Source organism: Aliiroseovarius sp. F20344 (genome assembly GCF_023016155.1).
GTDB lineage: Bacteria > Pseudomonadota > Alphaproteobacteria > Rhodobacterales > Rhodobacteraceae > Aliiroseovarius.
Genome location: NZ_JALKBG010000003.1, coordinates 684,337 through 730,000, shown reverse-complemented (window position 1 = coordinate 730,000; position 45,664 = coordinate 684,337). Strand labels below are relative to the sequence as shown.

The 45,664-nt window shown below is 56.8% G+C and carries 42 protein-coding genes and 1 tRNA gene (1 of these 43 cut by a window edge); 15 read left to right on the top strand and 28 right to left on the bottom strand.

Features of this window, described 5'->3' with window-relative positions; translation table 11 throughout:
- Nucleotides 1–12 precede the first annotated feature (12 nt).
- From msrQ to MWU55_RS04080, 3 genes are all read right to left on the bottom strand, one after another.
- On the bottom strand, nucleotides 13–654 hold the full coding sequence (gene msrQ, locus MWU55_RS04090; protein ID WP_246934460.1) for a protein-methionine-sulfoxide reductase heme-binding subunit MsrQ: 642 nt from the start codon (nucleotides 652–654) through the stop codon (nucleotides 13–15).
- A complete protein-coding gene (msrP, locus tag MWU55_RS04085; RefSeq protein WP_246934459.1) occupies nucleotides 654–1,562 on the bottom strand; it encodes a protein-methionine-sulfoxide reductase catalytic subunit MsrP in 909 nt (302 codons plus the stop codon). The genes msrQ and msrP overlap by 1 nt, the downstream gene beginning before the upstream one ends.
- Nucleotides 1,563–1,661: 99 nt before the next feature.
- Nucleotides 1,662–3,152, bottom strand: a complete 1,491-nt coding sequence (locus MWU55_RS04080; RefSeq protein WP_246934457.1) for an FMN-binding glutamate synthase family protein — start codon at nucleotides 3,150–3,152, stop codon at nucleotides 1,662–1,664.
- Between the two features lie 357 nt (nucleotides 3,153–3,509).
- Here MWU55_RS04080 and MWU55_RS04075 point away from each other — a divergent pair, with 357 nt between their 5' ends.
- The gene (locus MWU55_RS04075) at nucleotides 3,510–3,743 is read left to right on the top strand and encodes an EF-hand domain-containing protein (protein WP_246934456.1); all 234 of its coding nucleotides are present in this window, start codon (nucleotides 3,510–3,512) and stop codon (nucleotides 3,741–3,743) included.
- Between the two features lie 181 nt (nucleotides 3,744–3,924).
- On the opposite strand, the gene MWU55_RS04070 is transcribed toward MWU55_RS04075, so the two are convergent.
- Both MWU55_RS04070 and clpB read right to left on the bottom strand, forming a co-directional pair.
- Nucleotides 3,925–4,164 (bottom strand): hypothetical protein, encoded by a 240-nt coding sequence (locus MWU55_RS04070; RefSeq protein WP_246934454.1) that lies wholly within the window; start codon nucleotides 4,162–4,164, stop codon nucleotides 3,925–3,927.
- A gap of 136 nt (nucleotides 4,165–4,300) precedes the next feature.
- Nucleotides 4,301–6,916: an ATP-dependent chaperone ClpB gene (gene clpB, locus MWU55_RS04065; RefSeq protein ID WP_246934453.1), complete on the bottom strand. Its 2,616-nt coding sequence runs from the start codon at nucleotides 6,914–6,916 to the stop codon at nucleotides 4,301–4,303.
- Nucleotides 6,917–7,094: 178 nt separating this feature from the next.
- Here clpB and pyrF point away from each other — a divergent pair, with 178 nt between their 5' ends.
- Nucleotides 7,095–7,790 carry an orotidine-5'-phosphate decarboxylase gene (pyrF, locus tag MWU55_RS04060; RefSeq protein ID WP_246934451.1) on the top strand — a complete coding sequence of 232 codons (696 nt, stop codon included), beginning with the start codon at nucleotides 7,095–7,097 and terminating at the stop codon, nucleotides 7,788–7,790.
- 59 nt (nucleotides 7,791–7,849) lie between these two features.
- Here the strand turns inward: pyrF and MWU55_RS04055 are convergent, their stop codons facing one another.
- Genes MWU55_RS04055 through MWU55_RS04045 form a run of 3 tightly spaced genes read right to left on the bottom strand, consistent with a single transcriptional unit; the run spans nucleotide 7,850 to nucleotide 9,499 of the window.
- Complete coding sequence (locus tag MWU55_RS04055; RefSeq protein ID WP_246934449.1) at nucleotides 7,850–8,119, bottom strand: hypothetical protein; 270 nt, start codon at nucleotides 8,117–8,119, stop codon at nucleotides 7,850–7,852.
- Nucleotides 8,119–9,006 carry an SPFH domain-containing protein gene (locus tag MWU55_RS04050; RefSeq protein WP_246934448.1) on the bottom strand — a complete coding sequence of 296 codons (888 nt, stop codon included), beginning with the start codon at nucleotides 9,004–9,006 and terminating at the stop codon, nucleotides 8,119–8,121. The genes MWU55_RS04055 and MWU55_RS04050 overlap by 1 nt, the downstream gene beginning before the upstream one ends.
- 58 nt (nucleotides 9,007–9,064) lie before the next feature.
- A complete protein-coding gene (locus tag MWU55_RS04045; RefSeq protein ID WP_246934447.1) occupies nucleotides 9,065–9,499 on the bottom strand; it encodes an NUDIX hydrolase in 435 nt (144 codons plus the stop codon).
- A gap of 52 nt (nucleotides 9,500–9,551) precedes the next feature.
- Between MWU55_RS04045 and MWU55_RS04040 the strand changes: the two genes are divergently transcribed.
- The gene (locus tag MWU55_RS04040; protein ID WP_246934446.1) at nucleotides 9,552–10,805 is read left to right on the top strand and encodes a DNA polymerase IV; all 1,254 of its coding nucleotides are present in this window, start codon (nucleotides 9,552–9,554) and stop codon (nucleotides 10,803–10,805) included.
- A 5-nt stretch (nucleotides 10,806–10,810) separates the two neighbouring features.
- On the opposite strand, the gene MWU55_RS04035 is transcribed toward MWU55_RS04040, so the two are convergent.
- Entirely contained in the window at nucleotides 10,811–11,671 is an 861-nt protein-coding gene (locus MWU55_RS04035; RefSeq protein ID WP_246934445.1) for an N-formylglutamate amidohydrolase, read from the bottom strand.
- Between the two features lie 154 nt (nucleotides 11,672–11,825).
- Here MWU55_RS04035 and MWU55_RS04030 point away from each other — a divergent pair.
- A tRNA-Val gene (locus tag MWU55_RS04030) sits at nucleotides 11,826–11,900 on the top strand.
- An 81-nt stretch (nucleotides 11,901–11,981) separates the two neighbouring features.
- Complete coding sequence (ykgO, locus tag MWU55_RS04025) at nucleotides 11,982–12,107, top strand: type B 50S ribosomal protein L36 (RefSeq protein WP_039685556.1); 126 nt, start codon at nucleotides 11,982–11,984, stop codon at nucleotides 12,105–12,107.
- Between the two features lie 73 nt (nucleotides 12,108–12,180).
- On the opposite strand, the gene MWU55_RS04020 is transcribed toward ykgO, so the two are convergent.
- The 8 genes from MWU55_RS04020 to MWU55_RS03985 form a co-directional block, all read right to left on the bottom strand.
- Nucleotides 12,181–13,641 carry a peptidoglycan-binding protein gene (locus tag MWU55_RS04020; RefSeq protein WP_246934444.1) on the bottom strand — a complete coding sequence of 487 codons (1,461 nt, stop codon included), beginning with the start codon at nucleotides 13,639–13,641 and terminating at the stop codon, nucleotides 12,181–12,183.
- Between the two features lie 153 nt (nucleotides 13,642–13,794).
- On the bottom strand, nucleotides 13,795–15,015 hold the full coding sequence (locus tag MWU55_RS04015; protein WP_246934443.1) for a phenylacetate--CoA ligase family protein: 1,221 nt from the start codon (nucleotides 15,013–15,015) through the stop codon (nucleotides 13,795–13,797).
- A gap of 79 nt (nucleotides 15,016–15,094) precedes the next feature.
- Complete coding sequence (locus MWU55_RS04010; RefSeq protein ID WP_246934442.1) at nucleotides 15,095–15,919, bottom strand: ABC transporter ATP-binding protein; 825 nt, start codon at nucleotides 15,917–15,919, stop codon at nucleotides 15,095–15,097.
- 78 nt (nucleotides 15,920–15,997) lie between these two features.
- Nucleotides 15,998–17,284, bottom strand: coding sequence for an ABC transporter substrate-binding protein (locus MWU55_RS04005; RefSeq protein WP_246934440.1), 1,287 nt, complete (start codon nucleotides 17,282–17,284; stop codon nucleotides 15,998–16,000).
- A 108-nt stretch (nucleotides 17,285–17,392) separates the two neighbouring features.
- A complete protein-coding gene (locus MWU55_RS04000; protein WP_246934439.1) occupies nucleotides 17,393–18,469 on the bottom strand; it encodes a branched-chain amino acid ABC transporter permease in 1,077 nt (358 codons plus the stop codon).
- A 3-nt stretch (nucleotides 18,470–18,472) separates the two neighbouring features.
- Nucleotides 18,473–19,459, bottom strand: a complete 987-nt coding sequence (locus MWU55_RS03995; protein ID WP_246934438.1) for a branched-chain amino acid ABC transporter permease — start codon at nucleotides 19,457–19,459, stop codon at nucleotides 18,473–18,475.
- A gap of 11 nt (nucleotides 19,460–19,470) precedes the next feature.
- Nucleotides 19,471–20,295, bottom strand: a complete 825-nt coding sequence (locus tag MWU55_RS03990; protein WP_246934437.1) for an ABC transporter ATP-binding protein — start codon at nucleotides 20,293–20,295, stop codon at nucleotides 19,471–19,473.
- Nucleotides 20,292–22,457: an AMP-binding protein gene (locus MWU55_RS03985; RefSeq protein WP_246934435.1), complete on the bottom strand. Its 2,166-nt coding sequence runs from the start codon at nucleotides 22,455–22,457 to the stop codon at nucleotides 20,292–20,294. The genes MWU55_RS03990 and MWU55_RS03985 overlap by 4 nt, the downstream gene beginning before the upstream one ends.
- A gap of 214 nt (nucleotides 22,458–22,671) precedes the next feature.
- On the opposite strand from MWU55_RS03985, the gene MWU55_RS03980 reads away from it, so the two are divergent.
- Nucleotides 22,672–24,594 carry a PAS-domain containing protein gene (locus tag MWU55_RS03980; protein WP_246934434.1) on the top strand — a complete coding sequence of 641 codons (1,923 nt, stop codon included), beginning with the start codon at nucleotides 22,672–22,674 and terminating at the stop codon, nucleotides 24,592–24,594.
- Nucleotides 24,591–25,292, top strand: a complete 702-nt coding sequence (locus MWU55_RS03975) for a response regulator transcription factor (RefSeq protein WP_246934433.1) — start codon at nucleotides 24,591–24,593, stop codon at nucleotides 25,290–25,292. Before MWU55_RS03980 ends, MWU55_RS03975 begins: the two co-directional genes overlap by 4 nt.
- On the opposite strand, the gene MWU55_RS03970 is transcribed toward MWU55_RS03975, so the two are convergent.
- Nucleotides 25,289–26,053 carry a DeoR/GlpR family DNA-binding transcription regulator gene (locus MWU55_RS03970; RefSeq protein ID WP_246934431.1) on the bottom strand — a complete coding sequence of 255 codons (765 nt, stop codon included), beginning with the start codon at nucleotides 26,051–26,053 and terminating at the stop codon, nucleotides 25,289–25,291. The two genes, MWU55_RS03975 and MWU55_RS03970, sit on opposite strands and share 4 nt — an antisense overlap.
- A 215-nt stretch (nucleotides 26,054–26,268) precedes the next feature.
- Here MWU55_RS03970 and glpD point away from each other — a divergent pair, with 215 nt between their 5' ends.
- On the top strand, nucleotides 26,269–27,840 hold the full coding sequence (gene glpD, locus MWU55_RS03965; protein ID WP_246934430.1) for a glycerol-3-phosphate dehydrogenase: 1,572 nt from the start codon (nucleotides 26,269–26,271) through the stop codon (nucleotides 27,838–27,840).
- A gap of 28 nt (nucleotides 27,841–27,868) precedes the next feature.
- On the opposite strand, the gene fdhF is transcribed toward glpD, so the two are convergent.
- Nucleotides 27,869–30,619: a formate dehydrogenase subunit alpha gene (gene fdhF, locus MWU55_RS03960; protein ID WP_246934429.1), complete on the bottom strand. Its 2,751-nt coding sequence runs from the start codon at nucleotides 30,617–30,619 to the stop codon at nucleotides 27,869–27,871.
- Nucleotides 30,620–30,764: 145 nt separating this feature from the next.
- Between fdhF and MWU55_RS03955 the strand changes: the two genes are divergently transcribed.
- The 7 genes from MWU55_RS03955 (at nucleotide 30,765) to MWU55_RS03925 (ending at nucleotide 35,849) form a co-directional block, all read left to right on the top strand.
- Complete coding sequence (locus tag MWU55_RS03955; protein ID WP_246934428.1) at nucleotides 30,765–31,415, top strand: histidine phosphatase family protein; 651 nt, start codon at nucleotides 30,765–30,767, stop codon at nucleotides 31,413–31,415.
- A 12-nt stretch (nucleotides 31,416–31,427) separates the two neighbouring features.
- On the top strand, nucleotides 31,428–32,483 hold the full coding sequence (locus MWU55_RS03950; RefSeq protein ID WP_246934427.1) for a saccharopine dehydrogenase: 1,056 nt from the start codon (nucleotides 31,428–31,430) through the stop codon (nucleotides 32,481–32,483).
- 1 nt (nucleotide 32,484) lies between these two features.
- On the top strand, nucleotides 32,485–32,733 hold the full coding sequence (locus tag MWU55_RS03945; protein WP_246934425.1) for a SemiSWEET transporter: 249 nt from the start codon (nucleotides 32,485–32,487) through the stop codon (nucleotides 32,731–32,733).
- A gap of 11 nt (nucleotides 32,734–32,744) precedes the next feature.
- On the top strand, nucleotides 32,745–33,887 hold the full coding sequence (locus MWU55_RS03940; protein WP_246934424.1) for a saccharopine dehydrogenase family protein: 1,143 nt from the start codon (nucleotides 32,745–32,747) through the stop codon (nucleotides 33,885–33,887).
- Nucleotides 33,888–33,955: 68 nt separating this feature from the next.
- On the top strand, nucleotides 33,956–34,543 hold the full coding sequence (locus MWU55_RS03935) for an HD domain-containing protein (RefSeq protein WP_246934423.1): 588 nt from the start codon (nucleotides 33,956–33,958) through the stop codon (nucleotides 34,541–34,543).
- A 34-nt stretch (nucleotides 34,544–34,577) separates the two neighbouring features.
- A complete protein-coding gene (locus tag MWU55_RS03930; RefSeq protein ID WP_246934422.1) occupies nucleotides 34,578–35,381 on the top strand; it encodes a DUF6782 family putative metallopeptidase in 804 nt (267 codons plus the stop codon).
- Nucleotides 35,382–35,513: 132 nt separating this feature from the next.
- On the top strand, nucleotides 35,514–35,849 hold the full coding sequence (locus MWU55_RS03925; RefSeq protein ID WP_246934421.1) for a hypothetical protein: 336 nt from the start codon (nucleotides 35,514–35,516) through the stop codon (nucleotides 35,847–35,849).
- Here MWU55_RS03925 and MWU55_RS03920 read toward each other — a convergent pair.
- The 9 genes from MWU55_RS03920 to MWU55_RS03880 form a co-directional block, all read right to left on the bottom strand.
- Nucleotides 35,835–36,179, bottom strand: a complete 345-nt coding sequence (locus tag MWU55_RS03920) for a hypothetical protein (RefSeq protein ID WP_246934420.1) — start codon at nucleotides 36,177–36,179, stop codon at nucleotides 35,835–35,837. The two genes, MWU55_RS03925 and MWU55_RS03920, sit on opposite strands and share 15 nt — an antisense overlap.
- A gap of 69 nt (nucleotides 36,180–36,248) precedes the next feature.
- On the bottom strand, nucleotides 36,249–37,478 hold the full coding sequence (rmuC, locus tag MWU55_RS03915) for a DNA recombination protein RmuC (RefSeq protein ID WP_246934419.1): 1,230 nt from the start codon (nucleotides 37,476–37,478) through the stop codon (nucleotides 36,249–36,251).
- Complete coding sequence (gene mutL, locus MWU55_RS03910) at nucleotides 37,475–39,337, bottom strand: DNA mismatch repair endonuclease MutL (RefSeq protein ID WP_246934418.1); 1,863 nt, start codon at nucleotides 39,335–39,337, stop codon at nucleotides 37,475–37,477. The genes rmuC and mutL overlap by 4 nt, the downstream gene beginning before the upstream one ends.
- A gap of 50 nt (nucleotides 39,338–39,387) precedes the next feature.
- Entirely contained in the window at nucleotides 39,388–40,698 is a 1,311-nt protein-coding gene (locus MWU55_RS03905) for a pitrilysin family protein (protein ID WP_246934417.1), read from the bottom strand.
- Nucleotides 40,698–42,032: a pitrilysin family protein gene (locus tag MWU55_RS03900; protein WP_246934416.1), complete on the bottom strand. Its 1,335-nt coding sequence runs from the start codon at nucleotides 42,030–42,032 to the stop codon at nucleotides 40,698–40,700. Before MWU55_RS03900 ends, MWU55_RS03905 begins: the two co-directional genes overlap by 1 nt.
- 128 nt (nucleotides 42,033–42,160) lie before the next feature.
- A complete protein-coding gene (locus MWU55_RS03895) occupies nucleotides 42,161–42,688 on the bottom strand; it encodes a DUF3035 domain-containing protein (protein WP_246934415.1) in 528 nt (175 codons plus the stop codon).
- A 57-nt stretch (nucleotides 42,689–42,745) separates the two neighbouring features.
- Entirely contained in the window at nucleotides 42,746–43,222 is a 477-nt protein-coding gene (lspA, locus tag MWU55_RS03890; RefSeq protein ID WP_348646210.1) for a signal peptidase II, read from the bottom strand.
- Between the two features lie 3 nt (nucleotides 43,223–43,225).
- Nucleotides 43,226–44,815 carry a bifunctional phosphoribosylaminoimidazolecarboxamide formyltransferase/IMP cyclohydrolase gene (gene purH, locus MWU55_RS03885; RefSeq protein ID WP_246934414.1) on the bottom strand — a complete coding sequence of 530 codons (1,590 nt, stop codon included), beginning with the start codon at nucleotides 44,813–44,815 and terminating at the stop codon, nucleotides 43,226–43,228.
- Nucleotides 44,816–44,845: 30 nt separating this feature from the next.
- Nucleotides 44,846–45,664: the final stretch of a heparinase II/III family protein gene (locus tag MWU55_RS03880; protein ID WP_246934413.1), read on the bottom strand. Its footprint extends 873 nt past the window's final position; only the last 819 of its 1,692 coding nucleotides appear in the window; the start codon falls outside the window, past its right edge; it ends in the stop codon at nucleotides 44,846–44,848.

Here is a 45,664-nt window from a genome sequence, read left to right as displayed (position 1 = left end):
GCTTGCCAGGTTCTAAGCAGGATTGGCTGAATCGCGGGTCGGCAAATCACGCGCACGCTGTTTTCGGCGCGAGTCATATACTCGCCAGCCCAGAAGCGAGAGAATGACGGCCATATATAGAAGTGACTCCAGCTCCCACGTCTTGCCAACCATAATGTAGTGAATGCCGCCCAGCGCCGCGCTTGGGTAGACCAGCTTATGAAGCTTGCGCCACCGTGGCCCCAACTTGCGGACAGACATATTGTTCGAAGTGATCGCCAAAGGCGTCATCAGAATGAATGCCGCCATGCCCACAGTAATGTAGGGCCGCTTGACGATGTCCTTCCAGATCTCGGACAGGATCTGAACATCCAGAACGAGCCACACCAAAAGATGCGCCGAGACAAAGTAGAAGGTCAGAACACCGATGGCCCGCCGAAAACGGATCAGGTTGATACCGATAATTGACCTGAGTGGCGTGATCGCCAACCCGAAAATCAGGGCCTGAAGACCCAGCTCGCCCAGCTCGTGCTCAAGTGACTTGACCGGGTCGATGCCTATTGCACCGCTTACTGCCAAGTAAAACAACCAAGCAGGCCACAGCAGGCCCGCCGCATAGACACCCCAAACCGGCACCTTACGCGCAGCAGTATTGATGTGATCAACGACACCCATCAGAAATTCTTGGCCAGATCCATGCCAGAGTACAGGCCCGCGACTTCTTGTTCGTAGCCATTGAACATCAAAGTCTCTTTGCGCTTGGCAAACACCCCACCACCAATCGTGCGCTCGGTGGCTTGTGACCAGCGTGGGTGGCTGACCTCGGGGTTAACGTTCGAATAGAATCCATACTCGCGCGGCTGCAACATGTTCCATGTGGTTTGCGGCTGCTTATCGGTCAGTGTGACGCGCACAATCGACTTGATCGATTTGAACCCGTATTTCCACGGCACCACCAGACGCAACGGCGCACCGTTTTGCTTCGGCATGGGCTTGTCATAAATGCCGGTCGCCATAATGGTCAGCGGGTGCATCGCCTCGTCCAGACGCAGGCCTTCGCGATACGGCCACTCGATATTGACCGAGCGGATGCCCGGCATCTCTTCTTCGCGCACAAGCGTTTCAAACGCCACATACTTCGCGCCGGATTGCACGCCCGCCATTTTCAGAAGCTGGTTCAGCTCGAATCCATACCACGGGATCACCATCGACCAGGCCTCAACACAGCGGAAACGATAGATACGTTCCTCTTGCGTGACGGCCTTCAGAATATCCTCAAGCCCATAGCTGCCCGGTTTGTCGACCATGCCATCTATCTGAACAGACCAAGGGTCAATCGTCAGACGATGGGCATTACGTGCAGGATCTTCTTTGCCTGTGCCAAACTCATAAAAGTTGTTGTAGCCCGAGATCTCTTCAAACGTATTTGGTTCAGCATCGGTCGAATACTTCGACGCACCCAACGCCGGGCCGATTGCCATGCCGGCAAACAACCCTGCGGCCCCACCCATCAACTGGCGGCGATTCATATAGTCCGCTTTGGGCGTCACATCCGAATATTTCAGCACATTCTTATAGGCCATCGCGGGCACCTCGTCTTTTGATCTTATTCTGATCTAAGATGCCGAGCGCACAAAGCCAAAGCACAATGGCTCACGTCCGCGCCAGAGGATTGTAACAATTCACTCTGCCGGCAACTGGACCGAGGGATAGATTTCGTTCATAGGCACCGACCGCCCGTTGTCCTGCATCAATCGCACGTGACGGCGACGCATCTGGCGGGGTTCAGCCACCCCGACGGAATGCGCGATGGTTTCGACCTCTTTCACGATACCTTTGGCATAGCGCGCGACCTTTATGCATTTGTCCTCCGGAACCAAACCTTTCTGAAAACGGGGATCGTGCGTGGTAATGCCTGTCGGGCAGGTGTTCTTGTTGCACTTCAGCGCCTGAATGCAGCCAAGCGAGAACATGAAACCGCGCGCCGAGACGACAAAATCCGCTCCAGCGCAAATCGCCCAGGCCACATCACCCGGATTGACCAGTTTACCTGACGCCACGATCCTGATCCGATCGTGCAGCCCATGTTTGTCCCGCAGATCAACGATCAGCGGCAGAGCTTCGCGGATGGGCATGCCAACCAAATCCATCAGCGGCATGGGGGCAGCCCCGGTCCCCCCTTCGCCGCCATCAATCGTAATGAAGTCAGGTGCGGCGTCGGGACCGCGCGCCGTGATCCGGTCAAACAAATCCTCGAAGGGTTGGGTCGCACCCACAACAGTTTTAAACCCGACTGGTTTCCCGGTGACCTCACGAATGTGGGCCAACATGTCCAGCAAATCATCCCAATCATCAATCTCAGGATGCCGGTTAGGCGAGATCGAGGCCTCACCCTCGCGAATGCCTCGAATATCGGCAATCTCGGGCGACACCTTCTCGGCGGGCAGAATACCACCCTTGCCCGGCTTCGCCCCCTGCGCCAGTTTCAATTCGAACAACTTAACCTCGGGATGCCCCGCAGCCTCGCGCAATTTGTCATCCGAGAGATTCCCATCGTGATCACGCACACCATATTTCGCCGTGCCAATTTGGAACACGATGTCACCACCGCCTGTCAGATGAAACGGGGACATGCCGCCCTCTCCGGTATTCATCCACACACCGGCCTTGGCGGTGCCGATAGACAAAGCCTCGATCGCGGGCCGCGATAAGGCACCATAGCTCATTCCGGACAGATTAAAGATGGACCGCGCCTCATAAGGCGAACGCGCGTTGGGGCCGACAATCATAGGTGCAGTTTGCGCGAACTGATTGTCCAAAGGTGGAAATGCGGCATTCACGAAAACCGGCGTTCCCACCACATTCAGGTTCCGGGTCGATCCAAAGGCCAAGGTATTGCTGTGCCCGGCCGCTGTATGTTCGACCCAATGACGTTGCGCGCGGTTGAAGGGCAGTTCTTCACGATCCATCGCAAAGAAATACTGTCTGAAGAATTCACCTAGATTTGAGAACAACGCCCGGAAACGCCCAATCACCGGATAGTTCCTGCGCACCGCATCATGTGTTTGGAACCGATCAACAAGAAACAGCACAATGATAACCGCCAGCAAAACGCCAACTGCAAATATCAAAACCTGCGCCAAAAGCTCGATCGCCCAGAACATCGACTGCATCACATTTCCTCCGTGTTGGCCGCAAGTGTAACGCGCTGATCCGTGGGGGAAAGACACAGATGCTGACTTTTACGTTGAGGGGATTCGGCGGTGGCGATTTCCGCTTACTCCAGCACACGGGGATTGTTGGGCAATGCCTTGCCGAAAACCCGTTCAAGGGTCGGTGGAGCCCCGCTTTCGACCGCATCCGATGTTTGCACGTGCCGATCTTCGCCTATCGGTAGATATGAAAATCGCAATGCTCTGCCGGTTTCATACGTTTTCTCGATTGCCCCTGCATCCCACAGATCGCCGTGTTGTCTTGCCCCTGCGTTTACTCAAGCGCAACAGACATAATCCTAACTCATGGAGCTACACATGAAACTCGCAACACTGACCAGCGTCATCGTAATGACCGCAGCAACCGCCGCTTTTGCCGAAGGCATTGATGCCGATGGTGACGGTGTGGTGACGGTAGATGAAGCCGTTGCAATGCACCCGGACCTGACGCCCGAGGCGTTTTCGACCGCAGATGCCAATGATGATGGCGTGCTGGACGCCGAGGAACTGGCCGCTGCACTGGAAGCTGGCCTCATCCCGAACGAAACCTGATCTTCAGCCCACCACTCACAAAAGTAAGCGCCCGCCGGTGGAAATCGGCGGGCGTGTTTTTTTGCGAATCTGTGAGCAGTGGTTGAGTAACACCGCAACATTGCGGGAACCTTTCCTAGGCCTACCTTGGCTTTGCGGGACGAACCGGGCCTTCGCGAGCGTAGGCGAAGGCCGAACTTAATCAGTATTCGTCTTCTTCATTTCTGCGCATCAGAAAGAAAGCGGCCAAAAGGATACCAAAGACAGCGAGGCCAATTGAGGTCTCGAACACGCCAAACTTCTCAGTCGCAGACGTTACCATACCCCTCAGGGCGCGGGTCTTGCTTGAGCCGCCGTCGCCACCTGGAAACGTATCGGTAAAAACGGCGTAACTGAGCCAGCCAAATAGGCCGAGAACGATTGCTGCTTGTACGTACTTCATGCGCGTATCCTGCCTTTCCGGATATAGGATGCCTGGAAAATCTGACGAAAATATGATGGCCGCTATGGGCTCGATGCCGCCATTCCACCAAAAAAGTAAGAGCCCGCCGATAAGACGGGCTCATACACTTCTTAAGTCAGTGCACCACCGCATCCTCGGGCGGTTGTCGGTTTGAACTCGACACCCGATCCCCGACCAGCAGCCCGTCGGCCCCGGCGCTGACCGAAATGGTATCTCCATCCATAACATCGCCCGCCAGCAGCATCTCAGCCAATTGGTTCTGAAGTGCCCGTTGAATCACGCGCTTCAGCGGACGTGCGCCAAAGACAGGGTCATAGCCTTCATCGGCCAACCACTTCATGGCTGCTTCATCTAGCTGAAGCGAGATATTGCGGCGGCCCAAACGTTTGGTCAGGCGGCCCAGTTGGATTTCAACGATGCCGTCCATGTCCTCGCGGCTGAGACGATCGAAGATGATCGTTTCATCCAGTCGGTTCAGGAACTCGGGACGGAAATGTGCCCGTACCGCATCCATCACGTCACGCTTCGCGTCCGAGGCATCGGCCCCATCCGGCAGCTGGCTCAGCGCCTGTGCGCCAAGGTTCGACGTCAGGATGATCAGCGTCTGCTTGAAGTCCACGGTGCGTCCCTGCCCGTCGGTCAGGACACCATCGTCCAGAACCTGCAACAACACGTTGAACACGTCTGGGTGCGCCTTCTCGACCTCGTCAAACAGCACGACCTGATAGGGCCGACGCCGCACGGCTTCAGTCAGTACGCCACCTTCGTCATAACCGACATAGCCCGGAGGCGCGCCAATCAGACGGGCGACTGCGTGTTTCTCCATGAATTCGGACATATCGATGCGCACCATCGCGCTGTCGTCATCAAACAGATACTCAGCCACGGCCTTGGTCAGCTCAGTCTTACCCACGCCGGTCGGCCCAAGGAACAAGAACGATCCCAAGGGGCGGTTTTCATCATTCAAACCAGCCCGCGCACGGCGCACCGCGTTGGACAACGCGGTCACAGCCGAGTCCTGCCCAATCACACGACGGCCAAGCTCTTCTTCCATACGCAGAAGCTTCTCGCGCTCGCCTTCCAGCATTTTCGAGGTGGGAATACCTGTCCAACGCTCGACGACCGAGGCAATCTGTTCCGGACGCACGGCCTCTTCAACCATCATGTCGGCCTCAGCGCCTTCGGCTTCCTCGAGCTTTTTCTCAAGCTCAGGGATGACGCCATAAGACAGCTCACCCGCTTTCGCCAGATTGCCTTCACGCTTGGCACCATCCAGTTCGGCACGTGCGCGGTCCAGCTGTTCCTTCAGCTCGCGTGCGCCTTCCAGCTTGTCACGTTCGGACTGCCACTTGGCAGTGAGTGACGCAGACTTTTCATTCAGATCCGACAGTTCGGCCTCGAGCTTCTCAAGCCGTTCTTTCGACGCCTTGTCATCTTCCAGACGCAGCGCTTCGGCCTCGATCTGCATTTGCAGGATCTGACGGTCCAGAGCGTCCAGCTCTTCTGGTTTCGAATCCACTTCCATCCGCAGACGACTGGCGGCCTCGTCCACAAGGTCGATGGCCTTATCCGGCAAGAAACGGTCGGTGATATATCGATGCGACAGGGTCGATGCAGCCACCAAAGCGCTATCCGAAATCCGCACGCCGTGGTGCAGCTCGTATTTTTCTTTGATGCCCCGCAGGATCGAGATCGTGTCCTCGACCGTCGGCTCCTCAACCATCACAGGCTGGAAGCGACGGGCAAGTGCGGCGTCTTTTTCGACATACTTGCGGTATTCATCCAGCGTCGTAGCGCCGACACAGTGAAGCTCACCGCGGGCCAGCGCGGGTTTAATCAGATTGGCCGCATCCATCGCACCATCAGATTTACCGGCGCCCACTAGCGTGTGCATTTCGTCGATGAACAGGATGATTTCGCCGGCAGCATCGGTAACCTCGTTCAGAACCGCCTTCAGACGTTCTTCGAACTCACCGCGGTATTTTGCACCCGCAATCAGCGCACCCATATCCAACGCCATCAGCTTTTTGTTGCGCAGGCTTTCGGGCACGTCGCCATTGATGATACGCAAGGCCAAGCCCTCGGCAATCGCGGTTTTACCTACGCCAGGTTCCCCGATCAAAACCGGGTTATTCTTGGTGCGGCGGCTAAGCACCTGCATAGTGCGGCGAATTTCTTCATCACGCCCAATAATTGGGTCAATTTTGCCTTCCGCGGCAGCCTCGGTCAGGTCGCGCGCGTATTTCGACAGCGCCTCATAGCTGTCTTCGGCACTTGCACTGTCCGCAGTACGGCCTTGGCGCACCTGATTGATGGCCGCGTTCAGCTTCATAGCATCCACGGCACCTGCATCCAACGCTTCACGCGCACCGGATTTCACGACAGCCAAAGCTGTCAGCAGGCGTTCAACCGGCACAAAGCTATCGCCAGCTTTCTTGGCCAGCTTCTGCGCTTCGTCGATCACGCTGGCTGTCTTATTATCCATATAGACCTGAGCCCCATCGCCCGTCACTTTGGACAGCTTGCCAATGGCCGCATCCACAGCCGCGCGTACGCGATCCGGCGCGCCCCCTGCTTTGGTGATCAGGTTGGCGCTCATGCCTTCCTCATCATCCATGAGGGCTTTCAACAAATGTTCGGGTACCAGTCTCTGGTGGTTTTCGCGCATGGCGATGGTCTGTGCAGCCTGAATGAAGCCGCGCGACCGTTCAGTGAACTTCGACAAATCCATGTCACTCTCCTTTTCAAGCGCCCTATTGTTCAGATGCCCGCCCTTGCAGCACATCTTATTGGGCCTCGGGATTAAAATGGGGTTTTGAGGGAGATATTCAAGTCGATTAAGCGCGACAGATTTGCGTTTTTCGCCGCGTAAGCGTAGGAACTCGCCAACCGGAACGGAGACCCCAGACATGACCGATGATCGTTTGATTGTAGCCCTCGATGTGCCCAACGCGCTGGAAGGGCTGAAACTGGCCGAAACGCTTGGCGATGCCGTGAATTTCTACAAGATCGGGTTGGGGATGCTGACCGGCGGCGGGCTGGCCTTGGCGAACGAGCTGAAGGACGAGTTTGGCAAGAAGATATTTCTGGACATGAAGCTTTTCGACATCGGCAATACGGTCGAGGCGGCAGTGCGTGGGCTGGCCCAGTTTGATCTGGATTTCTTAACCGTGCATGGCGACCCGCATGTGGTGCGCGCCGCGGCGGAAGGCAAAGGCGGCAAGGACATGAAGATCCTGGCCGTAACCATCCTGACTTCGCTAGACCGCTCCGATCTGGATGCGGGCCTGATCAAGCCCGGCGACGTGCAGGATCTGGTTCTGGAACGTGCCGCTCGCGCGATGGAGGCCGGTGCCGATGGCGTCATCGCATCGCCGCAAGAGGCTGCGTTAATCCGCGCCCTTCCTGAAGCGGAAGGCAAGCTGATCGTCACCCCCGGCGTACGCCCTGCTGGTGCGGAGCTTGGGGATCAGAAACGTGTGGCAACTCCAGCCCAAGCCATCAAGGACGGGGCCGACCACATTGTGGTTGGCCGCCCGATCCGAAATGCCGCCGACCCACGCGTAGCAGCACAAGCTGTGCTCGCCGAGCTTGCAGCGATCTAAAACAAAACACCCCGCTCGGATCAGAGCGGGGTGTTTTCGTTTCAATAGGTCGGCAGGCCCTACATCTCGTTGATATCGGTGTCCCAGGTTTTGGTCTGTCCTTTACGTACACCAAAGAACAGCCGCAGTCCCAACCATGACAACAGTGACACCGCGCCGAAGATCACCAACAGGATGGGCAGGCTAAGGCTTGCACCGAGCGCCAGAAGCACGCCGACCGCCGTTGCACCAATCGCGAAGCCAAGGAAAATGTAGCCCGGCGCGAGGATTTCGAGGATGACTAGCGCGATCGCCCCACCGATCCACGCCCACCAGACTGACCAAAGCATCACGATTTTCCTTTCAGCATGTTAAACGCATCGCCAAAGGCATCCAGCGCGTTGGCAGGCAGAAGCACGGTCTGCTTCCCTTCTCCTGCGCCCACAGCGGTCAAAGCTTCAACCTGTTTCAGGGCAACCTGGTATTGCGCGGCCTCGATACCGTTTTCCTTGATTGCTTTCGCCACGACTTCGGTCGCATAGGCTTCGGCATCTGCAGAAACACGGCGGGCTTCGGCCTCTTTCTGCGCGGCATAAAGCTCGGCGTCTGCCTGAAGCTCGACGGCGCGACGAGTACCTTCGGCCTCGGTCACTTGCGCACGACGGGCGCGTTCGGCGTTTAGCTGCTGCAACATCGCTTCGCGGGTGGCCGCATCAAGGTTCACGTCCAAAATCTCGGCGCGCGTTACTTCGATACCCCAGTCATCCACGGCGTCTGCCACCTGTTGCTTGATTTGCGAGATCAGCTGCTGGCGGTTGGACTGAACTTCATCCAGCTCCATTTCACCAATGCCGGCACGCACGATGCCCGCCACGGTGGTGGCAATCGCCGCATCTACATCGCGGATTCGATATACCGTCTTTTCCGGCTCAAGAATGCGGTAGAACACACTGGTTTCCACCTGCACCAATACGTTGTCCGAGGTGATCGCATCCTGACTGGCTGTCGGAAGCTGACGCTCAAGGATCGACACCTTGTGGCGCACACGATCCAGAAACGGCACGATAAAGTTAATTCCCGGCCCAAGAACGGACTGTAGGCGGCCGAAACGCTCGACCACGTATTTTTCACTTTGCGGAACGATTTTTACGCCCCGAAGTACAGTAATAACTAGAAATGCGGCCAGCAGTAGCAAAACAATATTGCCGCCGCTCATACCGGTAATAATCTCGTCCATTAAGATTGCCTTTCACTGTCCACGTCTGGTTGATAGATGGGGATGAAATGCCCGAATTTCAACTGCTAATGCGCGAAATCGCCTTTAAACCCACCTGAACTCGCGGCTTGAAATGCGCAATCGCGCGCGGGTCGTTCAGCCAGTCTTCTGGAGTAAAAAAGCGCCAGCATTGGCCCTCGTCTCCCAGCTTTATTTGATCTCGAGCTTCGCTGGGCAAGATGGCCCCGAACCACCATGAATGCCGCCCCGGCTCAAACGGGCTTTCAAAGCGTTTCTTCCAAATCAACTGATCCGGCTCGATGCGCAACGAAAGCTCTTCCTCGGTTTCGCGCAGCACACAGGCTTCCGGGCTCTCGCTGCCCTCTGGTCCGCCACCGGGCAGGTCCCACATGTCGGGAAACGGAATATCTGAACGATCATCCCTTAGAATCGAGACGAGCTTCCCGTCGATCAGCAAAATCAGTTTTGCCCCTATGAAGTCATTGTCGCTCATGGACTGCAGACTAGGCCTGTTCCCTGCGCCCTGCATCCGCTAATTTCGCGCTATGCCGTCGCTTTGCCGTAAATGCCTTACCCAGTTTGACACGGGCCGCCGTTGCCCGTCCTGCCTCAGCCCGCGCGTGCTGTCGCACCCGGAGCTGTTTGACCTGAACATCGCGCATATGGATTGCGACGCCTTCTATGCCTCGGTCGAAAAGCGCGACAACCCGGATCTGGCGGATAAACCGGTGGTCATTGGGGGCGGCAAGCGTGGGGTCGTTTCGACCGCGTGCTATGTCGCACGCATTCGTGGCGTTAAATCTGCAATGCCGATGTTTCAGGCGCTTAAGCTTTGCCCGGACGCCGTGGTGATCCGCCCGCGCGGTAGCCACTATGCCGCCGTTTCCAAACAGATCCGGGCGATGATGGACGAGCTTTCCCCTGCCATCGAACCCCTCTCACTGGACGAAGCCTTTCTGGATATGACCGGAACGGCGCAATTACACGGCGCACCGCCCGCAGTCATGCTTGCGCGGTTGGTGAACCGGATGGAAGATGAATTGGGCCTGACGGGCTCTATCGGGTTAAGCCACAACAAGTTTCTGGCCAAGGTCGCATCTGATCTGGACAAACCACGCGGGTTTTCGGTGATTGGTAAGGCCGAGACGATGGATTTTCTGCGTGACAAGCCCGTGGGTCTGATCTGGGGCGTGGGCGGTGTCAGTCAGGCTCAATTGGACAAAGCTGGTGTCCACACATTCGAAGACCTTCTGCGTTGGGACAAGGAAGATCTGGTGGCTCGTTTCGGAGGCATGGGTGAACGCCTGTGGCATCTGGCGCGTGGGCAAGACAAGCGGCGTGTTTCGGCTCATACACCCATCAAATCGATCTCGAACGAAACCACATTCTTTGAGGATACTGCTGACCTGGATTTGCTGGACGGACACCTTTGGCGCTTGTCCGAGAAAGTCTCGGACCGCGCAAAGGCGCGCGACATGGCTGGGCAGGTGGTGACACTGAAACTGAAACGTGCTGACTTTCGGGCGCTTAGTCGCCAGAGCAATTTAGGCGACATGACGCAATCCGCTGATCGTATTTACCGCACCGCTCGAGCCCTGTTGGACACCGTGTTGGATAACGGGCCATTTCGCCTGATTGGGGTTGGTCTAAGCCATATCGGCCCCGCTACTGAAACCGACGTCACACAAGACCTTCTGGATCCCAATGCTGAAAAGCGGCGTCAGGCCGAAAAAGCAACCGACAAGATACGGTCGCGATTTGGCAAGGATGCAATCATCAAAGGTCGGGGGTTGCGTTAACCACGCTACTCTGCTGCAAGTGCCGTGTCTTGGCGGCCGATCTCAGTAATCTGAGCAATCACAGCTTGCAGTCGTTGCTGCACCTCTACAAATCGATCATTCGGCTTGATTGTCTCTTCATCCATGTAAAGAGACCGGTCAATTTCAATCTGCACAACATGATGCCCGCGATTTGGACGTCCATAATGCTGGGCCATAAACGCACCGGCAAACGGAGTGTTGCGTGCAGTCCTGAAACCAGCGGCTTGGAACGCCACTTCGACGGCATCCACGATGTCAGAACTGGCAGAGGCCCCGAACCGATCGCCCAAGACAACTTCTGGAACCTCCATCTTGGCCCGGCACAAGCTCGACAACGCCTCGTTCGGCATCGAATGACAATCCAGCAAAACGGATTGACCATGTTGGGACAGGCTTTGGTCCATAAGCTGCCGCAGCATGTTGTGATATGGATGCCAATGCGTGTTCAAACGTTTTTGAGCAGCTCCTAATGTCATCTTGCCGCGATAAATCGCACGCCCACCCGCAACGACACGAGGGATCACGCCAAGCCCGGACGAAATACGCGGGTTCAATGTCGTCCGCCGCAACCCCGCAATCAATGCTGGATCAAGCTCATCTGCCCCACGATTCAGATCCACATAAGCACGTGGGGTATTTGCGCACAGAAAGGGGGCGCCGCATTCGGTTGCAAACGCGAAAAGCTGATCGACATAGGCGTCCTCGGAAGATCGGATGGTACGTTCATCCAGAATGGTTTCATTCAGAAATGAAACCTCGTAATTCCGACCGCTATGAGGCGACGCAAAAATGACGCTCGTGTCCCGGAACCTCGGGCGATACAACGAAAATGTCTGATCGAGCATCTTTACCTCCTGCGCTCTTTATAAAGTAAAAATCTCTTGCCAAAAGCCCTTGCGCAGCACTCCGACTCCTTTTATAGGAACCCGAACCGGCGCGGGAATTCCCGCGTCTCGTTGTTTGGATTGGTCTTCGGTGGCTGGTTCAAAGAAGATTTCAGGGCGATTAGCTCAGCGGTAGAGCACTTCGTTGACATCGAAGGGGTCACTGGTTCGATCCCAGTATCGCCCACCATGAACCGCCCGACGGCCATAAGGTCGAAAGGTAAACTGAAGCCAAGGCGCAACCGCAGCGCCGCGTAGAAGGAGAAGGACCATGAAAGTTCGCAACTCGCTCCGCTCGCTGAAAAACCGTCACCGCGATTGCCGCATCGTGCGCCGTAAAGGCCGCGTGTATGTGATCAACAAGACGCAGCGCCGGTTCAAAGCCCGTCAGGGCTAATCGCTTCAGCAGCGTTACAGAAAAAGCCGCCCAGTGGGCGGCTTTTTTGTTCTTACAAATCCGTAACAGCCAATCATCTAGTACCAATGAGCAGTCTTACGAGTGTCGCCTTGTCAACAAACCCAGTAGCTTGAAGACCCCGGCTTTTCTGGAACTGCCGTATGGCTTTGCGTGTTTTTGCATCGAAAGTCCCGTCGGCAATACCGGGATTGATACCTAGTTTGGCCAGGCGGGTTTCAACGAACAATCGCATCTGCGAATTCTTTACCACCTTCTTCTCGACCGCCAGAGCAGCCTTACGCGCTTGCTTCTGCTTCAGCTCTGCAACTCTCTTACTGGCAAGCTCTGCAAAGTCACCTTTCGGGTAGCCTTTAAGATAAGCTTGGTAAGACTTGATCGAATTTGCCTGCTTTGCTTTGTTCCAAGCTTGCCGCTCTTTTTCACCAAGGCTCGATTCAGAGCTCTGCTCCCATTCATCCAGCTTGGTCTGCGCTTGTTCCGCATACAGGCCATCCGGGTAGCGCTTCAGATAGGCAAACAAACCGCGCACATCACCGTTTTTCCCGGTCTGATCCCAGTAATCGCGGTCTTCTTTCTCGAGTGCTTCCTGACGCTTACGCGCTTCTTCCTCAAGGATTGCTGCGCGTTTGTCGGCCATAGATCCCAACAAACGGATCTGCCGTAGGTTCAAAAAACCACTTTCCTTTTTACCGGCATCTCGCTGCCAATCCGTAATGGCAGCCCGCGTTCCACGCCCGAAAATTCCGTCAATTGATCCTGGGTCGAAGCCAAGCAGAGCCAAATCGCGCTGAACATTTCGACGGTCGTTGCGTGTCAAATTCAGCTCGCGTTCTGCCCGCTCGGCCTTAGAGACTTCAGGTTTCGTGAACGGAGAGAAATCAGATAGGTGACCATAGGGTGTCACAGCCGGATACCGCGCACGCAATCTACTTGCCATACGCGCCCCTTCGGCCAAGGCAACCCGATCAACATAGCGCGCCAATCTGTTTGCTGGGCCAACCAGAACCGTCACACCTTCAGGGGCATCGATCTCGCCAATCCCGGGTGTTAATCCGTGGCCAAGCTCAGTTCCCTCGCCTTGAGGCGCAAGCAAAACCAAAGCGCTTTCCGGGAAGTCTGAAGCCGTGTTCAAAATGGCGCTCAGCGGTACCGCTGTTGCCCCGATGCTAAGATCAGATGGCACATCACCATAACGTGTGATCAGCCACGTTTCCTCGCCATCCGTTGCAAATCGACCTGCAAGCATAATCAAAATGCGCTCGGCGTCTTGAGCATCTTCGCGAAACTCCGCGATGCTATCCCAAGTGTTCTCGGCCCGTTCGGATTCGCTGAGCTGAAGGTCAAATCCCGCTTGATCCAAGCGATCCACAAGCATGTCACTACCCTCCACACCCGATACATCGTCATAGTAGCGATAGTCTTCTTGTGAAACGATCAGCGCTGCATCCCGAGCGCTAGCCTGTGTTGCAGCGCCCAAAAGCGCGGCAATTACGATAGTTTTCCGAATGTTCATACTGAATGCCTCCACCAAACTAAAGCGCCCGAAAGCGCCTTTCTTAAACATAGTGGCGGCATTCCCGATTATCTCAAAGGGGAAAACAACTCAGTTATCAGCCCTGAAGCCCGAAGGGCTGGCCAAACAAGGATTTGGCCAGTGCTCCTAAGATCAGTCGTAGACGCGTTGATCATCGATGACGATGCCATCATTGGGCAGGCTGCCCGGTGCGACCAGTTCGATTTTGCCTTTCAGCTTCAACGTCTCCGCGACGGATTTGGCATAGGCGTCCACATTGCCACCGTCAGCTTCGACTTTCACGGTCATGGCGTCCATCTCGCCTTCACGCGTGGCAACCACACGCGCCTTCGAGATCTCGGCGTGTTTGGAAACGAAATCCGCGACCTGCTCGGGGCGCACAAACATGCCCTTGATCTTGGCGGTCTGATCAGCGCGTCCCATCCAGCCCTTGATCCGCATGTTGGTGCGACCACAGGGGCTGACGCCCGGTAGCACAGCCGACAGATCGCCAGTGGCAAAGCGGATCAGTGGATAATCAGGGTTCAGCGTGGTCACAACAACCTCGCCCACTTCGCCCGGCGCAACGGGGTCGCCTGTGCCGGGACGCACGATCTCGACGATCACGCCCTCATCCACAATCATGCCTTCCATAGCGTCGCTTTCATAAGCAACATTTCCTAGATCGGCCGTCGCATAGCTTTGCAGGCAGGTGATGCCGCGATCTGCATATTCCTGACGCAGGCTGGGGAACAGCGCCCCACCGCCAACGGCAGCTTTCGTGATTTTCAGCTTCACGCCATCTGCATCAGCACGATCTAGAATGATTTTCAGGTAATCCGGCGTACCTGCATAAGCAGTGGTGCCAATGTCGGCAGCCGCACGCACTTGCAGTTCTGTCTGACCAACGCCAGCAGGCACAACAGCCGCCCCGACAGCGCGCGCACCGTTTTCAAAGATCATGCCAGCCGGGGTCAGATGATACCCAAAGCAGTTCTGAACAATGTCACCCTTGCCGATGCCACAGGCACTCAAGAAACGCCCCATGCGCCACCAATCATGTCCCACACCACCGGGTTCGTAAATCGGGCCGGGGCTTTGGAAGATATGTGCAAACTCGTGGGTTGGCAGTGCTCCGAACCCACCCAGCGGACCGCTGGCTGCCTGAGCTTTGCCGATCTCGGATTTGCGCAGCACCGGCAACTTCGCCAGCACCCCAGACGAGGTCACGCTTGCCGCATCTACATCCGCCAGAAGGCTTGCATATCCGGGCAGCGCTTTCGCGCGGGCAATCTGTTCGGGCAAAGCGGCCGAAATGCCTGCTGTGCGTTCATCTTCCGAGCGGGTCTCGAGCGCGTCAAAATAATTGGACATGAGCATAGCCTCTGTCTGCGCCGACGGAGATCGGCGGTTTAATCATGAATAATTGGGTCGCCATGGATGGCGGGCTAGATTAGGCCAGCCAACGCTTACGGCGGCGGTACGAGCGCACATCGCGGAAGCTCTTACGACCTTCATCCGACATACCCAGGTAGAATTCTTTAACGTCAGGATTCTCGCGAAGTTCGGCGGCGGGACCGTCCATCACGATGCGACCGTTTTCGAGGATGTAACCATAGTGCGCATATTTCAGAGCCACGTTGGTGTTTTGTTCAGCCAGCAGGAAGGTCACGCCCTGCTCTTCATTCAGACGTTTCACAATCTCAAAGATCTGCTCCACCAGCTGTGGGGCCAGACCCATCGATGGTTCGTCCAAAAGGATCATCTCCGGGTTCGACATCAGCGCGCGGCCCATGGCCACCATCTGTTGTTCACCACCCGAGGTGTAACCAGCCTGCGACTTGCGGCGTTCCGCCAAGCGCGGGAAGTATTCGTAGACCATTTCCAGATCTTTAGCGATTGCAGCGCGACCATCGGTGCGTGTGTAAGCGCCAGTCAGAAGGTTTTCTTCCACAGTCAGGTGCTCAAAACAGTGACGGCCTTCCATCACCTGAATGACACCACGCTTCACCAGATCGGATGGGTTTAGTTCGGCGATGTTTTCGCCCATGTGGTCGATCGTACCTTTGGTCACCTCACCGCGTTCTGCCTGAAGCAGGTTCGAAATCGCCTTAAGGGTCGTGGTCTTCCCTGCCCCGTTACCACCAAGCAATGCGGTGATACCGCCCTTGGGAACAGACAGGCTTACGCCTTTCAGCACGAGGATCACGTGATTGTAGATGACCTCGATATTGTTGACCTCAAGCAGGGTCTCGTCGGTCTTTGCAGCGTCCAGCATATCAGGTCGTCCTGTTTGAATTCGTTTCGTAGGGGTCGTCCGGGCCCGAAGGCCCGGACGTTTCCGTATCAAGACGGCTTAGTTACAGCGCTCGGTGATGTTGTTTTCCGAAGCATATGCAGCCGAGTCAGCGTCGATCAGCGGCTGGATCACATCCATGTCCGAACCACCGAAGTCAGAGATCAGCTTCCACGAACCGGCAGCAGCGTCCCATTGCTGGATCGCACCGGTACCCGGGCCACCGTGGTTTTCACAGCTAACTGTGAACGAGGGGCCAAAGCCGCCCATGCCCAGCTCGACCATACGCTCTTCGGTGATCTCCAGTGCTTCCATACCGTCACGCATTTGCGCTGCGGTGATATCGGCAGTGCCATGGATTTCCTGAGCTGTCTTGGCGGCTTCAGCCAGCAACATCGCGGCGTAAACACCACGGTTGTAGATCGCTTTACCGATGTTGTCGCCAGCACCAGCAGCCTTGCCAGAATCCACTACATATTTCTGGATGTCACCAAAGACCGGATAGTCGTCACCAACACCGTGGAAGGTAACAGCCTTATAACCGTTCGACTTGTCGCCAGCCGGCGTCACGTCATGGTCACCACCTGACCACCATACGCCGATGAAGTTTTCCATCGGGAAGCGGATGTTTGCGGCTTCCTGAATGGCAACCTGGTTCATAACGCCCCAGCCCCACATCAGGACATTGTCAGGCTTCTCACGGCGGATCTGCAGCCACTGAGCTTTCTGTTCCTGACCGGGGTGATCAACTGGGATCGCCAGAAGTTCGAAACCGTGCTTTTCGGCCAGACCTTCCAAGGTGCGGATCGGCTCTTTGCCGTAAGCAGAGTTGTGATAAACCAGAGCAATTTTCTTGCCCTTGATGTCGCCACCGTTGATTTCCAGCAGGTGGTTCACAGCCAACGAAGCCGCGTTCCAGTAGTTGGCCGGGAAGTTAAAGACGTTCGAGAACACTTTACCGTTTGCAGCCGAGGTACGACCGTAACCGGGGGTGTACAGCGGGATGTTGTCAGCGGTCACTTTGGGGATCAGCTGGTAGGTGATGCCAGTCGACAGCGGGTTATAGACAAGTGCGCCCTGACCTTTGGTCGATTCATAGCATTCAACACCCTTTTCGGTGTTGTAGGCGGTTTCACACTCGGGCACCTGGATGGCAACGCCACCGATGCCACCGTCACGTTCGTTCAGCAGGGTGAAGTAATCGGCAAAACCGTCTGCGTAAGGAATGCCGCCAGCAGCGTAAGGGCCGGTGCGGTAAGACAGCGACGGGAACACCAGGTCAGCAAGAACCGGGGTTGCCACCATAAGGGCCGTAACACTGGCCGCGGCGATTTTCGTAAATTTCATTTGCTTCCTCCCTAGATTAGCAAATTTCTGTGCCCGTTATGGGTCACGTTGGTTAAACCCTGCGCGCCGTCTCCTCGTGACGCGCAGGATGTTGGAGTGCATGGGCCCTTAGTGCGGGAAGGGCCACAAGCGTAGTTTTTCTTTCGTCAGGCGCCACAGTTGCGCCAAGCCATGTGGCTCAAGGATCAAGAAGATCACAATCAATCCGCCAACCACCATGAACTCAAGGTGAGCTGCCAGATCGGTTGGCCATCCAAGACCACCCACCAGCACGTTCTTCAGAAGTACGGGCAACAGTACCATGAAAGCCGCGCCCGCAAAGGATCCGAAGATCGATCCCAGACCACCGATGATGATCATGAAGAGGATCAGGAACGACTTGGCGATACCAAAGCTTTCGCCAGCCTCGGCAGCCCCAAGATAAACTGCAAAGAACAGAGCGCCAGCGACACCAACGAAGAAGGACGATACTGCGAATGCAGTCAGCTTGGCCATCAGCGGGTTCACCCCGATGATCTCGGCCGCGATGTCCATATCACGGATGCCCATCCACTTACGCCCCATCATGCCGCGAGTCAGGTTGCGCGCAACCCATGCCAGCACCACAACGAAGACAAGACAGATCATATATTTTGCCCAAGCTTCAGTATTAGGGCCTGTAACGATCACGCCAAAGACAGAACGCTCTGGTGCGTTGATCTGACCCGATGCCGAGTAGTTGTAGAACCACGGCACCTTGTTGAAGACCCATACAAGGAAGAACTGAGCGGCAAGCGTGGCCACCGCCAGATAGAACCCCTTGATGCGCAACGACGGCAGACCGAACAGCACACCAACCACGGCGGTGATGCCACCGGCCAGCAGAACGTGGATCACGATCGAGACGTCAGGGAAGGCAACCATCAGCTTGTAGACCGCATAAGCGCCCACAGCCATGAACCCGCCCGTCCCCAGCGACACCTGACCGGCATACCCGGTCAGAATGTTCAGGCCCAGCGCCGCGATCGCGTAGATCAGGAATGGCGCAAAGACCGAGTTCACCCAGTAGTCATTCACGAAGAACGGAACGACGCAGAAGGCCACGAACATCACGATATAGTAGCCCATCCGATCAAGACGGATCGGGAAGGTCTGGTTGTCGTCTTTGTAGGACGTTTTGAAATCACCGGCTTCACGGTAGAACATTGATCAGACCCTCTCGATGATTTTTTCGCCAAACAGGCCTTGAGGCCTGAAGATCAGGAAGACCAGAGCCAGCACATAGGCAAACCAGTTCTGGGTTGCGCCGCCGACCATCGGGCCGATAGCGAATTCGAAAAGCTGCTCGCCCACGCCGATGATCAGACCGCCGATGATAGCGCCCGGGATTGAGGTAAAGCCACCCAGCATCAGAACCGGCAAAGCTTTCAGAGCAATCAGCGACAGCGAGAACTGCACACCCGACTTGGCGCCCCACATGATACCCGCGACCAGAGCCACAAATCCTGCGATCGACCAGACCAAAACCCAGATGAAGCGCAGCGAGATGCCGACCGACAAAGCTGCCGAGTGGTCATCTGCCACCGCACGAAGCGCGCGGCCCTGCTTGGTGTATTGTGAGAAGATCACCAGCACAGTCACAAGGACGATCGCCACCAACGTTGCCACAAGATCGAGGTTGTCGATAAAGAAGCCATAACCAAACCAGCCATAGGTCGTTTCGTCGATGGCCACGTTCAGGCCCTGAGGCAGTCCAACGTCAAGCGTCTTGATCTCGGACCCCCACATCATGTCGCCGAAGCCTTCCATGAAATAGGCCAGACCAATGGTCGCCATGAACAGAATGATGTCAGGCTGACCGATCAGGTGTTGCAGGATGTATTTCTCAACCAGCCATGCAAAGAACACCATGACCCCTGCCGCCAATATGATCGCGATGATCGATGGTACTTGCCACGGGAAGTGGTGGATGTGAGTGCCAAAGATTGCGTTGATCAGGTGGCTGAAAGGCACTTGGCCCTGCTGAATGCCCACCAGCGTCAGTGCTGCGAACAGCGCCATAACACCTTGGGCGTAGTTAAAGATACCGGACGCCTTGAAGATCAAGACAAAGCCCAGCGCGACGAGTGCGTAGAGAACCCCGGCCATCAGACCGTTTAGGGTAACCTCAATCGCAAAGAGTAATTGTTCAGGCATGATCTCCCCCTTTAGTCGTGCGACACGCCGAGATAGGCGTCGATCACATCCTGGTTGTTGCGCACCTCGTCGGGTGTGCCGTCCCCAATTTTCTTGCCGTAATCCATCACGACCACGCGGTCGGACAGGTCCATGACCACGCCCATATCGTGTTCGATCAGGGCGATGGTGGTTCCGAACTCGTCATTCATGTCGAGGATAAAGCGGGACATGTCCTCTTTTTCCTCAACGTTCATGCCGGCCATCGGTTCGTCGAGCAAAAGCAGCGACGGCTCCGCGGCCAGAGCGCGGGCAAGTTCCACACGTTTTTTCAGACCATAAGGCAGGCGCCCAACGGGCGTTTTGCGGATGTGCTGAATTTCAAGAAAGTCGATGACTTTCTCGCACGCTTCGCGGTTTTCGATCTCTTCACGTTCCGCTTTGCCTTTCCAGATCGCCTGCTGGAAGATGTTTGCTTTCATCTTGTTCAGACGGCCCGTCATGATGTTGTCCAGAACAGTCATACCGTCAAACAGCGCGATATTTTGGAATGTCCGGGCCAAACCTTGCTGGGCGACCTGATACGGTTTCATCTGTGGGCGTTTCGATCCGCGGAAGTAAACCTCGCCTTCTTGGGGTTTATAGAACCCCGAGATGACGTTCAGCATCGAGGATTTACCAGCGCCGTTCGGGCCGATGATCGCGCGGATCTCGCCTTCGCGGATGTCAAAGCTGATGTCCTTGATCGCAACCACACCGCCAAAGCGCAGCGTGATGTTCTTGAGGTCCATGACCACGGGGCCAATGGTGCGCCCGTCTTCGGTGACGTAGCTGTCGGCGTTCATATCGGTCGTCATTCTGCCGCCATCCCCTGAGTGTTACCCACCACAGCCGCATCGCGGATTTCCAGGGTGGCGTTGATCGATCCCTTACGGCCGTCCTCATAGGTGACCTCAGTTTCGATATATTGCTCGGACTTCCCGCCATAGAGCGCTTCGATCAGCGGAGCATACTTCTCTTCGACGATCTTGCGGCGCACCTTACGGGTACGGGTCATTTCGCCATCATCGGCGTCCAGTTCCTTGTGCAGGATAAGGAAGCGGTGAATCTGACAGCCCGAAAGCATTTCGTCTTCAGCAACCGATTTATTGACCGTTTCAACGTGTTCCTGAATGGTCGAAACCACATCCGGGTGCCCAGCAAGTTCCTGATAGGAACCATAAGCCACGTTGTTACGCTCGGCCCAGTTGCCGACGGCGGTCAGGTCGATGTTGATGAAGGCCGTACACATGTTGCGGTCATTGCCGAAGACAACTGCCTCCAGAATGTCCGGGTAGAACTTTAGTTTGTTCTCGACATATTTCGGCGCGAACATCCGGCCATCGGCCATTTTTCCAACGTCCTTTGCACGGTCGATGATGCGCAGGTGACCATTGTTCTTGTCGAAGAAACCAGCGTCGCCTGTTGCCACCCAACCCTCGGGGTCTTTGGTGTCTGCCGTGCTTTCCGCGTTGTTGTAGTACTCAACAAACGTGCCTGGCGAGCGATAGAAAATCTCGCCATTGTCTTCTATGCGAACTTCGACACCCGGAGCCGGGACACCAACAGTGTCATTGCGCACTTCTCCATCCGGCTGGACGGTGATGAACACGGTGGCTTCGGTTTGACCGTAGAGCTGTTTGAGGTTGATCCCCATCGAGCGATAGAACGCGAAGATTTCCGGACCAATCGCTTCACCGGCGGTGTAGCCAACACGAATGCGGCCAAAGCCTAATGTGTCTTTCAGCGGGCCGTACACCAGCACATCACCACAGCGATACTTGAAGTATTCCTGCAGATTGCCGCGATACAGCTTCAGACCAATCGGGTCCTTCGCTTTGAAGTGCTTGCGGACGTTCTTTCCGTGACGCAGCTTGGCGAAGCCCAGACGGATGCTGTTCTCGATGATTGCCTCGGCAGCAAACCCGATCCCCATGGCGTAGTTAAAGCCGTGGCGGAGTTTTTGTTCCAGCGTCTTCTTCTCGGTCGTGACCTTGCGCTTCGGCATGCCGAATTTCTCGCCGGCGCCACCTTTTGCGTATTCCATGAAGTGGTGGAACAAGGCGTATTTCAGATCGCCACTGTCTTCCATCCGGATCATCACGTTGGTCAGCTGAGTCTCAAAAACACGTGGCGGAGCGAAATAGTATGTTGGCCCAATTTCGCGCAGATCGGTCATCATTGTGTCCGCCGATTCCGGGCAGTTCACGCAGAAACCAGTCCACATGGCCTGACCAAGCGAGAAGATGAAGTCACCCACCCACGCCATCGGAAGATAAGCAAGGATGTCTTCGTTCAGACCCAAGTTATCGAACTCGGACGAGTTCTTAGCGCTTTCGATGATGTTGCGGTTCGACAGAACCACGCCTTTCGGGCGACCAGTGGTGCCCGAAGTGTAAAGCATCACGCAGGTGCTGTCGTAGTCAAGTTCGGCTTCGCGGGCGGCCATCTCGTCTTCCAGACGGGCATGGGCCACGCGACCTTCTTCCTGAATGTCGGCATACCAATGTAGGTGGCTGTGGTCGTATTTCCGCAAGCCACGTTTGTCATAGTAGAGCACGTGTTCGATGTGATGGATCTTGTCCTGCACCTCGATCACTTTATCGACTTGTTCCTGATCCCCACAGATGACGAAACGCGCACCGCAATGGTCCAGCACGTATTCCATCTCTTCGACCACGGCGTCTTGATACAGCGGCACCGGGACAGCGCCCACTTTCTGTGCTGCGACCATGGCCCAGTAGTGGGCCGGACGGTTGCGGCCAATAATGGCCACGTGGTCTCCGCGGTTGATCCCCAAAGCCAACAGACCCAGCGCGAGGTTCTGAATTTCTTCAGCGGCCTCTGCCCAGGTCCAGCTTTGCCAGATACCGAATTCTTTCTCCCGATAGGCCGGGCGATCTCCATATTCCTTCACATTCCGCGCGAGTAGTGCCGGAATAGAGGCGTATGCCCCTGAAGCGACTTGATCCTGTGCCAAATTTTCCTCCCACCGTCGGTTGGCCGACGTTCCCGGTCGCCAAGCGATTCTTGCCTGACAACCCTGACTAAAAAAAACTCGCGGTCAAAGGTTTCGGCACTTTTTCCCAATTCTATCGAATTGTTACAGGACCCGTTTTAATACGAAACTCCGCTGTCATTCCTCTTTTACCTTAGTAAATCAGGTGCTAGCGATAGGGGCAGGAGAACACCGCTTGCCTTTACAATCGACAGAAACGGCCATTTTGACCCAAGCCGGGCTGAACCTGATCCAACAGGCGCTGTCCATCTATGACCGACGGCTGACGCTGGTGATTGGAAATCGACAGTTTCAGGACATGTTCGACCTGCCCGATCAGCTTGTCCGCCCCGGCGCGGCTTTCTCCGAAACAATCCGCTATCTGGCCGAGCGTGGCGACTATGGCGAGGTCGATGATATCGACGAGTTTGTGCAGTCTCGTGTCGATCAAGCGCTGGACTTTGAACCGCACTACATGGAACGCACGCGCGCCAATGGTCGCGTGATCTCGGTCGAGGGGCACCCGATCCCTCAAGGCGGCTGGGTAACTGTTTACACCGACATCACCCCGATCAAACGGCAGGAAAGTCTTCTGCGCGCCCGGTCTGAAGAGCTGTCAGATCAAGTTCTGAACTACACCGAAGAACTGGGCCAAACCAACAGGGCGCTGGCGTCCGCCAACACCGCGTTGGAAGAAACCAAACGGCAGCTGACCGAGATGGAAAGCCGCACGCGCCTAACCGCCGAGATGATGCCAGCACATATCGCGCGCATTGATCACGATCTTCACTACACCTTTTCCAATCGCAGACTGGGGAAGGTCATTCCAGGCCGCCCAACGGACCTGCTGGGTCTTCACGCAAGCGAAGCCTTGGGCACTGAGGCCTATGCGCAAATCAGCCCCTATTTCGCGCGCGCCTTCGAAGGTGAATCCAGCGTGTTTGAATTCACGCATGAAACTTCAGGCCGCCGAATTCGTGTTGCGCTGACTCCGGATCGAGACGAAGACCAAATCACTGGCGTCTACATCCTGTCGATGGATGTCACAGAAGAAGCCCAGTCGCGCGCCGCCCTTGCCCAGACCCGCAAACGCGAGCTGGCGGCACAGCTGACATCTGGCGTGGCGCATGATTTTTCGAACCTGCTGACCATCATCATGGGGCTGCAAAGCCGTTTGGCGCAGATGAAGATTGGTGATGACGCGCAGGAACTGGTTCAGGCTACCAATGCCGCCGTGCGCCGTGGCGGCACACTGCTGGAACGTATCGCCACGATTTCGGGCCGACGGGATGTGCATATGGAGCCGGTCAACGTCCCCGAAATGTTGATAGGGCTGGAAAGCCTCGCGGGGCCAACACTTCCGCAAAACATCAACCTGACCATCAGCGCATCCGATCTGGACAAGCTCGTTGTTTTGGATGCCGGGGCCATTCAGGATGGACTTCTAAACCTGATTATCAACGCAACCCATGCGTTGGGTGAAACGGGTGGTGACATTCTTCTGACCGCCCGCCCGATCCGCGAAACCTGGATCGAGTTTCGCGTGACCGATACCGGGCCGGGCTTTGCCCCCGAAGCGCTTGAGCACGCTCTGGACCCGTTTTTCACCACAAAGGGCGGGGAAGGTTCCGGGTTGGGTCTGTCCATGGTTTATGACCAAACCACTGTTGCAGGGGGTCGCGTGAAAGTTTTCAACAGCGATGAAACCGGCGGGGCGGTTGTCTCGATCCGCTTACCACTTCGCATTCCGGCGCAACCAATCTCTCCGCGCCTTGTCCTTCTTATCGAAGACAGCGATGACATCCGCATCTCGGTCCGTGAAATGCTGATCAGCATGGGCCATCAGGTGATCGAAGCAAGCTCGGCCGAAGAAGCACTGGGCCTGACTGGGATTGAAGGGCTGGGCCTCATCTTGTCAGATGTTATACTTGAAGGCGCGCAAACGGGGCCGGAGTTTCTGGACGCGCTATCTCAGGCCGGGGTAACCGTGCCCATGTTGCTTATGACATCGCTTCCACCAGATGACGCGCGCCGCAAAGACACACCATTCCCGGTCCTGCCCAAGCCGTTCACCACAGGTGAACTCGCCACTTTCCTGTCGCAAGAGGTTCCATCTTGACCCAACACATGATCGCCATTCTGGATGACGAACCCGAAATCCGCCGCATGCTGTCCCACGCGTTAGAAGAGGCCGGATTTCGCACCGCCGCATTCGCCCGCGCGACCGAGTTCGAAGCCGCGTTGAACACCATGTCACCAGATGTCTGTCTGGTAGATCTGGGGCTACCTGATCGGGACGGTCTGACGCTTGTCCACCGGCTGGCGTTGGAAAGTGGGGCGTCGATCATCATCATCTCGGGCCGTTCAATGGTGCAAGATCGGGTCACCGGTTTAGAACTTGGGGCGGATGATTACATCGTCAAACCCTTTGAACCTGCCGAGGTCGTCGCCCGCGTCCGCGCACGCCTGCGCGATCAGAAGCCGGGCAACACATCGTTGAACACCGCACATTTCAACGGCTGGACCGCCCATTTCGACCGCTATGTGCTTGAAGATGAAAGCGGTGAAGAAACCGCCTTCTCGCACGCCGAAGGAGAGGTCCTGCGCCTGTTCCTCGACGCCCCCAAACGCCTGATCTCTCGGGCGCAAATGCAAGAAACATTAGGCGGCATGGCAGGGGAAAGCTTCGACCGCGCAATGGACGTTCGCATTTCCCGCCTTCGCACTAAACTGCGCGAAGACCCCAAGAACCCGCGACTGATCAAAACAATCTACGGGGCGGGGTATATCTTTCTGGGCGATGTGCGCTGGGGTTAACCCGCCACAATCGCAATCTTGGTTCCGCTTGTCGTGCACAGGTTCGCACTGGCTTCTGGCAACGACTGATCCGTGAACATCACATCCACATCCGCCAGAGTGCCAATGCGAACGGGCGCCTTGCGGTCAAATTTGCTGTGATCAGCCACCAGCCACACCTTGTCGCTTTGCGCGATGATGGCTTGGCTGACACTGACCTCGTGAAGGTCGAAATCCAAAATGTCGCCCGCATCATTCAAGGCAGAGCACCCGATCACCGAGATATCGAACCTGAAGTTTCGGATCAGGTCCGTGGCAAGCTCTCCGACCAGCCCGCCATCGGACCTGCGCAGGCTTCCCCCCGAGACTATAACCTGAATATCCGGGTTGGCGGACAGGATCACAGCGATGTTCAGGTTGTTGGTCACAACCAGCAGTCCCTTGTGATGCAGAAGCTCAGCGGCAACAGCCTCGGTCGTGGTGCCGATGTTTAGGAAGACCGAGCAATCATTTGGGATCTGCCGCGCACACGCCCGTGCGATATCAACCTTGGCGGACTGGTTCAGCTGGCGACGCTCATCATAACCAATGTTCGCTGTGGTCGAGGGCAAAATGGCCCCGCCATGCACCCGTTCCAGTGCGCCTTCATCCGCAAGTTCGGTCAGGTCTCGGCGAATTGTCTGGGGCGTCACGCCAAAATGATCGACCAGCATATCGACAGTCACTTTCCCCTCACGCCGGGCGATCGCGATTATTTCTGGCTTGCGCAATGTGATGGTCATTCGACACCAATTCGAAAAGCTTCATGTTCGTTTCGAGCACATATGCGCCGTGGGAGCATTGAAAATCCAGCTTTTTCACAGTTTCTGAAGCCTTTAAACTGTGTTTTTCGACATAAAACCCCACCAAAACGAACGCAAACGAACATTTTACCCTTCTAATTTACGTCATTTTCGCGCATTTTCCGCGTAACCACGACTCATGTGAAGGCAATGCCATGCAAAGCGACTTCGATCTTTTGATCATCGGCGGCGGAATCAACGGCTGCGGGATTGCCCGCGATGCGGCAGGCCGTGGCCTGTCCGTCTGTTTGGCCGAGATGGGGGATATCGGCGGCGCGACGTCCTCGGCCTCGACCAAATTGTTTCACGGTGGTTTGCGATATCTGGAGTATTTCGAAATCCGCCTTGTGCGCGAAGCGCTGGTCGAACGTGAGACCCTTCTGCGCGCCATGCCACATATCTCGTGGCCGATGCGATTTGTCCTGCCCTATCACCACTCCATGCGGTTCGATAGTTCAACACCCACATCGCGCCTGTTGAACACCGTAGTGCCGTGGATGAAAGGCCGCCGCCCCGGTTGGTTGGTGCGCTTGGGGTTGTTCCTTTACGACAATCTTGGAGGGCGTAAAATACTGCCCGGCACGACGCGGGTGGACCTGCGAGACAGCCCGGAAGGGCATCCCTTAAACCCGATGTTTGAAAACGCGTTTGAGTATTCGGACTGCTGGGTCGAAGACGCACGACTGGTCGCCCTGAATGCCCGTGACGCGGATGACCGCGGGGCCGAGATCAATCCACGCCACAAGGTCACTCAGGCCTTGGTGAAAGATGGCATTTGGCATGCGACACTCACCAACTCGGACACCGGGGCAGAACGGCAGGTTACGGCCCGAATGCTTGTTAACGCGGCCGGACCTTGGGTGGCGGACACCTTGGGTCAGACACTCGGCAGCAACGCGAAGGCCAATATCCGGCTTGTGCGCGGCAGTCATATCGTCACCAAACGCCTTTTCAAGCACGACAAATGCTATTTCTTCCAAGGCCAGGACGGGCGCATCATTTTTGCCATCCCGTATGAGACCGATTTCACCCTGATCGGCACCACCGATGCTGATCATGTGGACCCCGACACGCCACCCAAATGTAGCGACGAGGAACGTGATTATCTGATCACCTTCATCAACCAGTATATAAAAGACGATATCTCCAAAGATGATGTTGTCTGGACCTATTCGGGTGTTCGTCCTCTTTTCAATGATGGCGAAGGTGACGCAAGCGCCGCGACGCGCGACTACGTTCTACGGACCGATCACGTGCAGGGCGCACCGGTTCTGAACATCTTTGGCGGCAAGATCACCACCTATCGTCGCCTTGCCGAAAGCGCGCTGAAAAAGGTCGGAGCTGAACTGGGCCCGGTATCAGACAACTGGACCGCCGGAGTGGCCTTGCCCGGCGGCGATTTCCCCGTGGATGGCTTTGACGCATTGGTGGCTGGCCTTCAGAAAGACTATCCCTTCCTGACCCCGCGCCACGCCAAACGGCTTGCTCGTGCATACGGAACGGATGCAAAGCTGATCCTGGGCGATGCGAGGTCGGCCGAAGATCTCGGCAAAGACTTCGGCGCAACACTGACCGAAGCCGAGCTTCGCTGGTTGATGGATAAAGAATACGCTCAGCGGGTCGAGGACGTGATCTGGCGGCGCAGCAAGCTAGGTCTGTTGTTGGATACGGACCAAATCGAGCGCATCGACGCGTGGATGCAGGTGGAACGAAAAACGCCGACTTAAAGGCCGGCGTTTTCCGAGTGTCTCTGGATCACTCAGCGGCGATCTGGTTGGTTTTCTCGACCTTCACAGCACAGAACTTCATCTCGGCGATCTTACCGTAAGGGTCGAGCGCCGGATTGGTCAAAAGGTTTGCTGCTGCTTCAACAAAGGCAAACGGCAGGAAGACCATATTTTCAGCGACCGCATAATCCGCCCGCGCCATAACCTCGATGGTGCCGCGCCGGGTTGTCAGGCGCACCATGTCACCAGCCTCCAAACCCATGTCGCGCAGAGTCTTCGGGTTCAGTGAGCAATTGGCCTCGGGTTCGATCGCGTCGAGCACCGTGGCACGACGTGTCATCGATCCAGTGTGCCAGTGCTCCAGCTGACGACCTGTCGTCAGAACCATCGGGTATTCGTCATCCGGCACTTCATCCGGCGGGATGATCGACGCAGGCGCAAAGCGCGCGCGCCCATTTTCGCGCGGGAACTTGTCACCAAACACGACCGCTTGCCCCGGATCTTCCGGTGAAAGCGACGGATAGGTCACAGCATTCTGCGTTTCCAATCGGTCCCATGTGATGTGGGACAGCGACGGCATAACCAGTTCCATCTCGGCGTAAACCTGGCTTGGATGGTCATAAGTCCACCCCATGCCCATCCGATTGGCCAGTTCGGTGGTGATCCACCAATCCTCTTTCGCCTCGCCCGGGGCGGGAACGGCCGGGCGGCACATCTGAACCTGACGGTTGGTATTCGAAGTCGTACCCGTTTTTTCCGCCAGCGCAGCCGCCGGGAAAATCACATCCGCATAGCAGGCAGTTTCGGTCAGGAAAATGTCTTGGCTGACAAGGAACTCCATCCGGCGCAACGCTTCACGCACGTGGTTCACATCCGGGTCAGACATGGCCGGGTTTTCACCCAGAATATACATACCCTTGATCTTGCGATCGTAAACCGCGTCCATGATTTCAACCACAGTCAGACCGGGGTTCGGGTTCAGTTCCTCAACGCCCCAAACGTCACGATAGAGTGCCTGTACGCCTTCGTCCTTCACCGACTTGTAGTCCGGATAGAACATCGGGATCAGGCCCGCATCCGACGCGCCTTGCACGTTGTTCTGGCCGCGCAACGGGTGCAGACCCGTGCCGGGTCGCCCCACATTGCCGGTCATCAACGCCAGTGCGATCAGGCAACGTGAGTTGTCGGTGCCGTGCACGTGCTGGCTGATGCCCATACCCCAGAAAATCATGCCATTCTTGCCAGCTGCAAAGGTGCGGGCAGCGGCACGCAGCTCGTCCGCGTCGATACCGCAGATGGGGGCCATTTCTTCGGGCGAGAAGGCCTTCAGATGCTCGCGCATCGCTTCCCAGTTTTCAGTGTGCTCGGCGATATAGGTGTCGTCTTGCAAACCTTCTTCGGCGATCACATGCATGATCGCGTTCAGCATCGAAACGTCCGCGCCCGGCTTGAACTGCAAACGGTGAGTCGCGAAGCGGCCCATACCAACGCCACGAGGGTCCATGACAATCAGCTTTCCACCACGTTGGGTGAACTGCTTGAAATAGGTCGCCGCAACCGGGTGGTTTTCGATCGGGTTCGACCCAATAACGATAGCCACGTCCGCGTTTTCGATCTCGTTAAAGGTCGCGGTCACAGCGCCCGAGCCGACATTTTCCAAAAGCGCCGAAACGGACGAAGCGTGGCACAGACGCGTGCAGTGGTCGACGTTGTTGTGGGTAAAGCCCTGACGGATGAACTTCTGGAAAAGGTACGCTTCCTCGTTTGTGCATTTGGCCGAGCCAAACCCGGCAACCGCTTCGCCACCATGTTCGTCGCGCAGCTTCAACAGTCCGTTGGCGGCGACATCCAGCGCCTCGTCCCAAGTCGCTTCGCGGAAATGGGTGAACGGGTCGGCTGGATCGACATTCAGGCCCTTCTCGGCGCCCTCTTTTCGAATCAGCGGCTTGGTCAAGCGATGCGGGTGGTTGATGTAATCAAAACCAAAGCGCCCCTTCACACATAGACGCCCTTCGTTTGCAGGACCGTTGATGCCCTCGGCATAAACCACCTTGTCGCCCTTCACCTTCAGACTGACCTGACAGCCAACACCGCAGAAGGGGCAAATGCTCTCGACTTCTTTGTCGAAATCGGAGGTGTCTTGAACCTTGGCCGGCATCAAAGCGCCTGTGGGGCAGGCCTGCACGCATTCACCGCAAGCCACACAGGTCGACGCGCCCATTGGATCATCGATATCGAAGACCGGATAGGCATCATGACCACGTCCGGCCATGCCGATCACGTCATTCACCTGTACTTCGCGACAGGCACGCACGCAGAGGTTACATTGGATACAGGCGTCCAGATTGACGCTCATCGCGACGTGGCTGTCATCCAAAAGCGGCACGCGGCCTTCTTCCAGCTTCGGAAAACGGCTTTGTTCAACTTCGTTAAGCGTGGCCATGTCCAGCAAATGCGACGAGGTATCATGCGCCTGATCCGGCTGGTCGGTCATCAGAAGTTCGACCACCATTTTCCGGGCCGATTTCGCGCGAGCATTGTCAGTGACGACCACCATGCCATCAGCGGGTTCACGGATGCACGAAGCCGCCAGAGTACGCTCGCCTTCGATCTCGACCACACAAGCGCGGCAATTACCGTCGGCGCGCAGATTCGGAACATCCTTGTGGCACAGATGCGGAATCAGCGTACCTTCACGCTTGGCCACATCCCAGATACTTTCGCCTTCGCGAGCCACAACTTCGCGCCCATCAAGGGTGAATTTGATACCGTCGCTCATCTGTTCCTCCGTTATCCGAGGTGTAGTATAAACCATGTGCGGCGCGACGTCAGTTCGTCATTCCCGACGCAAGTCATCGTTTTTGCGCCAGCCCCCCTTTTCGAATTGGATCCAATTCTCTAGCAATGGGTCAAAGGAGTCTTCTATGACCACCATCACCTTGATCCGCCACGGACAAGCCAACAACACGGCCACCGACGAAGCGGGCTATGACCGGCTGTCCGATTTGGGTCGCCAACAGGCGCGTTGGTTGGGACAGCATATGCGCGACACCGGTCAAAGATATGAACGGATTTACGCAGGCACGCTAACCCGCCATCAACAAACTGCCGAAGAATGGGGGGCCGAAAGCTTCACCGCCGACGCCCGTCTGGACGAAGTGCGGTATTTCGATTTGTCCGAACGGATGCATGCGCAGTTTGGCATTCCACACCCAACCGGGCACACAGATTTTATTGACCACCTGCCCCTGACCTTCGCCGCCTGGCAGGAAGGGAAAATCGAAGGTGCTCCAGAGAGCTTTCATGATTTCCAGACCCGAGTCTCGGACGTCATTCACGAGATTGCCGAACGCGGTGAGGATGCGATTATCTTCACTTCGGGCGGTTTCATCGGCATGGCCACGCGGGTCGTGATGGGGCTGGATTTGGCCCCGTTCACCCGCGCGATCCTTCCGATTATGAACAGCTCGATCCATCGAATGCGCTTGATGGATGCCGGGCTGACACTGACGCAATTCAACGCGGTGCCGCATCTGGAAGCCAAAGACCGCCACCACGCCCAAACACATTTCTAAGGAGTTCGCCCCATGACACATCTGTGGGTCCGTGCAGAGCAACGTGAAAACGAAGACCGGGTTGGTCTGACGCCGGAAGGGGCGGCAGAACTGATCAAAGCGGGCATCCGCGTGACGGTCGAAGAAAGCAGTGTTCGAGCTATTGGCATTGACGGCTACAAGGATGCAGGCTGCAAGATCGCGGCCGAGAACAGCTGGCCCGATGCGCCCCGCGATGCGATTATTTTCGGCTTGAAAGAGCTGCCCGAGGACGGCACCCCCCTTCCCCACCGCCACATCATGTTCGGCCATGCCTTCAAGGGCCAGCACTCGGGTCGTGCGCTGCTGGAGCGCTTCAAAGCGGGCGGCGGAACGCTCTATGACCTTGAGTATCTGGTGGATGAAACGGGCCGCCGTGTGGCAGCGTTTGGCTATTGGGCTGGATTTGCGGGCGCGGCCGTTACGCTGAAAGCCTGGGCGGCCCAACAACACGGCAAGCTTTGCGGCCCGGTCGGCGCGTACAAAAACAAAGACGCCCTGATAGACGAGCTGCGCGCCGAGTTGGACGCCACCGGCATCGCCCGTCCGAATGCCATTGTCATCGGAGCCCTTGGCCGCGTCGGCACCGGCGCCTCGGACCTGATGGAGGCGATGGGCGTTTCTGTAACCAAATGGGACATGGCCGAAACCGCAAGCGGGGGGCCTTTCCCCGAAATCCTCGACCATAACCTCTTCATCAACTGTATTCTTGCGGGTCCACAAACTCCGGTTTTCGTCCCCAAAGACGCAATGAGCGCAAACTGCAATCTGACCGCCATCGGCGACGTGGCATGCGACCCGGACAGCGACTACAACCCAGTGCCCGTCTATGACAAAGCGACCAGCTGGGATGCCCCTGCCCTGCGCGTGGCCGAAGACCCCGTGTTGGACGTTATGGCCATCGACAATCTGCCCTCAATGCTGCCCTTAGAAAGCTCGATTGACTACGCCGGGCAGCTCCTGCCGTCACTCGCGACTCTCACCGATCTGACCACAGGCGTCTGGGGCCGAGCCGAGGCGACCTTCCATACCCACATGAAGGACATCTAAGATGGAAACCTTGATTGGCAGCCTAGCTGGGATCATCAGCACGATCTGCTGGATGCCACAAACCATCCGCACATGGCGCACGCGGCAAACCAAAGATCTGTCGCTATCCACCAACCTTCTGGTGCTTTTGTCGGTCACGCTGTGGCTGATTTATGGCGTCATGCTAGCCGCGTGGCCGATGGTCATCGCAAATGCAATCGCAATAGCGCTGGTGGGGTCCATCATCGTTGCGAAACTGAAATTCGGCTGAAAGGAAACCTTATGACTATCCACTGGTGTGGCACCGGCCTGTCGGCCATCCCCGGCCTGCGTCGTCTGATTGAGAATGGACGAGAGGTCACCGTCTGGAACCGGACCGTCGAAAAAGCACAAGAAGCCATGGGCGATCTGACCAAAGACATCCGCGCGTTTTCGCTGGACGCTCTGGCCGACGCCCTGAAACCTGGCGACATCGCCGTGTCAATGCTGCCCGGAGACCTGCATGTCCCCGTCGCCAAACTCTGCCTCGAGAAGGGCGCGCATTTCGTGTCCTCCAGCTATATCGCGCCCGAAATGAAGGCGCTGGATGGCGCGTTCAAAGAAGCCGGGCTGGCCTGCATAAACGAGATCGGTCTGGACCCCGGCATCGACCACCTAATGGCGCACTGGCTGGTCGCGGACTACCGCGCCTCGGACGCCTATGATGTGGGCAACAAGCTGAGCTTCATATCCTATTGCGGCGGCGTCCCAAAAATCCCGAACCCGTTTCGGTATAAGTTCAGCTGGTCGCCTTTGGGCGTTCTTAAAGCCCTGCGCTCCCCGTCAAAATCCATCAAAGACGGCAAGCCCTACGACGTCGCCCGCCCATGGGACGCGATCAGCAGCTACGACGCGCCGCTTCAACAATCCGAAAGCTTCGAGGTTTACCCGAACCGCGACTCGATCCCCTTCATGGAGGACTACAAGTTTGACCCCGCATGGGACGTCGACACCTTCGTGCGCGGCACCCTGCGTCTGAACGGCTGGGCGGATGCGTGGAAAGACGTGTTTGCCGAGGTCGAAACGCTGGAAGGTGACGCCGGTGACGCCCGCCTGAAGGAAATGTCCGACCAATTCTGGGATGAAAACTCATATGAAGATGGCGAACCCGACCGCGTGATCATGTGCGTCGCGTTGAAGGCTCAGAAAAACGGCGCTGATGCCTATCACAAAACTTATGTCATGGACGCTTGGGGCGACGATCGTGGCACCGCCATGGCGCGGCTTGTTTCGACCCCCGTATCGCTTGCCATCGACATGATCCTTGACGGCAAGGCGCCTGCAGGCGTCACCGCAGCCACCGCCGATCCCGAACTGATCGAGACTTGGATGGGTCACGTGAATGAACTGGCCCAACACGTCGCCGTGGTCGATCACACCGCCTGATCGCGACGTCGCAAAATGACCAGCATGGCGGATAAGCCATGCTAGGCTGACCCAAAAGGGAGGCCGCCATGCTGGACAAACGCAAACCCACTTGGACAAGTTTCGAGAACGCCACCAAGGAAGATTTCCTTGCCGTCATGGAATATGACGAGGCCTATGCGAACGCCGTCGCCGACCGCCTTCTGGATGCGCTGAAAGAGCTGGACGAGGAAGACACTCCTTATCCGATCAACCGCTATCAACACTCGCTGCAATCAGCGACCCGTGCCCATGAAGCAGGCGAACCGGAAGACCTTGTTATCGCTGCCCTTCTGCACGATCTGGGCGACACGCTATCGCCTTTTAACCACGGAGAACTGGCCGCCGCCATCGTGAAACCCTATGTGTCCGAGCGCACCCACTGGATCCTGAAACACCACTGCGTTTTCCAAGGCTACTACTACAACCACCACCTTGGCGGAGACCGCCACGCCCGCGAAAAGTACAAAGACAACCCGCACTATGACGCCTGCGTGAAATTCTGCCACGAGTACGACCAGAACTCGTTCGACCCGAACTATCCGACGAAACCTTTGGAGTTCTTCGAGCCGATACTCCGCCGCGTGTTCAGCCGGTCAGAGGGTCATATGGAGCTGAATGAGGTGCGGGACGCTTAAGCGGACTGCTTGACCCACTGCGTAAAGCTGGACAATGCAAACGATAGTGGACAACATCTCGGCCATGCCCCGACTGTCAGCTCTCTTTCTGATCCTTTCGCTCGTAATGCCTGCGACGCTTTCAGCAGAGCCTTGCATCAATCTGGTCAATCCCGCACCCGAAACGGAAGACCAGAAGAAACTGACGCATCTGCTCGACAGCCTGCAGCCAACCTTTGCCCGTTTCCCCACGATCGGCCGGACCATCAGCGCAACCGACACCTCGCTATGTTTTTCAGACCAGATGAACAATGCGATCGGATTTCTGGATACCGAGGGCAATCGGATTGTCATCGAACCCGACCTCCCCCTGAGCCTTCAGCGTGCCGTTTTGCTGCACGAGTTGCGCCACTTGTGGCAGTCCATGAACGGAACCTGCCCCTCTACCGATCTGGCCATGAAGGAATATGCCCACGCCACTTTCGCGCTTGAGGCCGACGCCAGTGCAATCACGCTTCTGATCGCTTGGGATATGAAAGAGACCGGGGACGAGACGGTTTGGACAGCCCTGTCCGACTGGGCGTCCCAGTCAGATATCGCCGCGCGTTTCGAACAGACCATGTCAGACACGCAGGATGCCGGAGCCGCAGTGTCGGCCGCGTTCGACCAATGGTATGTCTCGCCAAAACGACGAGAGATTTACTACATCGAAGCCTGCAGCAACTATCTGGATTGGCAAGAAGCCAACCACCAGATCCCCCTTTATCACACGCTCGAAACCGGGTTTTACGAGGCGTTGTGTAAGCTACCTGATGGGCGGGCGTATCACTGCGTTGAACCAGAAGGGGCGGACAGATAGGCGGAGGCCAGTCTGAAGGTCGTCAGCCGATCACAGGGGTAAATGGGGTTGAATGTGGTATGGGAGGGGTGAAAGAAATTCAAGTACTGTCAGCTGTCTGGCGGTTCGTGCAAGATCTGGTAGGTTATTGAAATGGATCAAGATTCACATCGCACCGCGAAAGCAGAACAACGATTATTAGATCTTTGTACAAAAATGCTTTCTGGCGAATGCAGCTATATTCAAGGAAGTCGCCAGATTGTTGACCTTTGTCTACGAGCGGGCATGGCACCGAATGACCCCGACCGAAGCACATTCGTCGTAATTGAAAGTGAAACCGATGACATCCCAGATGAAGGGGTCGTCAAGCTTTGGAGCGTTGAGGCTATAAAAGCTAAATCCGAAGAATGGACAGAAACTGAGGTTTGGGCAAAGAAGACGGGTGAACAAGCAGCAATGAACTTGCAGAAACGACTATTCCGGCAATAGAAAGAGCCTCTTCGCGAGCGCATCCGCTTCAAGTTCATTGATTGCCTTCGCAAATCCACCAGCTTTCGCCCACACGTGCCCCGCGGTTTTGTACTCAATCGCCATCATTCTGAAATTAATGACCGCAGCAAAGAAGCGTCGATTTTCTTTGCTTAGCTGAGTGTTGCTTTCGAGAAGCTGGCGCGTTTTTTCGTATCGCAGCTTGGCCTGTTCAGTGTCGCCCATAAACAAAGTGGTTTCTGCCAAGTGCAAGTTGCAGACCACTGCGTTCGGGTATTTTCCAACAAGCTTGAAAGCTATCTTATTTGCTTTCTCGAATTCTCGTTTCACAACAAAATCATGAGCTCTCAATAATCGGAGATTGTACAGTATCCGCTTCACCCTTCTCAGCAACGCGTACTACCCCTTCCCAATCGGCACCACGTTCTCGGCCCCGTCGGACAGCTCTTCAAAATCAAAGTTATCCAGCCGCGCAGCGCGTTTCCCTGCACGCTCGGCCGCCGTGGTAATCCCCTCGACATCCCGGCGGGCCTGATCGAAATGAGTCTCCAACTTGCCAGCGCGTTCCACCACCAGCTCCACGTCGCGGTGTAGGTTTTTCAGCATCTTGCGGATCTCGCCCGCCTGTTCGCGCATTCGCGCGTCTTTCAGGATCGCGCGCATGGTGTTCAGCGTCGCCATGCAGGTGGTCGGCGAGACGATCCAGACGCGCGCCTCGAACCCTTCGCGGACCAGTTCGGGGAAGTTCGCGTGCAGCTCGGCATAGACGGCTTCGGACGGCAGGAACATCAGCGCGCCATCGGCGGTTTCGCCTTCGATGATGTATTTTTCCGAGATTGCTTTGATGTGGGCCTTCACCGCGACCTTCATCGCCTTGGCGGCCTCGTTCAACTCGTATTGCGTGTCAGCTTTGCGCAGTGCCTCATAGGCCTCCAACGGAAATTTCGAGTCGATCACAATCGGCCCCGGAGGGTTCGGCAGGTGGATCAGACAATCCGCCCGTTTGCCGTTCGAGAGTGTCTGTTGCAGGTCATAGCTGTCTTTCGGCAATGCCTTGGACACGATATCGGTCAGCTGGATTTCCCCAAACGCGCCGCGGGTTTGCTTGTTCGACAGGATGTCCTGAAGGCTTAGCACATCGCCCGACAGCCGCGTGATGTTGTCCTGCGCTTTGTCAATCACGGCCAGCCGTTCCTGCAACTGCGTCAGGCTTTGGGTCGTCTTGACCGTGTTGCCCTGAAGGCTTTCCTTCATGCGCTCTTGCAGCTCGGACATGGCGCGCGCGGATTTCATCGCGTTGTCGTGCAGACGGTCATTCATCTGCTGCTGTACATGCGCCAGACGGCTCTCCATCGCTTGCAAGACCTGCGTTTGCCCGGTCGCCTGCGCATCCGACACAGTGCGCAGCCCGCCCGACAGCTGATCTTGCCCTGCACCCAGCACCTGAACCGCCTGTCCAAGGCCACCCATCTGGCGGGCCAGATCCTCGGTCACTTGGGTCGACCGGCCCGCACGGCGCAGAACGACCACCAGTAAGATGAACATCAGAACAGCCAGCGCAATACCCCCCAGCGTCAACAACACCAACGGGTCAGAGAGGTCATAGGTCTTGTCACCGATCTGGATCATGTGCGTCCAAACAGCCTTTCGATATCTGCAAGTTTCAGCTCCACATAAGTGGGGCGCCCGTGGTTGCACTGGCCGGAATGGGGCGTGGCCTCCATTTCGCGCAGAAGGGCGTTCATTTCTTCGGGGCGCATCCAGCGGCCAGAGCGGATTGATCCGTGACAGGCGACGCGGGACAGGACGGCCTCGATCTTGGCCTGCACCATATTGCTATCGCCAAGGTCTGCCAATTCGTCCAGCACATCCTTGATCATCGCAGTGGCATTGATCTCGCCCAGTATGGCGGGGGTTTCGCGCACGGCGACGGCGTCCCCGCCGAAGGGCTCGATGACCAGACCCATGGCGGCAAGGTTTTCGGACACTTCGAGCAGCCGCGCCACATCACCTGCTGACAGCTCGACAATCTCGGGGATCAGAAGCGCCTGACGGGCCACGCCGTTTTCGGCCATCTGGCGTTTAAGCTTCTCATACACAAGCCGCTCATGCGCCGCATGTTGATCGACGATCACCATACCGGTCTCGGTTTGAGCGACGATGTAGTTCTCGTGCACCTGCGCGCGGGCGGCACCCAAGGGAAGCGCCTCTTGCGGGGCGTCTTGTTCGGGCTCGACAACCGGGTCAAACCGGGCCGAGGGCGTGGACATTTCAGCGAAACCGGGCGCCTCAGGTGTGGGCGCCTGCGCCTGATAGGAGGAGCGCATCGCCCCAAGGCTGGGCCGGTCCATCTGATAAACGCGCGGTTCGGTCTGCTCCGGTCGCATCGCGCCCAGCGTCGCACCCGCCACTGTAGTCGACGCCCGATGCCCTGCATTCGCCAATGCGTGACGCAGTCCCGAGACGATCAGCCCGCGCGCGATGCCGGGTTCGCGGAACCTGACCTCGGATTTCGCGGGGTGGACGTTTACGTCAACCAGATGCGGATCACACGAGACGAACAGAGCCGCTGCGGGATGGCGGTCGCGGGACAGGAAATCGAAATAGGCGGCCCGAAGCGCGCCGGTCAGCAGCTTGTCCTTAACTGGGCGGCCATTCACGAACAGAAACTGCGCAACAGCAGCGCCCCGTGAATAGGTCGGCAGCGCGGCAAACCCGGTCAGCCGCAGCCCCTCGCGTTCGGCATCAATCGGGATTGCATTTTCCGCGAAATCCCGACCCAAGATTGTCGCCAAACGGCCCGACAGCGCGTCGAACATGTCGCCAGTTTCGGGATCTGCCCGGAAGGTCACACGTCCCTCGCGCCCACCCGAGACATCTCGCAATGTGAAGCCGATGTGCGGCTCGGCCATCGCCAGACGTTTCACCACATCGCTGATCGCCTGAGCCTCGGCCCGGTCAGTGCGCAAGAACTTCAGGCGGGCGGGCGTGGCGTAGAAAAGGTCACGCAGCTCGACCACCGTGCCGCCGGACAAGGCCGCGGGTTTCACCGGGTCCGTCTTGCCGCCAGCCACGCGGATCACTGCCGCGTCAAAGCCGTCAGCACGCGAGGTTATGGTCAGACGCCCCACCGCGCCGAGCGACGGCAGCGCCTCGCCCCGAAACCCAAATGTGTGGATGTCCAGAAGATCAGAACCATCAATCTTTGACGTCGCATGACGTGACAACGCCAGCTCCAGATCATCCGGTGCAATGCCACAACCATCATCGGTCACGCGGATCAGTGTTTTGCCGCCATCAGCATAAGAAACCTCGATCCGGGTCGCCCCTGCATCGATGGCGTTTTCCACCAGTTCTTTCACCGCCGAAGCCGGACGTTCCACCACTTCACCTGCTGCAATCCGATTGATTGCAGCATCATCCAATTGGCGGATAACAGGGCGGTTCACGGCAGAATCCGGGCTTATCTGGGGGTTTCCTTCGGGCATGGCACAAAACTTAGCATATCCACGCCCGATTCGACCATTGCGGAAAAAGGCTAATTCGACACAACACCGTCCGGCTGACCGACAACCACGAAATGCAGCGTGTCAGGGTGGTAAAGCTCTGACGCGACGCGATTTGCTTCGTCCAAGGTAACCGCCATGACCTGATCATTCCGGGTCGCGATGTAGTCAATCGGAAGCCCCTCTAATTGCATCGCGACCATGATGTTGGCAATGTTGGCGTTGCCATCAAAGCGCAGCGGGTACGACCCTGTCAGATAGGTTTGCGCCGCCGTCAGTTCCTCTTGCGTGATGCCTTCGCTGGCAATTTTCGCCCACTCATCACGCACCACGTCGATTGCTTCACCGATCACCGCGTTTTGGCTTGAGAACTGCCCCAGCACGCTTTCAGTCCATTCCGCCGGCACCAGATACGAGCCGATCCCATAGGTCAAACCGCGCTCTTCACGTACCTCGTTCATCAGACGCGAGATAGAGCTTGGGCCACCAAGAACTGTGTTCACCACATAGGCGGCGAAGAAGTCGGGATCTTCGCGTTTGATTCCGTCATGTCCGAAAAGGGCAACGGATTGCGGGGTATCGAACGGCACAACAGTGGTTCCGCCGGGCAATCCAAACTCGACCCTATCAGGCAAGGCCGCGCCGGTCTGAGGCAATCCATCGAACAGGCGATCCAGAATGGGGCCAAGCTGCTCGGCCGTGATGTCCCCAACAGCGGCAACATAGATGCGATCCAACGCGAGTGTATCCTTGTACGCATTCAGGATGTCTTCACGCGTCAGCGCTGTTACGCTTTCAACCGTTCCTCCATCGTAGCTGCCATAGGGATGGTCCCCATAGGCCGCGGCATCGAAGGCGTCACCGACGATCGAGTTGGGATCGGTTGCACGTGATGACAGGTGGGACAGAATCTGTCCGCGCACCCGATCAATCGCGGTGACATCAAACCGGGGCGCTGTCAGCGCCTTGTGCAAAAGCGCTACAGCCTCGTCCCGGTTTTCCGTCAGGAACTGAGCCGAAATTCCGATCGTGTCTTCCCCGGCATCAAATCCATAAGACGCAGCCAAAGCCTCGCGTACTTCGGCAAATCCCTGCGCGTCCAGATCATCCGCGCCCTCTTCCAACAAACCCATCATCAGGTTCACGGACCCGCGCTTGCCGGGACGGTCCAAAACCGTCCCTCCGCGAAACCGAATCTCAAGTGCGGTGAAGGGCAGCGCAGGTTCCTCAACCAACCAAGCCGTATGGCCGTTTTCGGACGTTACTTCCTGAATCGGGACTTCTGCGCGTGCGGGCAGGGTAAAGGTGACTAAGGCCACCAAGATGAGTGCAATTTGTTTCATTACATTTCGTCTCCGCCTTCGGGCACAAGCCACCCGGTCACCGCTTTGCGGTCGTCAAACAACGCGCGCGCTGCCTTCATTACGTCTTCGGGGGTGACGGCCTGAAGCACATCCGGCCATGCCATGACATCTTCGACTGTCAAACCCGAGGTCAGTGCCTCTCCGTACCGTTCGGCGCGCGACATGACATTGTCTTGCGAATAGACGTCGCCCGCACGGATTTGGAACTTCACGCGCTCGAATTGTTCGGGGTCAATGCCGGTTTCCAAGAACTCTGCAATCTCGCGGTCCAAAGCGGCTTCGGCGTCTTTCAAGGAAACCTCAGCAGTAGGAACAACAATCAGAGTGAAACTGGTGTCGTCTAGCGAAACAGATCGATACCCAGCAGCTGCATACACTGCGATCTGTTCGTCAAATTGCAGCGCACGCCCCAGAACCGAAGTCGCTCCGTTTCCGCCCAGAATTTCGGCCAGATAGACAAGCGCCGCAGCTTCTTCCTGCGCACCGCTGTCGCGTTCAGGGGCTTGATAGGTCCGCAACACATAAGGCTGCGCAACACGTGGATCAGCGAAGCGAAGGCGTCTTTCCGCCAATTGCGGGGGTTCTTGGACACGCTCGCGCTTGCCCAAATCGTGAGTGGGCGCCAAAGGACCGTAATGTGTTTTGGCCAGCTCCAAAACCTCTTCCGGCGCGACATCACCTGCCACAACAAGCACCGCATTGTTAGGAGCATAGAACCGCTCATAAAACGCCAATGCGTCTTCGCGGGACAGTTGCTCCATTTCATGACGCCAGCCGATCACCGGAATGCCGTAAGGGTGATTCAGATAAGACGCAGCATTCATCTGCTCGCGAAACAAAGCGCCTGGTTCACTATCGGTACGCTGGGCGCGCTCTTCCAAAATCACGTCGCGTTCGGTGGCAATGTCATCTTCGGACAGGATCAGATCACGTACACGGCCCGATTCCATTTCCATCATCAAGCCAAGACGATCAGATGCGACGCGCTGAAAATATGCCGTGTAGTCTTGCGAGGTGAAGGCGTTGTCGGAGCCACCGTTCTCGGCCACAATTCGGCTTAGCGCCCCGGCCTCATAATTCTCGGTTTCCTTGAACAAAAGGTGCTCAAGAAAATGTGCGACGCCTGAAACGCCGGGTGTCTCATCCGCCGCACCAGCCCGGTACCAGAGCATATGCACGACAACCGGAGCCCGACGATCTTCGATAACGACAACTTCCAACCCGTTATCCAGCGTATAGCTGCTCACATCGTCTTTCGCTGACAATGGTGATGCCAACCCGAGCGCCAGCAAGCCTGCTAAAATGAAACGCATATAGTGCTCCTTCAATGACGGGTTAAATCTACGTGTGATTGCGGGCTCTTCAAGCCTTGGCAACGCAGATGTGATCAATAATCCCCGCATGAGCGCCACATAATGAAAAAGGGCCCGAAGGCCCCTTTTTACTGATCGGTCACCGCTTCAGGTGGAGCAGCCGGGGTCCACAGCCCCAAACGACGAAGGCGTTCAAGCTCGCGATGTTGATCAAGATGCATGGCTTCATAGGCGCGATAGTAGACGTTCACGTTGAACAACCGCTCCAACACGCGGCCGCGATTATCTTTGCGCCACTCAAGGTCCGAGGCCGCCAGAACTTCGCGAATATTCGAGGAGACTCCGTACCGGCTCGCCGCGCTGACCAAAGCGCCTTCGCCACCACGCAGTTTTCCGGACCCCAGATTTCCACCCAGCGCAGCAACGGCATCGGCTTTTGGCGTCGGATCGGTCAGATTGGCCTTTCCGGGCGTCGGCGTTGGAAGGTCCGAGTAGCTTTTGGGTTCCTGCAAAGGTTTGGTTGGCAGAATGGCGAATTCATCCGGCCCATCCTGTGTTGCACGCAAGTTCATCAGCGAAGGATCGCGATCAGCACAAGCAGCGAGCCCTAGAATAATGGCGCTAAGTGTCAGAAATTTCACAGACGATACACGCATTCCACGTCCAATCCCCAAGGTAATCTATGGGTTTATTAGCCCATATAGAAAGCCGCGTCACGGGGTCTTGTTGGATGATGTAAAAAGAACCAGCCCAATTGCCCCCGCAAAGACAAAAACATCCGCAACATTGAAGGAATATGGGTTTTGGATTCCGCAGCACGAGGTGTTCAAAAAATCAACCACAGCCCCGTAATAGATGCGGTCCACCACATTGCCGAGCGCCCCGCCGATCAGCAAACCGGCTGATATCTGGCCCAATTTGCCGACTTGTTCTTTGCGGACCCACCAAACCACCCATATAGCAATCACTAGGGCCAACGCGATCAAGATCCAGCGTGTGACACTTGGATCCGCGCCGCCGAAAAGGCCAAAGTTGATCCCGGTGTTCCAGCCCATTTGGTAGACCAGATATGGCGGCCAAATCTGGACCACACCAACGCGGTCCAGATCCAGAATATACAGCGCGTGATATTTGGTTAGCTGATCCAGAAGGAACGCCACCAGTGCCGATATGCCGATCACACGCATCATAATTTAGTGCCGGAAGTGACGCATGCCGGTGAAAACCATGGCAAGGCCTGCTTCGTTTGCAGCATCAATCACTTCCTGATCGCGCATCGAGCCGCCCGGCTGGATCACGCATGTACCACCAGCGGCTGCGGCTTCCAAAAGACCGTCGGGGAAGGGGAAGAACGCATCCGATGCCACGGCGGAACCTTTGGCTAGACTTTCGTCCAACCCCAGTTCGGCGGCCATACGTTCGGCTTTCGAGGCGGCGACATTGGCACTGTCCAAACGGCTCATCTGGCCGGCACCCACGCCCACAGTGGCTTGATCTTTCACGTACACGATGGCGTTCGACTTGACGTGCTTGGCAACTTTCCAAGCGAACAACATATCTTTCATCTGCTCATCGGTCGGCGCTTTCTCGGTCACCACTTTCAGGTCATCGATGCCTACATAGCCCACGTCTTTGTCTTGAACCAGAAGACCGCCAGCCACCTGCTTGTAAGCAGTCAGAGCTGCACGTGTGTCGGGCAGACCATCGGTCAGCAGCAGACGCAGGTTTTTCTTGGCAGCGAAGATTTCCTTAGCTTCATCGGAAGCACCGGGGGCGATCACGACCTCGGTGAAGATCTCGACAATCTTGGTGGCGGTTTCTGCATCCAGCGGCTGGTTCAACGCAACGATACCACCAAAGGCCGAGGTACGGTCACAGTCAAACGCCTTCTGGTAGGCCTCGACCAGTGTCGCGCCCTGGGCCACGCCACAGGGGTTGGCGTGCTTGATGATCGCAACGGCGGGGCTAACGGCGGGGTCGAACTCGGCAACCAGTTCAAACGCAGCGTCGGTATCGTTGATGTTGTTGTAGGACAGTTCCTTGCCCTGCAGTTGGGTCGCGGTGGCCACTCCGGGACGGTTCGACCCGTCGGTATAGAACGCAGCTTTCTGGTGGCTGTTCTCACCATAGCGCAGGGTCTGTTTCAGCTCGCCAGCGAATGCGCGGCGGCGCGGGGCTTCAAGCTCCAGTGCATTTGCCATCCACGTGGACACGGCGGCGTCATAGGCTCCGGTGCGGGCATAGGCAGTTTGGGCCAGTTTCTTACGGAATTTCGGACAGGTTGCGCCACCGTGCTGGTCCATGTCGCCCAGCAGCTTGTCATAGTCCTGCACGTCCACAACCACATTCACGAAAGCATGGTTCTTGGCCGCTGCACGGATCATCGCCGGGCCGCCAATATCGATGTTTTCGATACAGGTGTCATAGTCGGCACCCTTGGCGACGGTTTCTTCAAACGGATAAAGGTTCACCACCAGAAGGTCGATTGCACCGATACCGTGTTCATCCATCGACGCAACATGCGCATCGTTGTCTCGCAGCGCCAGCAGACCACCATGTACCATCGGGTGAAGTGTCTTCACACGACCATCCATCATCTCGGGAAAGCCGGTGACCTCGGCCACGTCTTTCACGGCGACGCCAGCGTCACGCAACGCTTTGGCGGAACCACCGGTGGACAGGATTTCGACCCCACGGGCCTCCAGCGCTTGTCCCAGCTCAATCAAGCCAGTCTTATCGGATACGGAAATCAGCGCGCGGCGCACGGGATGAAGGTCGGTCATATCAGTTGGCCCCCCAAGGCCTGAAGTCTGTTAATCTGGCAGCTCCGCCCGGTCGCCCGTTTCAAGGTCCCGCAAAACCGTTGGGGTGTCTTGCGCCTTGGCCAGCGTCCAGCGGATGCGTGTCGCATAGTCCATTGCGACGCCAGATAGAACCACTTGTTTTGTTTTTCGGGGCTTAAGACGCGTCTTTTCTAAATAAACACTGCTTTCCAGCGCCAATTCGCCGCGCCCTTCGAAGCGGAATACCCAAATCTCACCAGATCTGAGCGCCAGCGACACTGCCGTTCCGCCCATATCCAAAGTGGCGTCGACTTCGGGATGCAGATGAAACCGTACCGAATAGGGCACCCCCTGAAGCGAGGTTTCGTCCAGCATGGTGTCGAACTTCTGCTGATCCGCTTCGGATACAGCCGTCAGCGTGTCTTCACCTGACAGCTCACGTCCTGACACGGCAAGCTCTAGCTTGCGCATATGGGTCAATCCATGCGAACCGATATAACCGTCATGGGCGGCAACGATCCCAGTCGTTCCCGTTCCAACAACGTACTGCAAGGGAACTTGCTTGGGTGTTTGTACAAGGAAAGTACGCTCGATCCCGTCCAAAACCATCGGCTGAGATAAGCGCGAAGAAGACTGGCCGGACAGCCCCAAAACGGAATGCGAAGGGGTCGCGCGACCGGCCTTGTGCCATTCCTGACCGAACTGCAGCCCCGATCCACAGTTCACGATCACCGGCCTGCGTCCTGATGTCAGCTCGAATGCCAAGGTCGATGCGTGGCCATTGGCAGACGCATTCCCGACAGGAGGCGGCGCACCGTCGATAATCACACTGGTCCGGCCAGCGGATAG

Excerpts from the sequence above, each read along its gene's own strand:
- msrQ (WP_246934460.1), bottom strand. The coding sequence starts at position 654 with ATGGGTGTCGTTGATCACATCAATACTGCTGCGCGTAAGGTGCCGGTT.
- msrP (WP_246934459.1), bottom strand. The coding sequence starts at position 1,562 with ATGGCCTATAAGAATGTGCTGAAATATTCGGATGTGACGCCCAAAGCG.
- MWU55_RS04080 (WP_246934457.1), bottom strand. The coding sequence starts at position 3,152 with ATGCAGTCGATGTTCTGGGCGATCGAGCTTTTGGCGCAGGTTTTGATA.
- MWU55_RS04075 (WP_246934456.1), top strand. The coding sequence starts at position 3,510 with ATGAAACTCGCAACACTGACCAGCGTCATCGTAATGACCGCAGCAACC.
- MWU55_RS04070 (WP_246934454.1), bottom strand. The coding sequence starts at position 4,164 with ATGAAGTACGTACAAGCAGCAATCGTTCTCGGCCTATTTGGCTGGCTC.
- clpB (WP_246934453.1), bottom strand. The coding sequence starts at position 6,916 with ATGGATTTGTCGAAGTTCACTGAACGGTCGCGCGGCTTCATTCAGGCT.
- pyrF (WP_246934451.1), top strand. The coding sequence starts at position 7,095 with ATGACCGATGATCGTTTGATTGTAGCCCTCGATGTGCCCAACGCGCTG.
- MWU55_RS04055 (WP_246934449.1), bottom strand. The coding sequence starts at position 8,119 with ATGCTTTGGTCAGTCTGGTGGGCGTGGATCGGTGGGGCGATCGCGCTA.
- MWU55_RS04050 (WP_246934448.1), bottom strand. The coding sequence starts at position 9,006 with ATGGACGAGATTATTACCGGTATGAGCGGCGGCAATATTGTTTTGCTA.
- MWU55_RS04045 (WP_246934447.1), bottom strand. The coding sequence starts at position 9,499 with ATGAGCGACAATGACTTCATAGGGGCAAAACTGATTTTGCTGATCGAC.
- MWU55_RS04040 (WP_246934446.1), top strand. The coding sequence starts at position 9,552 with ATGCCGTCGCTTTGCCGTAAATGCCTTACCCAGTTTGACACGGGCCGC.
- MWU55_RS04035 (WP_246934445.1), bottom strand. The coding sequence starts at position 11,671 with ATGCTCGATCAGACATTTTCGTTGTATCGCCCGAGGTTCCGGGACACG.
- ykgO (WP_039685556.1), top strand. The coding sequence starts at position 11,982 with ATGAAAGTTCGCAACTCGCTCCGCTCGCTGAAAAACCGTCACCGCGAT.
- MWU55_RS04020 (WP_246934444.1), bottom strand. The coding sequence starts at position 13,641 with ATGAACATTCGGAAAACTATCGTAATTGCCGCGCTTTTGGGCGCTGCA.
- MWU55_RS04015 (WP_246934443.1), bottom strand. The coding sequence starts at position 15,015 with ATGTCCAATTATTTTGACGCGCTCGAGACCCGCTCGGAAGATGAACGC.
- MWU55_RS04010 (WP_246934442.1), bottom strand. The coding sequence starts at position 15,919 with ATGCTGGACGCTGCAAAGACCGACGAGACCCTGCTTGAGGTCAACAAT.
- MWU55_RS04005 (WP_246934440.1), bottom strand. The coding sequence starts at position 17,284 with ATGAAATTTACGAAAATCGCCGCGGCCAGTGTTACGGCCCTTATGGTG.
- MWU55_RS04000 (WP_246934439.1), bottom strand. The coding sequence starts at position 18,469 with ATGTTCTACCGTGAAGCCGGTGATTTCAAAACGTCCTACAAAGACGAC.
- MWU55_RS03995 (WP_246934438.1), bottom strand. The coding sequence starts at position 19,459 with ATGCCTGAACAATTACTCTTTGCGATTGAGGTTACCCTAAACGGTCTG.
- MWU55_RS03990 (WP_246934437.1), bottom strand. The coding sequence starts at position 20,295 with ATGACGACCGATATGAACGCCGACAGCTACGTCACCGAAGACGGGCGC.
- MWU55_RS03970 (WP_246934431.1), bottom strand. The coding sequence starts at position 26,053 with ATGACCATCACATTGCGCAAGCCAGAAATAATCGCGATCGCCCGGCGT.
- glpD (WP_246934430.1), top strand. The coding sequence starts at position 26,269 with ATGCAAAGCGACTTCGATCTTTTGATCATCGGCGGCGGAATCAACGGC.
- fdhF (WP_246934429.1), bottom strand. The coding sequence starts at position 30,619 with ATGAGCGACGGTATCAAATTCACCCTTGATGGGCGCGAAGTTGTGGCT.
- MWU55_RS03955 (WP_246934428.1), top strand. The coding sequence starts at position 30,765 with ATGACCACCATCACCTTGATCCGCCACGGACAAGCCAACAACACGGCC.
- MWU55_RS03950 (WP_246934427.1), top strand. The coding sequence starts at position 31,428 with ATGACACATCTGTGGGTCCGTGCAGAGCAACGTGAAAACGAAGACCGG.
- MWU55_RS03945 (WP_246934425.1), top strand. The coding sequence starts at position 32,485 with ATGGAAACCTTGATTGGCAGCCTAGCTGGGATCATCAGCACGATCTGC.
- MWU55_RS03940 (WP_246934424.1), top strand. The coding sequence starts at position 32,745 with ATGACTATCCACTGGTGTGGCACCGGCCTGTCGGCCATCCCCGGCCTG.
- MWU55_RS03935 (WP_246934423.1), top strand. The coding sequence starts at position 33,956 with ATGCTGGACAAACGCAAACCCACTTGGACAAGTTTCGAGAACGCCACC.
- MWU55_RS03930 (WP_246934422.1), top strand. The coding sequence starts at position 34,578 with ATGCAAACGATAGTGGACAACATCTCGGCCATGCCCCGACTGTCAGCT.
- MWU55_RS03925 (WP_246934421.1), top strand. The coding sequence starts at position 35,514 with ATGGATCAAGATTCACATCGCACCGCGAAAGCAGAACAACGATTATTA.
- rmuC (WP_246934419.1), bottom strand. The coding sequence starts at position 37,478 with ATGATCCAGATCGGTGACAAGACCTATGACCTCTCTGACCCGTTGGTG.
- mutL (WP_246934418.1), bottom strand. The coding sequence starts at position 39,337 with ATGCCCGAAGGAAACCCCCAGATAAGCCCGGATTCTGCCGTGAACCGC.
- MWU55_RS03905 (WP_246934417.1), bottom strand. The coding sequence starts at position 40,698 with ATGAAACAAATTGCACTCATCTTGGTGGCCTTAGTCACCTTTACCCTG.
- MWU55_RS03900 (WP_246934416.1), bottom strand. The coding sequence starts at position 42,032 with ATGCGTTTCATTTTAGCAGGCTTGCTGGCGCTCGGGTTGGCATCACCA.
- MWU55_RS03895 (WP_246934415.1), bottom strand. The coding sequence starts at position 42,688 with ATGCGTGTATCGTCTGTGAAATTTCTGACACTTAGCGCCATTATTCTA.
- lspA (WP_348646210.1), bottom strand. The coding sequence starts at position 43,222 with ATGATGCGTGTGATCGGCATATCGGCACTGGTGGCGTTCCTTCTGGAT.
- purH (WP_246934414.1), bottom strand. The coding sequence starts at position 44,815 with ATGACCGACCTTCATCCCGTGCGCCGCGCGCTGATTTCCGTATCCGAT.